General features: G+C 67.3%; 57 protein-coding genes and 3 pseudogenes (2 of these 60 running past the window's edge). 23 read left to right on the top strand and 37 right to left on the bottom strand.

Features of this window, described 5'->3' with window-relative positions; all coding sequences use genetic code 11:
* The 4 genes from HL653_RS01855 to HL653_RS01870 all read left to right on the top strand — a co-directional run.
* A protein-coding gene (locus HL653_RS01855; RefSeq protein ID WP_171742997.1) for a DHA2 family efflux MFS transporter permease subunit crosses the window boundary here: on the top strand, positions 1 to 360 show its final stretch. The gene continues 1,173 nt to the left of window position 1, outside the view; the window shows 360 of its 1,533 coding nt (coding positions 1,174-1,533); its start codon lies off the left edge, out of view; its stop codon occupies positions 358 to 360.
* Positions 361 to 556: 196 nt separating this feature from the next.
* Complete coding sequence (locus HL653_RS01860; RefSeq protein ID WP_171746722.1) at positions 557 to 1,264, top strand: sterol desaturase family protein; 708 nt, start codon at positions 557 to 559, stop codon at positions 1,262 to 1,264.
* Positions 1,265 to 1,278: 14 nt separating this feature from the next.
* On the top strand, positions 1,279 to 2,454 hold the full coding sequence (locus tag HL653_RS01865; protein ID WP_171742998.1) for an N-acetyltransferase: 1,176 nt from the start codon (positions 1,279 to 1,281) through the stop codon (positions 2,452 to 2,454).
* The gene (locus HL653_RS01870; protein WP_171742999.1) at positions 2,451 to 2,774 is read left to right on the top strand and encodes a DUF167 domain-containing protein; all 324 of its coding nucleotides are present in this window, start codon (positions 2,451 to 2,453) and stop codon (positions 2,772 to 2,774) included. The genes HL653_RS01865 and HL653_RS01870 overlap by 4 nt, the downstream gene beginning before the upstream one ends.
* A gap of 169 nt (positions 2,775 to 2,943) precedes the next feature.
* Here HL653_RS01870 and HL653_RS01875 read toward each other — a convergent pair whose 3' ends face one another.
* From HL653_RS01875 to HL653_RS01905, 7 genes are all read right to left on the bottom strand, one after another.
* Entirely contained in the window at positions 2,944 to 3,723 is a 780-nt protein-coding gene (locus HL653_RS01875) for an exodeoxyribonuclease III (RefSeq protein ID WP_171743000.1), read from the bottom strand.
* Positions 3,724 to 3,767: 44 nt separating this feature from the next.
* Positions 3,768 to 3,956 carry a hypothetical protein gene (locus tag HL653_RS01880; RefSeq protein ID WP_253717459.1) on the bottom strand — a complete coding sequence of 63 codons (189 nt, stop codon included), beginning with the start codon at positions 3,954 to 3,956 and terminating at the stop codon, positions 3,768 to 3,770.
* Between the two features lie 13 nt (positions 3,957 to 3,969).
* Positions 3,970 to 4,302: an iron-sulfur cluster insertion protein ErpA gene (gene erpA / locus HL653_RS01885; RefSeq protein ID WP_171743001.1), complete on the bottom strand. Its 333-nt coding sequence runs from the start codon at positions 4,300 to 4,302 to the stop codon at positions 3,970 to 3,972.
* Positions 4,303 to 4,377: 75 nt separating this feature from the next.
* On the bottom strand, positions 4,378 to 5,091 hold the full coding sequence (locus tag HL653_RS01890; RefSeq protein WP_171743002.1) for a M23 family metallopeptidase: 714 nt from the start codon (positions 5,089 to 5,091) through the stop codon (positions 4,378 to 4,380).
* A 98-nt stretch (positions 5,092 to 5,189) separates the two neighbouring features.
* Positions 5,190 to 6,047, bottom strand: coding sequence for a ferritin-like domain-containing protein (locus tag HL653_RS01895; protein ID WP_171743003.1), 858 nt, complete (start codon positions 6,045 to 6,047; stop codon positions 5,190 to 5,192).
* A 50-nt stretch (positions 6,048 to 6,097) separates the two neighbouring features.
* A complete protein-coding gene (locus tag HL653_RS01900) occupies positions 6,098 to 6,562 on the bottom strand; it encodes a peroxiredoxin (protein ID WP_171743004.1) in 465 nt (154 codons plus the stop codon).
* Between the two features lie 57 nt (positions 6,563 to 6,619).
* Positions 6,620 to 9,310, bottom strand: coding sequence for a bifunctional [glutamine synthetase] adenylyltransferase/[glutamine synthetase]-adenylyl-L-tyrosine phosphorylase (locus HL653_RS01905; protein ID WP_253717461.1), 2,691 nt, complete (start codon positions 9,308 to 9,310; stop codon positions 6,620 to 6,622).
* Positions 9,311 to 9,372: 62 nt separating this feature from the next.
* Between HL653_RS01905 and HL653_RS01910 the strand changes: the two genes are divergently transcribed.
* Positions 9,373 to 9,543: a hypothetical protein gene (locus tag HL653_RS01910; RefSeq protein WP_171743005.1), complete on the top strand. Its 171-nt coding sequence runs from the start codon at positions 9,373 to 9,375 to the stop codon at positions 9,541 to 9,543.
* Positions 9,544 to 9,691: 148 nt separating this feature from the next.
* On the opposite strand, the gene HL653_RS01915 is transcribed toward HL653_RS01910, so the two are convergent.
* The 3 genes from HL653_RS01915 to HL653_RS01925 form a co-directional block, all read right to left on the bottom strand.
* Positions 9,692 to 10,318, bottom strand: a complete 627-nt coding sequence (locus tag HL653_RS01915; RefSeq protein ID WP_171743006.1) for a sigma-70 family RNA polymerase sigma factor — start codon at positions 10,316 to 10,318, stop codon at positions 9,692 to 9,694.
* 107 nt (positions 10,319 to 10,425) lie between these two features.
* Positions 10,426 to 10,566: a hypothetical protein gene (locus HL653_RS01920; RefSeq protein WP_171743007.1), complete on the bottom strand. Its 141-nt coding sequence runs from the start codon at positions 10,564 to 10,566 to the stop codon at positions 10,426 to 10,428.
* Between the two features lie 83 nt (positions 10,567 to 10,649).
* On the bottom strand, positions 10,650 to 11,441 hold the full coding sequence (locus HL653_RS01925) for a response regulator (protein ID WP_171743008.1): 792 nt from the start codon (positions 11,439 to 11,441) through the stop codon (positions 10,650 to 10,652).
* A 298-nt stretch (positions 11,442 to 11,739) separates the two neighbouring features.
* On the opposite strand from HL653_RS01925, the gene HL653_RS01930 reads away from it, so the two are divergent.
* From HL653_RS01930 to HL653_RS01940, 3 genes are all read left to right on the top strand, one after another.
* Entirely contained in the window at positions 11,740 to 11,913 is a 174-nt protein-coding gene (locus HL653_RS01930; protein WP_171746725.1) for a NepR family anti-sigma factor, read from the top strand.
* Positions 11,914 to 11,960: 47 nt separating this feature from the next.
* Positions 11,961 to 13,499 carry a sensor histidine kinase gene (locus HL653_RS01935; RefSeq protein ID WP_171743009.1) on the top strand — a complete coding sequence of 513 codons (1,539 nt, stop codon included), beginning with the start codon at positions 11,961 to 11,963 and terminating at the stop codon, positions 13,497 to 13,499.
* Positions 13,500 to 13,789: 290 nt separating this feature from the next.
* Positions 13,790 to 13,927, top strand: coding sequence for an entericidin A/B family lipoprotein (locus HL653_RS01940; RefSeq protein WP_171743010.1), 138 nt, complete (start codon positions 13,790 to 13,792; stop codon positions 13,925 to 13,927).
* 122 nt (positions 13,928 to 14,049) lie between these two features.
* Here HL653_RS01940 and tatC read toward each other — a convergent pair whose 3' ends face one another.
* The 5 genes and pseudogenes from tatC to HL653_RS01965 form a co-directional block, all read right to left on the bottom strand.
* A complete protein-coding gene (gene tatC / locus HL653_RS01945) occupies positions 14,050 to 14,829 on the bottom strand; it encodes a twin-arginine translocase subunit TatC (RefSeq protein ID WP_171743011.1) in 780 nt (259 codons plus the stop codon).
* Between the two features lie 191 nt (positions 14,830 to 15,020).
* Positions 15,021 to 15,251 (bottom strand): annotated as a pseudogene (tatB, locus tag HL653_RS24070) (Sec-independent protein translocase protein TatB); the annotation flags it as partial.
* 69 nt (positions 15,252 to 15,320) lie between these two features.
* Positions 15,321 to 16,619: a hemolysin family protein gene (locus HL653_RS01955; RefSeq protein WP_171743013.1), complete on the bottom strand. Its 1,299-nt coding sequence runs from the start codon at positions 16,617 to 16,619 to the stop codon at positions 15,321 to 15,323.
* A gap of 285 nt (positions 16,620 to 16,904) precedes the next feature.
* The gene (locus HL653_RS24075) at positions 16,905 to 17,879 is read right to left on the bottom strand and encodes a PEPxxWA-CTERM sorting domain-containing protein (RefSeq protein WP_253717463.1); all 975 of its coding nucleotides are present in this window, start codon (positions 17,877 to 17,879) and stop codon (positions 16,905 to 16,907) included.
* 301 nt (positions 17,880 to 18,180) lie between these two features.
* Entirely contained in the window at positions 18,181 to 19,248 is a 1,068-nt protein-coding gene (locus tag HL653_RS01965) for a helix-turn-helix transcriptional regulator (protein WP_171743014.1), read from the bottom strand.
* A gap of 159 nt (positions 19,249 to 19,407) precedes the next feature.
* Between HL653_RS01965 and HL653_RS01970 the strand changes: the two genes are divergently transcribed.
* Positions 19,408 to 20,019: a trimeric intracellular cation channel family protein gene (locus HL653_RS01970; RefSeq protein WP_171743015.1), complete on the top strand. Its 612-nt coding sequence runs from the start codon at positions 19,408 to 19,410 to the stop codon at positions 20,017 to 20,019.
* Positions 20,020 to 20,048: 29 nt separating this feature from the next.
* Here the strand turns inward: HL653_RS01970 and HL653_RS01975 are convergent, their stop codons facing one another.
* Entirely contained in the window at positions 20,049 to 22,469 is a 2,421-nt protein-coding gene (locus tag HL653_RS01975; protein ID WP_171743016.1) for a ligase-associated DNA damage response DEXH box helicase, read from the bottom strand.
* 116 nt (positions 22,470 to 22,585) lie between these two features.
* Entirely contained in the window at positions 22,586 to 22,786 is a 201-nt protein-coding gene (locus HL653_RS01980) for a hypothetical protein (protein WP_171743017.1), read from the bottom strand.
* 94 nt (positions 22,787 to 22,880) lie between these two features.
* On the opposite strand from HL653_RS01980, the gene HL653_RS01985 reads away from it, so the two are divergent.
* Entirely contained in the window at positions 22,881 to 23,879 is a 999-nt protein-coding gene (locus tag HL653_RS01985) for a ligase-associated DNA damage response exonuclease (RefSeq protein ID WP_171746726.1), read from the top strand.
* 135 nt (positions 23,880 to 24,014) lie between these two features.
* On the opposite strand, the gene HL653_RS01990 is transcribed toward HL653_RS01985, so the two are convergent.
* Positions 24,015 to 24,710, bottom strand: a complete 696-nt coding sequence (locus HL653_RS01990; RefSeq protein ID WP_171743018.1) for a glycoside hydrolase family 19 protein — start codon at positions 24,708 to 24,710, stop codon at positions 24,015 to 24,017.
* Between the two features lie 135 nt (positions 24,711 to 24,845).
* Here HL653_RS01990 and HL653_RS01995 point away from each other — a divergent pair, with 135 nt between their 5' ends.
* Positions 24,846 to 26,831: a S9 family peptidase gene (locus tag HL653_RS01995; RefSeq protein ID WP_253717465.1), complete on the top strand. Its 1,986-nt coding sequence runs from the start codon at positions 24,846 to 24,848 to the stop codon at positions 26,829 to 26,831.
* Between the two features lie 686 nt (positions 26,832 to 27,517).
* Here the strand turns inward: HL653_RS01995 and pgmG are convergent.
* The 3 genes from pgmG to HL653_RS02010 are packed head-to-tail and all read right to left on the bottom strand — an operon-like array spanning position 27,518 to position 30,156.
* Positions 27,518 to 28,900 carry a phosphoglucomutase/phosphomannomutase PgmG gene (gene pgmG, locus HL653_RS02000; RefSeq protein ID WP_171743019.1) on the bottom strand — a complete coding sequence of 461 codons (1,383 nt, stop codon included), beginning with the start codon at positions 28,898 to 28,900 and terminating at the stop codon, positions 27,518 to 27,520.
* Positions 28,901 to 28,951: 51 nt separating this feature from the next.
* Entirely contained in the window at positions 28,952 to 29,365 is a 414-nt protein-coding gene (locus tag HL653_RS02005) for a molecular chaperone DnaJ (protein WP_171743020.1), read from the bottom strand.
* Positions 29,362 to 30,156, bottom strand: a complete 795-nt coding sequence (locus HL653_RS02010; protein ID WP_171743021.1) for a division plane positioning ATPase MipZ — start codon at positions 30,154 to 30,156, stop codon at positions 29,362 to 29,364. The genes HL653_RS02005 and HL653_RS02010 overlap by 4 nt, the downstream gene beginning before the upstream one ends.
* Before the next feature lie 186 nt (positions 30,157 to 30,342).
* Here HL653_RS02010 and HL653_RS02015 point away from each other — a divergent pair, with 186 nt between their 5' ends.
* The gene (locus HL653_RS02015; RefSeq protein ID WP_171743022.1) at positions 30,343 to 30,624 is read left to right on the top strand and encodes an SEL1-like repeat protein; all 282 of its coding nucleotides are present in this window, start codon (positions 30,343 to 30,345) and stop codon (positions 30,622 to 30,624) included.
* A 136-nt stretch (positions 30,625 to 30,760) separates the two neighbouring features.
* Here the strand turns inward: HL653_RS02015 and HL653_RS02020 are convergent, their stop codons facing one another.
* The 4 genes from HL653_RS02020 to HL653_RS02035 are packed head-to-tail and all read right to left on the bottom strand — an operon-like array spanning position 30,761 to position 33,240.
* A complete protein-coding gene (locus HL653_RS02020; protein ID WP_367613617.1) occupies positions 30,761 to 31,870 on the bottom strand; it encodes a GNAT family N-acetyltransferase in 1,110 nt (369 codons plus the stop codon).
* A gap of 25 nt (positions 31,871 to 31,895) precedes the next feature.
* Positions 31,896 to 32,354, bottom strand: a complete 459-nt coding sequence (locus HL653_RS02025; RefSeq protein ID WP_171743024.1) for a RidA family protein — start codon at positions 32,352 to 32,354, stop codon at positions 31,896 to 31,898.
* Between the two features lie 26 nt (positions 32,355 to 32,380).
* Positions 32,381 to 33,010: an HAD family hydrolase gene (locus tag HL653_RS02030; protein ID WP_171743025.1), complete on the bottom strand. Its 630-nt coding sequence runs from the start codon at positions 33,008 to 33,010 to the stop codon at positions 32,381 to 32,383.
* The gene (locus HL653_RS02035; RefSeq protein ID WP_253717467.1) at positions 33,007 to 33,240 is read right to left on the bottom strand and encodes a DUF3572 family protein; all 234 of its coding nucleotides are present in this window, start codon (positions 33,238 to 33,240) and stop codon (positions 33,007 to 33,009) included. The genes HL653_RS02030 and HL653_RS02035 overlap by 4 nt, the downstream gene beginning before the upstream one ends.
* An 85-nt stretch (positions 33,241 to 33,325) precedes the next feature.
* Between HL653_RS02035 and HL653_RS02040 the strand changes: the two are divergent.
* A pseudogene (locus HL653_RS02040) lies at positions 33,326 to 33,685 on the top strand (response regulator); the annotation flags it as partial.
* Between the two features lie 205 nt (positions 33,686 to 33,890).
* On the opposite strand, the gene HL653_RS02045 reads toward HL653_RS02040, so the two are convergent.
* The 9 genes from HL653_RS02045 to HL653_RS02085 form a co-directional block, all read right to left on the bottom strand.
* Positions 33,891 to 34,127 (bottom strand): DUF6356 family protein, encoded by a 237-nt coding sequence (locus HL653_RS02045; RefSeq protein WP_171743028.1) that lies wholly within the window; start codon positions 34,125 to 34,127, stop codon positions 33,891 to 33,893.
* A gap of 203 nt (positions 34,128 to 34,330) precedes the next feature.
* Positions 34,331 to 34,750 carry a 6,7-dimethyl-8-ribityllumazine synthase gene (gene ribH / locus HL653_RS02050; protein WP_171743029.1) on the bottom strand — a complete coding sequence of 140 codons (420 nt, stop codon included), beginning with the start codon at positions 34,748 to 34,750 and terminating at the stop codon, positions 34,331 to 34,333.
* Positions 34,750 to 35,871, bottom strand: a complete 1,122-nt coding sequence (ribB, locus tag HL653_RS02055) for a 3,4-dihydroxy-2-butanone-4-phosphate synthase (RefSeq protein WP_171743030.1) — start codon at positions 35,869 to 35,871, stop codon at positions 34,750 to 34,752. The genes ribH and ribB overlap by 1 nt, the downstream gene beginning before the upstream one ends.
* A complete protein-coding gene (locus HL653_RS02060) occupies positions 35,855 to 36,469 on the bottom strand; it encodes a riboflavin synthase (protein WP_171743031.1) in 615 nt (204 codons plus the stop codon). The genes ribB and HL653_RS02060 overlap by 17 nt, the downstream gene beginning before the upstream one ends.
* A 58-nt stretch (positions 36,470 to 36,527) precedes the next feature.
* A complete protein-coding gene (gene ribD, locus HL653_RS02065) occupies positions 36,528 to 37,529 on the bottom strand; it encodes a bifunctional diaminohydroxyphosphoribosylaminopyrimidine deaminase/5-amino-6-(5-phosphoribosylamino)uracil reductase RibD (protein ID WP_171743032.1) in 1,002 nt (333 codons plus the stop codon).
* 17 nt (positions 37,530 to 37,546) lie between these two features.
* Positions 37,547 to 37,912, bottom strand: a complete 366-nt coding sequence (locus HL653_RS02070) for a hypothetical protein (RefSeq protein WP_171743033.1) — start codon at positions 37,910 to 37,912, stop codon at positions 37,547 to 37,549.
* Between the two features lie 129 nt (positions 37,913 to 38,041).
* Positions 38,042 to 39,379, bottom strand: coding sequence for a glutamate--tRNA ligase (locus HL653_RS02075; RefSeq protein ID WP_171743034.1), 1,338 nt, complete (start codon positions 39,377 to 39,379; stop codon positions 38,042 to 38,044).
* Between the two features lie 13 nt (positions 39,380 to 39,392).
* Complete coding sequence (locus tag HL653_RS02080; protein ID WP_171743035.1) at positions 39,393 to 40,523, bottom strand: acyltransferase; 1,131 nt, start codon at positions 40,521 to 40,523, stop codon at positions 39,393 to 39,395.
* A gap of 71 nt (positions 40,524 to 40,594) precedes the next feature.
* Complete coding sequence (locus HL653_RS02085; protein WP_171743036.1) at positions 40,595 to 41,158, bottom strand: TetR/AcrR family transcriptional regulator; 564 nt, start codon at positions 41,156 to 41,158, stop codon at positions 40,595 to 40,597.
* 110 nt (positions 41,159 to 41,268) lie between these two features.
* On the opposite strand from HL653_RS02085, the gene HL653_RS02090 reads away from it, so the two are divergent.
* On the top strand, positions 41,269 to 41,955 hold the full coding sequence (locus HL653_RS02090; RefSeq protein WP_171743037.1) for a glutathione S-transferase family protein: 687 nt from the start codon (positions 41,269 to 41,271) through the stop codon (positions 41,953 to 41,955).
* A 112-nt stretch (positions 41,956 to 42,067) separates the two neighbouring features.
* Here HL653_RS02090 and HL653_RS02095 read toward each other — a convergent pair whose 3' ends face one another.
* Positions 42,068 to 42,583, bottom strand: a complete 516-nt coding sequence (locus HL653_RS02095) for a DUF2306 domain-containing protein (protein ID WP_171743038.1) — start codon at positions 42,581 to 42,583, stop codon at positions 42,068 to 42,070.
* A gap of 133 nt (positions 42,584 to 42,716) precedes the next feature.
* Here HL653_RS02095 and HL653_RS02100 point away from each other — a divergent pair, with 133 nt between their 5' ends.
* Both HL653_RS02100 and HL653_RS02105 read left to right on the top strand, forming a co-directional pair.
* Positions 42,717 to 43,520, top strand: a complete 804-nt coding sequence (locus HL653_RS02100) for a LytTR family DNA-binding domain-containing protein (protein WP_171743039.1) — start codon at positions 42,717 to 42,719, stop codon at positions 43,518 to 43,520.
* Positions 43,521 to 43,646: 126 nt separating this feature from the next.
* Positions 43,647 to 44,582, top strand: a complete 936-nt coding sequence (locus HL653_RS02105; protein WP_171743040.1) for a ribose-phosphate pyrophosphokinase — start codon at positions 43,647 to 43,649, stop codon at positions 44,580 to 44,582.
* 11 nt (positions 44,583 to 44,593) lie between these two features.
* Here the strand turns inward: HL653_RS02105 and HL653_RS02110 are convergent, their stop codons facing one another.
* Positions 44,594 to 45,214 (bottom strand): hypothetical protein, encoded by a 621-nt coding sequence (locus tag HL653_RS02110; protein WP_171743041.1) that lies wholly within the window; start codon positions 45,212 to 45,214, stop codon positions 44,594 to 44,596.
* A gap of 61 nt (positions 45,215 to 45,275) precedes the next feature.
* Between HL653_RS02110 and HL653_RS02115 the strand changes: the two genes are divergently transcribed.
* Positions 45,276 to 47,108, top strand: coding sequence for a PDZ domain-containing protein (locus tag HL653_RS02115; RefSeq protein WP_216599939.1), 1,833 nt, complete (start codon positions 45,276 to 45,278; stop codon positions 47,106 to 47,108).
* A 162-nt stretch (positions 47,109 to 47,270) separates the two neighbouring features.
* A complete protein-coding gene (hisN, locus tag HL653_RS02120) occupies positions 47,271 to 48,038 on the top strand; it encodes a histidinol-phosphatase (protein ID WP_171743042.1) in 768 nt (255 codons plus the stop codon).
* 105 nt (positions 48,039 to 48,143) lie between these two features.
* Here hisN and HL653_RS02125 read toward each other — a convergent pair whose 3' ends face one another.
* Complete coding sequence (locus HL653_RS02125; RefSeq protein WP_171743043.1) at positions 48,144 to 50,282, bottom strand: AsmA family protein; 2,139 nt, start codon at positions 50,280 to 50,282, stop codon at positions 48,144 to 48,146.
* Between the two features lie 154 nt (positions 50,283 to 50,436).
* Between HL653_RS02125 and rpmI the strand changes: the two genes are divergently transcribed.
* The 5 genes and pseudogenes from rpmI to pheT form a co-directional block, all read left to right on the top strand.
* Positions 50,437 to 50,640, top strand: a complete 204-nt coding sequence (gene rpmI, locus HL653_RS02130; RefSeq protein WP_171743044.1) for a 50S ribosomal protein L35 — start codon at positions 50,437 to 50,439, stop codon at positions 50,638 to 50,640.
* 13 nt (positions 50,641 to 50,653) lie between these two features.
* Positions 50,654 to 51,031, top strand: coding sequence for a 50S ribosomal protein L20 (rplT, locus tag HL653_RS02135; RefSeq protein ID WP_171743045.1), 378 nt, complete (start codon positions 50,654 to 50,656; stop codon positions 51,029 to 51,031).
* Positions 51,032 to 51,140: 109 nt separating this feature from the next.
* Positions 51,141 to 51,431 (top strand): annotated as a pseudogene (locus HL653_RS02140) (GIY-YIG nuclease family protein); the annotation flags it as partial.
* A gap of 125 nt (positions 51,432 to 51,556) precedes the next feature.
* Positions 51,557 to 52,651: a phenylalanine--tRNA ligase subunit alpha gene (pheS, locus tag HL653_RS02145; RefSeq protein WP_171743047.1), complete on the top strand. Its 1,095-nt coding sequence runs from the start codon at positions 51,557 to 51,559 to the stop codon at positions 52,649 to 52,651.
* Positions 52,648 to 55,002: the 5' portion of a phenylalanine--tRNA ligase subunit beta gene (pheT, locus tag HL653_RS02150; protein WP_171743048.1), read on the top strand. The gene runs 18 nt beyond the window's last position; 2,355 of the gene's 2,373 nt are visible here — the first part of the coding sequence; its start codon is at positions 52,648 to 52,650; the stop codon falls past the right edge of the window. The genes pheS and pheT overlap by 4 nt, the downstream gene beginning before the upstream one ends.

Genomic DNA, 55,002 nt, shown 5'->3' on the forward strand with positions numbered 1-55,002 from the left:
GCCGCCGTCGATCCGCATGAGGTGCCGGGGGCGGCCGGCCTCCAGAATTTCGCGCGCACGCTTTCGGGCGCGTTCGGAACGTCGATCGCGACGACCTTGTGGCAGAATGGCGCGGAGGCGCAGCGGTCCGAACTGACCAACATCCTCCAGCCCGGCCTCTATCAGGATCAGCTCGCCCAAGCCGGCTTCGTCGGCGAACGCGCGCGCGGCCTGCTGGAGCAGCTGGTGATGAGCCAGGGCTTCGCGCTGTCGCTGGTCCATATCTTCCAGGGCGCGGCCGTGCTGCTGTTCATCAGCTCCACGCTCGTGTGGTTCGCACCCCGCCCGCGTGCCGCCCCGCCGCCGGGGAGCGCCCACTGATCGACGGGGATGCGGCGCCGAAATCGGTACTCCGGCGCCGCATCCCTGTCGCAAAAGCGCCTTATTGCGCGAGCAGAGGCATTGACCATATCGCGTCGACCGCCTTTGCGGCGACCAAGTCTTTCAGAGTGGATCGATCGTGGCGAACAATGCCCTCAAGCCCAGTTTCTGGCGTCGGGAACATCATCTGGACCGCATGAACATGCGCCAGCTGGTCGTGGCTTTCTTCCAGTATCCGGCGATCATCGCCTACATCCTCATCGCGATCGTGGCGGCCGTCGTGTCCGGCCTGTATCCCACCTCCGCGCTGCAGACGATCGCGGCGGTCGCCAGCTCGATCCTGCTCTATCCGCTCGTCTGGTACGCGCTCCACCGCTGGGTGCTGCATAGCCAGTGGATGTACAAGGTGCCGTTCCTCGCCTCCACCTGGAAGCGCATCCATTACGATCATCATCAGGACCCGAACCACCTGGAGATCCTGTTCGGCGCGCTGCACACGACGCTGCCGACGATCTTCCTCGCCTCGGCGCCCGTCGGCTGGCTGATCGGCGGCCTCGGCGGCGCGGCGGCCGCCTTCTCCTCCGGCCTGCTGATGACCTGCTTCTACGAATTCTGCCACTGCATCCAGCATCTGGCCTACACGCCGAAGCATCCCGCGCTGGTGATGATGAAGCAACGCCATATGGCGCACCATTTCCATGACGAAACCGGCAATTTCGGCATCACCAACTTCTTCTGGGATCGCCTGTTCGGCACGATGTACGCCAAGGTGAGCGAGCGGAAGAAGAGCCCGACCGTGTTCAACCTGGGCTACACGCCCGAGGTCGCCAAGCGCTGGCCGAAGGTTGCCGAGCTGTCGGGCGGCGTCGCCACCGGTCATCCCTCCACCCGCATCAAGCACTGAGGCCCCACTCCTATATGGCCACATCGAGCGCGACGACGATCCGCCCGGTCGTCACCAAGGCGGACCGCAAGGCGTTCGTGAACCTGCCCTTCCGCCTCTATGCGGAAGATCCGGCGTGGGTGCCGCCGCTCAAGGATGAGTCGATGGGGCTCATCACGCCGGGCAAGAATCCGTTCTTCGAGCATGCCGAGGCCCAGTTGTTCCTGGCGGAGCGCGGCGGCGAGATCGTCGGACGTATCTCCGCCTCGATCGATCATGCCTGGACGCCGATGCCCGCCGACAAGGGCGGCGGCGCCGACAGCGGCAATTGGGGCTATCTGGATGCCGAGGATCAGGAAACGGCCCGCCTGCTGATCGCGCGCGCCGAGGACTGGCTGCGCGAGAAGGGCGTGAAGCGCTCGATCGGCCCGATCTCGATGTCGATCTGGGAAGAGCCGGGCCTGCTCATCCGAGGCCACGATCAGTCGCCGACCGTGATGATGGGCCATGACGACAAGCGCTACGAAGCGTGGGTCGAGGCCGCCGGCTATGCCAAGGTGAAGGATCTCCACACCTGGGAGCTGGACATCACCCGGCAATTCCCGCCGCTGATCCAGCGCATCATCCAGTCCGGCGAGAAGAATCCGCGCATCCGGATCCGCAAGGTCGACAAGTCGAAATTCGCCGAGGAAGCGGCGATCATCCTCGCCATCCTCAACGATGCGTGGAGCGACAATTGGGGCTTCGTGCCCTTCACCGCGAGCGAGATCGCGTTCGCCGGCAAGAAGATGAAGCCGATCATCTTCAACGATCTGGTCCGCGTGGCCGAGCTGGACGGCGAGCCCGTCGCCTTCATGATGACCTGGCCGAACCTGAACGAGCTTCAGGCGGACCTGAATGGCGAGCTGTTCCCGTTCGGCTTCATCAAATTGCTGTGGCGCCTGAACGGCGGCTTCTCCGGCAAGCCCAAGGTCAACACGATGCGCGTGCCGCTGATGGGCGTGGTGAAGCGGCTGCAGGCGAGCCGCATGGCCAGCCAGCTCGCTTTCATGATGATCGAATATATCCGCCGCGATTCGGTGGCTTATTATGGCTCCACGCGCGGTGAGATCGGCTGGATCCTCGAGGACAATCAGGGGATGAACTCGATCGCCGAAGCGATCGACTGCACGATCAACAAGACCTACCGGATCTACGAAAAGACGCTGTGACGGCCCTGCCCTGGGCCGAGGACGGCGCCGGTCTCCGGCTCGCCGTCCGCGTCACGCCGAAGGCCTCGCGCGGCGCCGTGGCCGGGATCATCGCCGATGCGGATGGGCGCCCCCTGCTGTCGATCCGGATCGCGGCGCCTCCTGTGGACGGGGCGGCCAATGCGGGATTGATCCGCTTCCTCGCCAAGCAATTGCGGCTGCGGGCCAGCGACATCACGATCGCCTCGGGCGAAACGGGCCGGGTGAAGATGGTCCGCCTTGCGGGCGATCGCGAAACGCTGGCCGAAAGGCTCACCGCCTTGGCGAACGGCACGGGATAGGGACTGTGCCCCCCACCCCGTTCGTGCTGAGCGAAGCCGAAACACGGGCTTCACGCGGCGTCCCTGCGGCACGTTCTTCGACTTCGCTCAGAACGAACGGAGTGGGGGGAGATCCGAAAGATCTGCGGGTCGATCTCTGAGGTGGGGCGTATCCCGCGCAACCCAGGCCCTACCGCAGCACCGCCCACACCGGTGCGTGATCGCTCGCCTTTTCCTTGCCTCGCGTGTCGCGATCGACGCCCGCATCCGCCAGCCGGTCGGCCGCCGCCGGGCTGAGCAGCAGATGATCGATGCGGAAGCCGGCATCGCGCGCCCAGGCGTTCATCGTATAATCCCAGAAGGTATAGACGGGCCCGCGCGGATGGATCGCGCGGATCGCATCCGTCCAGCCGGCATGGATCAGGCGGCGGAAGGCGGCGCGGCTTTCGGGCTGGGAGAGCGCATCGTCCGCCATGCGGCGCGCATCCCAGATATCGTCCTTGTGATCGGTCGGGATCACGTTCCAGTCGCCCGCCAGCACCACCGGCTGTTCGCTGGCGAACAGGGTCTGCGCGCGCTCCAGCAGCGCTTCGAACCAGGCCAGCTTATAGTCGAACTTGGGGCCGGGCTGCGGATTGCCGTTCGGCAGATAGAGGCCGCCCACGATCACGCCGCCCACCGCCGCCTCGATATAGCGGCTGTGGCTGGGATCGGGATCGTTCGGCAAGCCGCGCTGCGTCTCGACCAGATCCAGCCCCTCGCGCGCGAGAATGGCGACACCGTTCCAGCTCTTCTGGCCATGCCAGATCGCGCTGTAGCCGGCCGCGCGGATCTCCATTTCCGGAAAGCGTTCGTCGGGTGCCTTCAATTCCTGCAGGCAGGCGACGTCCGGCTTGGTCTCCTCCAGCCATTCGAGGAGGCGCGGCAGGCGTGCGCCGATGCCGTTGATGTTGAACGTGGCGATCTTCATGGGAGCCGCATAGCGCAGCGACGCGCCCGGCGTCTCTGCCCGATTCAGTGCTGCGCGTTCTGCAGCGGCAGATCGAACTTCACCGTGTCCGTCGGCACCGGCGTGAGCAGCAGCAGCAGCCCGGCGAACAGACCGAGCCCGCCCCACACGAAGCTGCGGCGGCGCAGATCGGCGATGCCGCGCGCGATCGCGAAGATCCCGCAGATCAGGAAAACGAAGGTCCAGCTGTGCACGATGGTCGCGCGATCAGACCGAGAAGCTGGTTCCGCAGCCGCAGCCCGAGGCGGCATTGGGGTTGGTCACCTGGAACGAGGCGCCGCCCAGCGACTTCACGAAATCCACGGCGCTGCCCCGCACCAGATCGAGGCTGACCGGATCGACGACGAGGCGAACGCCATCGCGCTCCGCCACCTCATCCTCGCTCTCCACCGTGTCGGCGAGACCGAATTTATACTGGAAGCCCGCGCAGCCGCCGCCTTCGACGGACAGGCGCAGGATGGCCGGCTTGCCCTGCTTGGTCGCGATCGTCGCGACCCGCTCGGCAGCGGAAGAGGTCAGGTCGATCGCAGTCTCGCTCATGGGCGCAAGATAGGAAGCGCGAAGATGGGCGACAAGCTCCGCCCCGGACGTCACCATATACCGAAATCACCCAATTCAATCGACGTCGTCGGGGCCGCCCGTCGCGATGTCGCTCGAACGCTGCTGCATCGCGACGACATAGTCGCCCGCCTGCAGGAAGGGCACCGGATTCACGGCGTGGCCGTCGATGCGGACTTCATAATGGAGGTGCGGGCCGGTCGAGCGGCCGGTGGAACCCACCAGAGCGATCAGATCGCCGCGATGGACGAGCTGGCCCGAGTGGACGAGAATGCGCGAAAGGTGGCCGAAGCGGGTCTGCACGCCCTTGCCGTGCGCGACTTCGACCAGATTGCCGTAGCCGTTCGACCATTCGGCCTTGTCGACGATGCCGTCGGCGGTGGCATAGACGGCGGTGCCCTGCGGCGCCGCCAGATCGATGCCCGCATGCATCGCCGCCGCGTGGCGGAACGGATCGGAGCGGACGCCGTAGCCGGAGGTGAAGGTGGCGGCGTTGATCGGCTTGGCGGAGGGGACCGCGATCACGCCCTGGCCGATCGCGTCCTGCTTCTTCCAGCCCATGAACATCGCGTGGAACGCATCGTCGCCACCCGAGACGGCGGCGGCATCGTCGATGGAGTCGAGCGCGGCCTCGTCGGTGACGTCGCCGATCTTGTCGCCAACCTGCGGTGCGGCGGTATCCGCGAAAGCGGGCGCGGCGGCGGTCATCAGACCGAAGGCGACAAGGAGAGTGGAGAACGAACGGAAGCCGGTCTTCAAACGTGCGGTCATGCGATCCCCAACGGAGGCTTAGCCCGCGTGAGAGCCCCCGCTCCCGCACGGTCAGGTTAAGCTGCCGTTCTGGAGATGCCCCTCCCGCAACGACGCATTCAGGTCTGTGCGCTTGGTTCCGGGACCGCAAGCGACGCGTAGAATTCCGGCGTCAGACCGGCAGAAGCACGCGCCGAATCGTTGAACGGAGGCTTCAGCGCACCGCCGAAGTAGCGACCGACCAGCGCGCGCCACTGTTCGGCCGGCGTCACGCCCGAATCCCGTGCGGATGACTCGAACCATTTCATGCCCGTGGCGACGTGATTGATCTCGTCGGAATAGATACGCGCGAGAATCCGCGAAGAAATGCCGTCGCCGGCCGCATCCAGCCGCACGATCATCTGCGGCGTCACGTCCAGTCCACGCGCTTCCAGCACCAGCGGGACGACGGCCAGCCGCGCGGCGGCATCGTGCGCGGTCGCCTCGGCCGCCTCCCACAGGCCGTCATGCGCGGGCAGGTCGCCATAGGCGGCACCAAGCTGGCGCAAACGGCGCTGGATCAAGGCGAAATGCATCGCCTCCTCGGCCGCGACCTTCATCCAGTCGTCGGCGAAGGCGCGCGGGAACTGCCCGCCGAAGCGGCCGACCAGATCCACCGCCAGATCGATCGCGACATATTCGATATGCGCGATGGCATGGAGCAGAGCGATACGATGGGCGATGCTGCCGCCCTTGCGCCGCTTGGGCATGCGCGCGGGTGGCAGCAATTCGGGTCGCTCGCCCCGCGCGGGCCGATCGGGCATCGCCACGTCGAATTCGTGCGCCAGCCGCCCCAGCCGCCACTCGCGCGCGACGGCGCGGGCGGCCATCACCTTGGCGTAGGGATCGCCCGTCATCAGAACGGAGCGGCAGGCGCTCCCCAAAGATCCTCCCCGGCACGGGGAGGGGGCTTCGCGGCTGTGACATGTCCCCGGCATGTCACGTCCCGCCGCTACGCCCCCCTCCCCGCTCCGGGGAGGATCGAGGGTCAAAGCGCCTTCACCGCGGCCAGCACCGCATCGACATGGCCCGGCACCTTCACCTTGCGCCAGATCTTCGCGATCGTGCCGTCGGCCGCGATCAGGAAGGTGGCGCGATCGATGCCCATATATTTGCGGCCGTAGAGGCTTTTCTCGATCCACGCGCCGAACGCCTCGCACACCGATCCGTCGGGATCGGTCGCCAGCGGCACCGTCAGCGCGTGCTTGGCGGTGAATTTCGCATGATCCTTGGGGCTGTTCTTGGAGACGCCCAGCACGCCTGCGCCCGCCGCCTCGAACGCCGCCAGCTGCGCCGAGAAATCGATCGCCTCGCGCGTGCAGCCGCTCGTATCGTCCTTGGGATAGAAATAGAGGACCAGCGCCTTGTCGCCGCGCAGCGCCGCGAGCGGCTGCGCGCTGCCATCGGCCGCCTGCAGCGTGACGTTCGGGGCCTGATCGCCTTCGTTCAGCATGGGAATCTCCTGTCGTGGCTCGCTCCTAAACAGGCGGCCCAAGGATCGGAACATCGTTTATTCTCCCAAGGCGGCCAGCCGGCGCCATTCGCCGCCGATCAGCGCACGGGCGGCATCGTAAGCAGGCAGGAACTCCTCCCATCTTGAATATCCGCAGGCCTCCGCCACCAATATATGTGAGGGCTCGGCCGGCGCCGCGCCGCCCGGCGCCACAAGCCGCAGCACGATCAGCATCCGGGTGAGCAGCGCCAGCGCATCGGCGAAGCCCGCCGCGAGCAGCCCTTCCCCCTCCAGCGTCGCGGCCGCACGCGCGAGATCGGGCGTGATCGCGATCCGCTCGCGCAATTGCAGGAAGTGCACCGCGAATTCGGCGTCGATCAGCCCACCGTCGATCGCCTTCACGTCGAACGGGCCCGCCGCCGGCTTGTGCGCGGCGATATCGCCCCGCATCTTCACCACATCGACGGCGAGCTTCGCGGGATCGTGCGGCCGCCTGAGCGCGCCCTCGACGATCGCCGCCAGCGCCGCCTGCGCCTGCGCCGATCCGAACACCGGCCGCGCGCGCTCCAGCGCCATATGCTCCCACGTCCAGGCGCTCTCCGCCTGATAGCGCTGGAAACTGTCGAGCGAGACGGCGAGCAGCCCCTGCGTGCCCGACGGCCGCAGCCGCGTATCGATCTCGTAGAGCGGCCCGCTGGCGGTGGGCACGGACATCGCCGCCGAAACGCGGCTGGCGAGCCGGTTGAAATAATGGGTGGCGCCCAGCGGCTTCGCCCCATCCGATTCCGCCAGGAAATCGCCGGTGAACAGATAGACCAGATCGAGATCGGAGGCGTGGGTGAGCGTCCCCCCGCCGAAGCGGCCAAGCGCGAGGATCACCAGTTCGCCGCCCGCGATCCGGCCATGCGTGCGCTCGAACTCCGCCACGGTCGCGGCGGCCAGCACGCGCAACGCCGCCTCCGCCACGCGCGCATAGCCCGCACCCACCGCCAGCGGATCGAGCGCGCCCGCCACCGCCTGCACGCCGAGCGCGAAGCGCCGCTCGCTGACTTCGGCGCGCACGCGGTCCAGCAGGCCCTGATAATCCTCGCGCGCCTCGCCCTTCGCGAACTGGGCCGCCAACGCGTCGGTGGCGGGCTGCGCCTCCAGCGCGCTCGCGTCGATCAGGCCGTCCAGCAGGCTCGCCCGTCGCGCCAGATCGGCCGCCAGCGCGGGCGCGAGCGACAGCACGCGCACGAGCAGACCCAGCAGATTCGGCTGCGCCTCCAGCAGGCGGAACAGGTTGAGCGCGCTCGGCAGACGCGCGACCAGATCGTCGAAGCGCAACAGCGCCGTGTGCGGATCGGCCGCCTCGGCGAAGGCCGCGATCAACGTGGGCAGCACCTTCTCCAGCGCCGCGCGTGCCGCCGCGCTGCGCGTGGTGCGCGCCTGCCCCTTCCGCCACGTCTCGATCCGCTTCGCCGCGTGGGCGGGATCGGGAAAACCCCGCTCGGCCAGCGCCTGCTCCAGATCGGAGCGCGTTTCGGGCAGAGGCGGCGCCTCGTCCGGCTCCAGCCCGTCATAGATGCGCCCGACCACCTCGGCGGCGGGCGCCAGCGCCGCGATCAGGTCGCCCCCATCGGCATAGCCCGAGAGACGCGCGACATTGTCCAGCGCGGCCGGATCCTCGGGCAGGCGATGCGTCTGCTGATCCTCCACCATCTGCAGCCGATGCTCGATCGTTCGCAGCAGGCGATAGGTGTCGCCGAGCGTGCGCGCTTCCTCCGGATCGATCCGCCCCGCCTCCGCGAGCGCGGCGAGCGCATCCAGCGTGGCAGGCACGCGCAGGGCCGGCTCGCGCCCGCCATGGATCAATTGGTGGATCTGCGCGAAGAATTCGATCTCGCGAATGCCGCCGCGCCCGCGCTTCACGTCATAGCCGGGCGCGGGCACGCGCACCTTGCCGTGATGATCGCGGATCCGGCGCGAGAGATCGCGCAACTCCCCGATCGCGCCGAAATCCAGCGCACGCCGCCACACGAACGGGCGCAGATGCGTGAGCATCCCCGCACCCAGCGCGACATCGCCCGCCGCCGCCCGCGCCCGGATGAACGCGGCGCGCTCCCACGGCAGAGCGGAGGTTTCATAATGGCTGATCGCGAGGCCGATCGGCACGGCCAGCGGCGTCGCCTCGGCCGCCGGGCGCAGGCGCAGATCGACGCGCAGCACATAGCCGTCGCCCGTCTGCTGCTGCAGAAGCTCCACGATCCGGCGCGCGATGCGCTGCGCCGCCTCGCCGGGCTCCTCGCGCGGTCGGCACCACAGCGTGGCCGGATCGAACAGCAGGATCGGATCGATGTCGGACGAATAATTGAGCTCGCGGCTGCCCTGCTTGCCCAGCGCCAGCGCGCCGAAGCCGATCGCGCCCTCCCCGCCCCGCTCCTCGATGATCGAGTGAATCGCACGATCCAGCGCATGATCGGCAAAGTCGCTGAGCGCGCGCGTCACCGTCTCGAACGACGCGCCCGCCAGATCGGCCAGCGCCACCGAGAGCGCCACCGCCTGCCGCTCTCGCCGCAGCGCCAGCGCCGTATCGCTCTCCGCGTCGGACTCCGCGCGCGCCGCCGCCAGCGTGGCGCTCAGCCCGTCGCCCGCCAGCCGGTCCACCACATCGCGACGGCGGGCGATCAGGCGGCGCAGGAACGGCGCATGCGCCTCCGCCCGTTCGATTCCTCCGCCAAAATCCGCCACGCTATTGCTTTCCGTCACGTCGGCCCTTCACCCCCGCCGGCCGACGCAACCTTACGCCCGACTCGGTCGTTACACTTTACATGGGTTTATCCGTAGACTTCGCGTCCTCCAGTGAGGAGGGTGACCGCAAGCCGGTCACGGTGCCACCGCCTGCCGTCTATCAGGGCGTGGGCGCCGCGCTGCGCAACAGCTATTCCGCGCCGCCCATCGCGACGGAAGAGTTCCGCCGCCTGCTCTCCAAGCTGAAATAAGCGCCGGGCGGTTCGCCCCTCCACTCCCCGTCACCCTGAACTTGTTTCAGGGTCCATGACCTGACCGTTGAGCCCAGCCGATCGGGTCGGTCATGGATGCTGAAACGAGTTCAGCATGACCGTGATCCGCAAAGGTCGCCGGGTCCGCTCAGCGGCCCCGGCTCAGTTCGTCCACTTCACCCATGATCGCCTGCAGCGCGGTTTCGTCGCCCTTGTTGGAATGCAGGCGCCGCGAAGGCAGATCGCCGCCGCTCATCAACTGTTCGAGCGCGACGCGGCCGCGCGCAACGCGGCTCTTGATCGTGCCGACCGCGCAGCCGCAAATCTCGGCCGCCTCCTCATAAGCGAAGCCGCCCGCGCCCACGAGGATCAGCGCCTCGCGCTGCGGCTGCGGCAGATGCAGCAGGGCCCGCTGCAGATCGCCCAGATCGACGTGGCGATCCTGGCTGGCCGGCGCCGCGAGGATCTTGCTCGCCGTCAGATCGTCCCATTCGCCCTTGAAGCGCGCGCGGCGCATCTGGCTGAGGAACAGATTGCGCAGGATGATGAAGGTCCAGGCGCGCATGTTCGTGCCGGCCTGGAAGCGCTTGCGCGCCGCCCATGCCTTCAGCAGCGTTTCCTGGACCAGATCGTCCGCCAGATCGCGATTGCCGGAGAGCGAACGCCCGAAGGCGCGCAGGTGCGGGATGACCCGCGCCAGCTCCGTCTTGAATTCGGAATCGGAGAGGGCGACGTGCTCCACCGGGGGGGACACGTCCTCCTGTGCGTCGGTCATATCGTGATCATTTCCCGGTGATGGGCTGACAACGCCCCGACTGGAAGGAATTTGGGGCCGATGCCCCGGCGCCGCAAGGGCAGTATCGGACGAAAGCAAAGCGCCACTCACCACCAGATCCGCAGAATCACGGCGAAAAGAAGGATCACCAGCGCCAGGCTGATCGGCAGCACATAGCGGGTGACGTGGTTGGAGGATCCGCTCCGGGCCTCCGTCCGCGTCAGGTGGACTGGTTTATCTTCGGCCATGACGGGCCTCTCCACTTGCGATCGTTACTGATGGCCAACGGTCGCAAGTGGAGGCGGTTCCATTCGTTTCGACTATGAAACTTTCAGGCGGGGATGGTCGCCGCGTCGAAAAACAGCGCCTGGCTGATCGCCGCCTTCACCGTGGAGCGCTGGAAGGGCTTGGTGATCAGGAAGGTCGGCTCCGGCCGCTCGCCCGTCAGCAGGCGCTCCGGGAAGGCGGTGATGAAGATCACCGGCACCGCGAATTCGGCGAGGATGTCCTTCACCGCATCGATGCCCGAGCTGTCGTCGGCCAGCTGGATGTCGGCCAGAACGAGGCCCGGCCGCTGCGCCAGCGCCTGCGCCACCGCCTCATCGCGCGTGACGGCAACGCCCGTCACGTTGTGGCCCAGATCGCGGACGATCGTTTCCAGATCCATCGCGATGATCGGCTCGTCCTCGATGATCAGCACGTCGGCGCGCGTCTGCCGCTCGATCTCGGCCACGGCGTCACGCACATATTCCTCCACCTCGGCCGCCGACGCGTCCATCAGATAAGCGGCATCCTCGGGCGTGAAGCCTTCGAGCTGGGTGAGCAAAAGCGCCTGACGCGACAGCGGCGTGATCTTGGCGAGGCGGGCATTGGCGATGCCGGCCTGCGGATCGCCATCCTCTCCCTCGCCGCCCTCTTCGTTCACCGAACCCCAGATGCGCTGGAAGGTGCGATAGAGTCCGAGGCGGACATCCACGTCGCGCGGAAAATCACCGGGCGCCGCGACGATCGCCTCCAGCGTCGCGCGGACATAGGCGTCGCCATGCTGCTGGGTGCCGGTCAGGGCGCGCGCATAACGGCGCAGGAAGGGAAGGTGCGGGGCGAGATCCTGGCCGAGCGACATGGGCGGCAATGCTCCTGACGTGTGAACTGAGTGGATAAGCAGATGAAACCGAAAACGCACGGGCCCCGTGGACGATGCCGATGCCCCCGCACGAGCAAGATGAACTTTCTTGCCGCCTGACTGGAACCATCGTCGTCAACTTTTGTTTCACTGCCGATGTGCATCCTCGTCAACGAGCCAAAAAAGCCGTTGGCGGAGCGCTGTTGAAGCAGCGTGTTGCGAGGTATCAGGCGTTGATCATCAAGAGACGACCGAACCGTAGAGGTTCGAAGTGATTCAGGGGGCTGACGGCTTGGTCGTGGAAAAGAAAGGTCGGGGCGGGAGCGGTGGCGGCGGCGATAAATCGCCCCGCAAGAAGAAGCCGGGTGCCCCGGAATCGCACGTCGCGAACGCATTGAAGACCGCCTATGAAGATGCGGTGCGTGAGGACGTGCCCGATGAATTCATCGATCTTCTCGGCAAGCTTAGCTGACGGCGGGTAGCCGTCGGTCCCATGCTGCTCGTTTCGGATTCCCGTTCGTGATCGCCCGCCTGTCCAGCGGAGCGAAGATGCTCATCATCATGACGGTGGCGCTGCTGCCGCTGGGCATCATCGCCCTGTTCGCATCGATCCAGTCCGCGCATGACAAGCGCCTCCAGCACGAGGCGGACGCGCGCCTGATCGCGACCGCCGAGGCGCGCCAGATCGATCTGGCCGTGGTGCGCAGCGCCAATGTGGTGCGCGCGGCCGCCTTCGCCGCCGCCGGCGGCCTCCCCGAATGCCGCAACGCCCTCGCGCAGGCATCGCGCATCCTGGGCCAGGATACGCGCATCGCCTTTTTCGGCATGGACGGTGGCCTGCGCTGCGCGAGCGCGGGCTTCCGCGCGGCCCGCCTGCCGCCGCCGCGCGGCAATATCGGGATCGAACTGCTGCTGCTCGATCCACCGGGCGGCATCCGCTTCACCGTGGGCGCCAGCAATGGTGGCTATGGCGTGGGCGAAACCTCGCAGGCGCAATTGATCCGTTCGCTGGGTATCGCCACCGGCAATCAGAGCGTGATGCTGCGGCAGGGCAGCGCGCGCCTGCCGCTCGTCACCGCGCACAAGGCCGGCCCGCTCGACCAGCGCATCACCGTGAGCGCGCCGTTTGCGGGCGGGCAGATCAATCTCGTCGCATCGATCTATGCCAGCGCCGTCTCCGCGATCGAGATCCTGCTGGTGCTGCTGCCGATCCTGATGTGGGCGGCGGCGGCGATCATCGGCTGGAGCGTGGTGCAGGGCCTGCTGCTGCGCCCGCTCGGCCAGCTTCAGCGTTCGGTGGTGCAGCTCGGCACCGCTCCGCTGACGCTGCCCCGGCTGCAGACGCCCGCCTTGGAGATCACCGCCCTCGCGGATTCCTTCCGCGACGCCGCCGAACAGATCGCCACGCGCGAGATCGCGCTGGAGGAAGGGCTCAACCGGCAGGTCCGGCTGACGCGCGAAGTCCATCATCGCGTGAAGAACAATCTGCAGGTGGTCGCCAGCCTGATCGCGCTGCATGCGCGCGGATCGACCGGCGACGTCGCGGCGGCCTATGCCTCGATCCAGCGCCGCGTGGATGCGCTCGCGGTGGTCCACCGCAACCATTATGCCGAGCTGGAGGAAAATCGCGGCGTGGCGCTGCGCTCGCTGATCGGCGAACTCACCTCGAACCTGCGCGCGACCGCGCCCGCCGAGGCCAGCCATTTCCACATCATGCTGGATATGGCCGCCGCCCATGTGAGCCAGGACGTGGCCGTCCCCGTCGCGTTCCTGATCACCGAGGCGGTGGAGCTGCTGATGACGTCCGCCCCGGCCGATCCGGTGATGATCAGCGTTCGCACCACCGACAAGCCGGATCGGGCCCTGCTCTCGATCCGCGCCCCCGGCTTCGTGTCGGAGGCCGCGACCGAAGGGGCCGCCCGGCAGCGTTTCGATCGAATCGCGGGCGGCCTCGCCCGCCAGCTCCGCTCCGCCCTCACGCAGGACGAAGACGGCATACGCTATACGATCGAGATCGGCATCGTTCCCGATGACGAGAGCGAGATACCCGCTTCCTGAAAAAATTTTGAAGGCAATCGGGAGAGGCCGGAACCATGTTCAGCCCGGCCCGTTCTCAACACCGGATAGCGACCTTTTGCCCCCCCGCTCTCGCTGTCCACACAAATGGGCCCGGACGCGCCGATCCTCCCCCCGGCGGCGCCTCCGGGCCCACATTGTTTTCAGGCAACACATTCCATCCTATTTCCAATACTTTACGGTCGATCGGACCGGATGCGGAACATGGTGCGGCGTGGGACATTGATCCCTCGGTCCCGCCCGTCGGGATGGACTGATTTTGGGAGAGTAACATGGTTCGCAAGGCACTCGCGCTGGCTCTCGTCGCCGGCACCCTGCTCGTCTCGGCCTGCAACACTGTCGAAGGCGCCGGCAAGGACGTCTCGTCCGCCGGCAAGGCCGTCAGCAACGCGGCCGACGACAACAAGTAAGCCCCACGGGGCATCAGCGGGAAAGGGCGTCGCTCCGAAAGGGGCGGCGCCCTTTCTCGTGTGGGAGGCTCGAAGGATCGTCATTGCGAGCGCAGCGAAGCAATGACGAAGCGATTAAACCCTCAGCTTTCGACCAGAGCCGTGCTGTCGTCGCTCTTCTTGCGGCGGCGCTCGGTGAACCACATCGCGATCAGCGCCAGTTCGTAGAGCAGGATCAGCGGCACGCCGAGCATGATCATCGATCCGATATCCGGCGGGGAGAGCACCGCCGCCACCGCCGTATTGCCGACGATCGCATAGCGGCGCAGCGACACCAGCTGCTGGCGCGACACCAGCCCCGCCTGCTCCAGCAGCATCAGCAGCACCGGCACGAGGAAGGCCAGCCCGAAGCCGAACAGGAATTGCATGATGAAGGTGAGGTAATTGCCCACCGACGGCAGCGCCTCCTGCTGGATGCCGCCCAGATTGCCCTGGAAGCCCAGCAGGAAATGCAGCGCCATCGGCACCGCCACGAAATAAGCGAGCGCCGCGCCCATCAGGAACAGCACCGGCGTCGCGATCAGGAAGGGAAGGAAGGCGTTCCGCTCCTTCTTGTAGAGGCCGGGCGCCACGAACTGCCAGATCTGGTTGGCGATTACCGGGAAGCTCAGCATCGCGGCGGCGAAGAAGGCGACCTTCACCTCGACGAAGAAGGCCTCGAAAATCTGGGTGTAGACGATCTTGCCCTGCCCGGCGCGCACCAGCGGATGGACGAGGAAGGCGAAGATCGGCCGCGCGAAATACAGGCAGATCGCAAAGGTGATGCCCAGCGAGAGGATGCACCACAGCAGGCGCCTCCGCAGCTCGATCAGGTGATCCAGCAGAGGCGCGCGCGTATCGTCCAGTTCGTCGGGCATGCTCATGAGCGGGCCGGGGGCTCCTGGTGGCTCTCGGTCGGGGCCTTGGCCGCGCCGTCGCTCTCGGGCTTCGTCTCGCCCCCCTCATGCCCGTCATGCCCCTGTTGCGGGTAAACGGGCTCGGGCAGTTCGGGCAGCGGCATCATCGCATAATGCGCGTCGTCATGCTCTTCCGGCGGCGGGGGCGCGGATGCGGGATGCTCGGCCATGATCCGGGCATTCTCGGCCGCCCACTTCTTCTCCATCTCCTCCATCTCGGCCTGACGGATCATCTCGTCGAAGCCGGAGCGGAAATGGCGGGCGACGCCGCGCGCGCGGCCGACCCACTGGCCCACGACTCGCATCGCGCGCGGCAGATCCTTCGGGCCGATCACGACCAGCGCCACGATGGCGACGAGCATCAGCTCCGATGGCGCGATATCGAACATGGCGAGGGCTTTAGAGCCTGATCGTGCGGGGTGGAAGCGGGCTCGACGCTTCGTCGCGGCGGAGCCGGCTCATTCGCGGCTCGCCAGCAGCTTGTCGATCTTGCGCCCGTCCATATCGACGATCTCGAAGCGCCAGCCTTCCTCGGAGAAGACCTCGCCCGTCGTCGGCAGATGGCGCAGCACGGACAGAGCGAAGCCCGCCACGGTCGCATAATCGCGATCGTCGGGCAGATCGATGCAGAGCCGGTCCGCCAGCACGTCCGCCGAGGCCGACCCCGAGAGCAGCCAGCTGCCATCCTCGCGCTCGAAGAAAGGCGGATCCGTCTCCTCGTCATTGTTCGAGGCGAAGGCGCCCGCGATCGCCGCCAGCAGATCCACCGGCGTCACCAGCCCGTCGAAATGACCATATTCGTCATGCACGAACGCCATCGGCACGTCCGCCTCGCGCAGCACGGTCAGCGCGTCCATCGCGTCCATCTGGTCCGGCACGACCGGCACGGTGCGCACGAGCGTCTCGATCGCGGGCTTGGTGTCGGCCAGCGACGCGCCCAGCAGATCGCGCGCCTGCACCACGCCGACCAGCGCATCCACGGTGCCACGGCCCACCGGCATACGGCTGTGCTGCATCGTCAGCAGCTGCTCGCGCACCGTATCGGCATCGTCGTCCAGATCGATCCAGTCGACATTGGTGCGCGGCGTCATCACCTCGCGCACGGGGCGATCGGCCAGCCGCACGACGCTGGAAATGAACGCACGCTCGCTATCGTCGATCACGCCCGCGGTGGAGGCCTCGGCGACGACGAGGTGCAGTTCCTCGGCCGTCACATGGTTGGTCGCCTCGCGGTCCAGCCGCAGCAGGCGGAAGATGAAGGCGCTCGATCGGTCCAGCAGCCACACGAAGGGCGCGCCGACGCGCGACAGCCACATCATCGGCCGCGCCACGATCGAGGCGATCGCCTCCGGCTGCCGCAGCGCGAACTGCTTGGGCACCAGCTCGCCGACGATCAGGCTCAGATAGGTGGTGCCGATGATGACCAGCACGAAGCCCCATTGCGCGGCGGTCTGCGCATCCAGCCCCAGCGGCGTGCCGATCAGCTCGCCCACCGGCCCGCCCAGGCTCGCGCCCGAATAGGCGCCCGCCAGGATGCCGATCAGCGTGATGCCCGTCTGCACGGTGGACAGGAACTTGCCGGGATCGCTCGCCAGCACCAGCGCGACGCGCGCGCCGCTGCGCCCTTTACGGGCCAGAGCCTCCAGCCGCGGCTTGCGCGCGGACACGATCGCGAGTTCGCTCATCGCGAAGACGCCGTTCAGGATCATCAGGAAGATGATGATCGCCAGATCGAACCAGGGAAAAGGGTGTGCCATGGGCGCGAACCCGCCTTAACGTCGGGGCGGGCCTGCGAGCAAGCGATGAGTTTGCACGACGAGCCGGGAAAATGCGGTGTTGCGGGGAAATGCGCGCGCCGGACGCGGATCAGCATTCAAGCGGCAACATCGGCCGTCTCCAAGAAATGCGACTGATACAACGAACCGTTCGTCCTGAGCGACGTCGAAGGACGGGCTTCAGGCGTTGCGTGCGCGGCACGTTTTCGACTTCGCTCAAAACGAACGGAGGATTGGGAGCAGTGCGAAGATCGTCTGAGCAGCCCCTCAGCCGAAGCGCACCGAAACCCGCCGCCGCCTCATCGCTCCGCCGATCAGGCCGAAGCCGCCGATGAACATCGCCCAGCTCGCCGGTTCGGGCACCGGCGAGGGCGCCGGCGGCGCCGCGCCGACCGGCAGGGAGAATTGCGCGACGATCAGGCTCAGCGCATCCGATACCGGCGCCAGCTTCAGATCCAGCGTGTTCGATCCGGGCACAAGGAAGCCGGTGACGTCATAGGTCTGGATGTCCCAGAGATAGCCATTGCGGCCAATGCCATCGCCGGGCTGCACGCTGTCTCCCCGCGCCCAGTTGCCGTTGGCGATTGTCGTACCGTTGAGCATCAGTTCGCCGTCGGTAAAAACACTCTGACCGTCACTGATGCTGAGCGTCATGGAGGCGGAGCCGGACGTGTAATCGATGCCGGCCAGCGTCGCATTCCATCCATTGGCGTCATAGCTGTTGTCGAAGTTCGAATCATTGCCGTCGAACAGCACGACATCGCGATTGTTGGTCGCATCGCCGTCCTGGTAGAAGACGATCAGCGAGGCCCCGTTGATGTTCGCGGTGGCGCCACCGAAGCCGTTGATGAAGCCGTCGAGATAATAAGAGCCGTTGCCGGTGACTAACGCGGTCACGTCAGCGCGATAGGCCTGGCTGTTGGCATAACTCCACAGATTGTCCTGCGAGAAGCCGATATTGGTGCCGGTGATCGCATGGCCGGCGAAGCTCGTTGCGGCATTGGCCTTGGGATCGATCGAGTTCGTAGGCCCATGCCAGTAGAGATACGCGCTTGAGATGGTGCCGGAGAGGCCGGACACGACCAGCTCGCCATTGCCGTAATTTCGCATCCGGCCGATGGCGAAGGTCGCCACGTCGGTGTCCGGGACGGTCGTGAAATAGGTCATGTCGGAGGCCTGCGCCGCCGTGCCGAGACCGGCGAGACACGCGATCAGCGCGCGAGAAATCCGGGAAACACGCATGCCACTGTCACTCCCCTGTTCGCCGCCGGCGGAGCCCCCTCCGCGCGGCATGCCTGCAGATCGCCGTCCGGGTCGCGATGCGTCCTGAACGGCGTCGGGAGTCAGGTTTACGGAGCGAAAACGGCGCCCGCGTCCATCATCTGTTTACCCTGAATCTTTGTCGAAAATGCGCGGAAGAGGGCATTTCGAGACGGAACGGCCCGCTCCCCACCCGGCCTCCCAATCAGTTTATTCTGTGGGAGGCCGGGTGGGGGAGCGGGCCGGTGCCGCCATGCGCCGACAGGCTCATCAAACACGACTCTCAGGTCGCGATCCGCCCGAAGCGGTGGGCGAGGCTGGAAAGCCCGGCGAAGCCGCGCGTATCGGTCTTGTCGTAGATGCGGTGCAGGTGCGTGCGCGCGGTCGCCCGCGCCATGCCCAGCCGGTCGCCCACCTCGGTAATGTCCCCCGCCTCGATCGCATCGCGCAGCACGCGCAATTCGGTCGCGGTCAGGCCGTAAAGCTGGCCGATCGCCGCGAAGGCGATGATGCGCGGCCGGTCGACGCGCGTGACGTGGACGGCACAGGTGGCGCCCGGCCCGCTCGCCAGATCACCGAAGCGGTTCGTCTCCAGCGCTCGCGCCTCCAGCAGCAGGCGGACGGGCTCCGCCTCGCCCGCCGGCGACACTTCGATCGCGACCGGCTCGCCGCCTTCGATCGCGCGCGCTACCGCCGTGCCGAACAGCCCGTCCCCGATCGGCTCGCCGATCCGCAGGCGCAGCAGCGGCACGAGCGGGGCATCGGCATCCAGCAGCACGCGATCGGCCGTCAGCAGCAGCAGCGCGCTGTTCGCCACCCCCGCCACCGCCTGTTCGCCCGCCGCATGATCGGCCGCGCGGATGAGGTGGCTCTGGATATAGATGGCGCGGCGCAGGTGCGGCAGGATCTCGGCCAGCCGCGCGCAGTCCTCCTCCGAAAAGCGCGGCGCGGGCGCGTGGCGCAGCAGGGCCAGATGCGCGACGATGCCGGGCCGCTTGATCAGGTTCACCGCCAGATTGTCGACGATGCCCTGCGGCGCGATATACTCCCGATAGAACAGGCTCTCGCGGATTTCGGGGGTCTGCAGCAGATCCCATGCGGGCGCGCACACGCCTTCGGGCACGGCATGCAGATGCGGGCGCATGATATCGTGCGGCGCATAGGTTTCGACATAAGCGTGTAGCCACTTCGGATCGTTGCCGAACTGCACCTGAAAGCCCGCGTCGCGATCCAGATCGCTCCAGCCGATGAAGCCCGCCTGCGCGCCCATCGCATGGACCAGCCTTTCCAGCAGCGTCGGGAAACGCGCGCGATCGAACGCGGCGTCGTAAATCTCCTCCAGTGCGAACATGCGTGCGAGTGCCCCCTGCTCCGCTCCCCCGATCCCCATCAGAAAGGGCGCGACCGCTCTTGTCCAGCGCCCGTTCGGCCATCACGATCCATCGCCGCGGATGCAAAGGGCCGCGCGGAATGCGATGAGGGCGAGGATGGTGCGTTTGGGGGTTTCGCCATGACGAACAGGTGGCTGGTCACGACCGTCGATCTCGCCGGGACCTTCGTCCTCGCCATTCATGGCGCGTCGGTCGCCGCGGCGGCCGGGCTCGATCTGCTCGGCATCGTCATCATCGCCATCGTCTCGGCCATGGGCGGCGGCATCATCCGCGACCTGCTGGTGGGCGAAACGCCACCGGAAGCGCTCCGCCACTGGCCGCTTATCACGGTCGCCCTCGCAGGCGCGCTGCTGACGATCCTGTTCGTCCAGCAGGTGCGAACGATCCCCGAAGGACCGCTGATCGCCATCGATGCGCTGGGCCTGTCGCTGCTGGCCGTGGCTGCAGCCGAGAAATCGCTGGACTACAGGCTCACACCCATCGCCGCGATCATGATGGCCGCCATCGGCGGGTGCGGCGGCGGCGCGATGCGCGATGTGCTGCTGATGCAGATACCGGCCATCCTGCGCGCCGATTTTCTGGCGACCGCCGCGATCGCCGGGGCAGCGGTGCTGGTGGTCAGCCGCCGGTCCGGCCTTCGTCCGGTCTGGGCGGCCTGGGCCGGGGGCACGACATGCTGCCTGCTCCGGCTGGTGGCCGTGTTGCAGGGATGGCATCTGCCGCACCTGTAAGGCGGCCCTTCCGTATCAGCGCGCGCGCTTCACTCCGCCATCGCCTCGGCGGCGAGCGCCTCCGCCTCGATCAGCAATGCATCCTCGGTCGATCCCTGCGCCACGCGCTCGCGCCCGATCAGCACCAGCACCGGCACGGCCAGCGGCGAGACCTTGGGCAGATCGACATGCAGCATCGTGCCCGCCGCCCGGTCCAGCAGATCGGCCAGGCGGCCCACGTCCGTCATCCGCGCGCGGGCATCGTCCCACGCCGCGCGCAGCAGCAGGTGATCGGGCTCATATTTGCGGAGCACGTCGTAGATCAGGTCGGTCGAGAAGCTCACCTGTCGGCCGGTCTTGCGCTTGCCCGGATGCTGACGCTCGACGAGGCCGCCGATCACCGCCACCTCGCGAAAGGCGCGCTTCAGCAGGCTCGACTGCTGCACCCAGTCGACGAACTCATGTTCGAGGATATCCTTGTCGAACAAAGGCGCGGGATCGGTGACGGGCTCCAGCGAATAGGTGGCGATCGCATAATCGCTGGCGACGAAGCCGATCGGCTTCAGCCCGGCCGTCTCCATCCGCCGCGTGATCAGCATGCCCAGCGACTGGTGCGCGTTCCAGCCCTCGAAGCTGTACACCACCATGTAATGCCGCCCCTCGCGCGGGAAGGTTTCCACCAGCAATTCGCCCGGCCGGGGCAGGCGCGAGCGGCGCGCCTGCATCTCCAGCCATTCGCGCACGTCATCCGGGAAACGCGCCCACTGGCCGGGCTCCGCGAAATAGCCGCGCACGCGATTGGCGAGGTTGGTGGAGATCGGCATGCGCGCGCCCCCATAAGTGGGGATGCGCGCGGGCCGGGCGGTGGCGCGCACGTACACATCCTCCACCTCGGCGCCGATCACCTCCAGGCTGAGGCCCGCGAAGAAGAAGGTGTCTCCGGGCGAGAGGGTGGCGGCGAAACCTTCCTCCACCTTGCCCAGCGCGCGCCCGTTCTTGAAGCGCACATTGAGCATCGTCGCTTCGACGATGATGCCCGCATTCATCCGATATTGCTGGACGAACTGGGGATGGCTCACCCGCCAGCGCCCGTCCTCGCCCTTCACCAGCCGCTTGAAGCGGTCATAGGCCTTCAGCGCATAGCCGCCCGTGGCGATGAACTGCAGCACCTGCCCGAAAAGCTCGGCTGAAAGCGCACTATAGGGCAGCGCCGATCGTACCTCGGCCAGCAGAGTCTCCTCCGCGAACGGCGCGGCGCAGGCGCACCCCATCACATGCTGGGCCAGCACGTCGAGCGCGCCCGCCCGGAACACCTCATGATCCAGTTCGCCCGCCTCCACCGCGTCCAGCGCGGCGCGCGCCTCCAGATATTCGAAGCGGTTGCCGGGCACGATCACCGCTTCGGACGCATCCTCCAGCCGATGGTTGGCGCGGCCGATCCGCTGGAGCAGGCGCGACGATCCCTTGGGCGCGCCCATCTGGATGACCAGATCGACATCACCCCAGTCCACGCCCAGATCGAGGCTGGCCGTCGCCACCAGCGCGCGCAGGCGGCCATCCGCCATCGCCGCCTCCACCTTGCGCCGCGCCTCGATCGCGAGGCTGCCATGGTGGATACCGATCGGCAGCTTCATCTCGTTGACCGCCCACAGATCCTGAAAGATCAGCTCGGCGAGGCTGCGCGTGTTGCAGAAGATGATCGTCGTGCGGTGCGTCTCGATCTCGGCCATCACCTGCGCCGCCGCATAGCGCCCCGAATGGCCCGACCAGGGCACGCGATCCTCGGGTAGCAAGATGGCGAGATCGGGCGCGGCGCCCGGATCGCCCGTCACCTGCGCCACCGCGTCGATATCGCCATCGGGCGCGAGCCACGCCGCATATTGATCGGGATCGGCCACCGTGGCGGACAGCGCCACGCGCCGCATCCGCGGCGCCAGCGTCTGCAGCCGCGCCATGCAGAGCGCGAGCAGATCGCCGCGCTTGCCGCCGGCAAAGGCGTGGACCTCGTCCACCACGATCGTCTGGAGACTCTCGAACAGGAAGCCGGCATCCGCGTGGCTCAGCAGCAGGCTCAGCGATTCGGGCGTGGTGAGCAGCATGTTGGGCGGCTTCACCCGCTGCCGCGCCTTGCGATCGGAGGGCGTGTCGCCGGTGCGCGTCTCCACCGTGATGGGAAGGCCCATCTCCGTGATCGGATCGAGCAGATTGCGCTGCACGTCGATCGCCAGCGCCTTGAGCGGCGAGACGTAAAGCGTGTGGAGGCCCTGGGCCGGCTCTTCCGCCAGCGCGACGAGACTGGGCAGGAACCCCGCCATCGTCTTGCCGGAGCCGGTGGGCGCGATCAGCAGCGCATGACGCCCGGCCCGCGCGGCGTCCAGCATCTCCATCTGCGCGCGCCGGGGCGCCCAGCCGCGCTTGGCGAACCAGCCGGCGATTTTGGGCGGGAGCGGGGCAGGGGAACGCACGGACATACGCTAGATCAGTCGCGCGATTTTGCGACCCTGCTGGCGCTCTTCATGCCCGTCAAGCCGGCCTTGGGCCGGGATCCCGCTTCTTTTTACGCGGGTCGAGGCAGCGGGAGCCCGGCTCAAGGCCGGCGTGACGGAAGGGAGGGATCGGCATCCGCCACCCGATCCTCCCGATCGATGCCCAGCTTCATCGCGCGCGTGGCCTCCTCGGTCCGCCGCCGGTCCTCGGGCGTGCGCCGCCGATTGCCGATCACCGCCCACAGCAAGGCGAGCGCGAGGAGCAGGCCGCCGATCGCGGCGACGAGGCCCATCCCATCCATGTCGATCTCCTCTCGCCGTCCCAACGAAGCAGGCCCCGCGCGTATCCGGCCGACTCCCGTGGAACCGCGCACGCCCCATCCCCATTTGCGCTTCATGTCCCGCATCGGCGCCTGGATCGAACCGCACCCGCAGGGCCTCTATCTGCCCTCGGCGGATGCGTGGATCGATCCCTCCACCCCGCAGGCGCGCGCGCTGGTGACGCACGGCCACGCCGATCATGCGCGCGGCGGCCACGCCTCCGTCCTCGCCACGGCCGAGACGATCGCGATCATGGACGCGCGCTACGGCCCGCAGAACGGCCAGCCCGTGGCCTATGGCGAAAGCGTCCGGCTGGGCGACATCGACGTCAGCTTCGTCTCCGCTGGCCACGTCCTCGGCTCCGCGCAGATCGTGCTGGAGAAAGGCGGCGAGCGGATCGTCGTCTCGGGCGATTACAAGCGCCGCCCCGATCCCACCTGTCCGCCGTTCCAGCCCGTGCCGTGCGACATCTTCATCACCGAGGCGACGTTCGGCCTGCCCGTTTTCCGCCATCCCGATACGGGCTCCGAGGTGGATCGCCTGCTGGCCGCGCTCCACGCCAATCCCGATCGCTGCGTGCTGGTCGGCGCCTATGCGCTCGGCAAGGCGCAGCGGCTGATCATGGAGTTGCGCGGGCGCGGGCATGACGCCCCCATTTACCTTCACGGCGCGATGCAGCGCCTGTGCGATCTCTATCGCGATCTCGGCGTGCCCTTGGGCGATCTGCGCCCCGCCACCGGCATCAAGGCCGCCGAGATGAAGGGCCATATCGTGCTGTCCCCGCCCTCGGCGCTCAACGATCGCTGGTCGCGCCGCCTGCCCGATCCGATCACGGCGATGGCCTCGGGCTGGATGCGCGTCCGCCAGCGCGCCGTGCAGCGCAATGTCGAGCTGCCGCTCGTCATCTCCGACCATGCCGACTGGGACGAGTTGACCGACACGATCACCGAGCTCGCCCCCTCCGAGGTGTGGGTGACGCACGGGCGCGAGGAGGCCCTGGTCCACTGGTGCCGCACGCACCAGATCAAGGCGAAGGCGCTCGATCTGGTCGGCTTCGAGGATGAGGACGATTGAGCTTCGAGAGCTCATCCCTCCCCGTTCGGTTCGAGCAGCTTCGAGCTTGCCGAGAAGCGGGCATCGAGAACCTCTTCTCGACTGCGATCTCGACAGGCTCGATCTCCGCTCGAAGGGAACGGGAGGGACGGGGACTTAAACCAGAACCGCCAGCAGCCTGGCGCGCCGCTTCGCCACGTCCTCTAGCCCGATCGGCGCCACATTGGGCGTGCGCGAACCGCAATTGGTGAGCCCGCGCGCGCCGACATAATCGCCCGCGTCGCAGCAGACGTTCACGCCCGCGCGCCGCCAGAAATCCAGCGCGATCAGCAGCGAGGTGGCCGGATCCGCCGCCAGCTCCGGCCGTGCCTCCAGATCCAGCCCCAGCCTTTTGCCCGCCGCGCGATAATTGTTGCGGAAGGTGAGCTGCAGCATGCCGCGTCCGCGATAGCGCCAGCCGTCGCCGGGCTGCACATTGCCCTCGGCCGCCCGCGCATAGACGCTGTTGGCGATCGCCTCCGGCCGGCCCGCCAGCCGGATCGCCAGCGCGTTGGGCCGCTTCACCGCCGCTTTGGTCGAGAGCGCGAATCGCCCCGGCCATGTCCGGGCCAGCCCCTCGGCCGAATAATGCAGATCCTCCTCGAAGCGGCGATAGCCCCCCGTTTCATGCGCCGTCTGCGCGACGAACTCGGCGAGCCGCGCGGGTGTCGTCATCCCATAGGCCGCCAGATGCGCCGCCCCCGCCGCGCCGATCGCGCGCAGCACCTCGTCCGGCGGCCGATCGGCGGCGAAGGCGAACAGCGACGTGCAGAAAGCCGCATCCATACGGCCGCTCGGATCGAATCGGGTCATGCCGAGCCTGTGACCGGCCCGATCCAACATTCATCCAACAAAATGCGGCAAGATCCGAAATGGCAGGAAATCCGCCGTTCCCCCCGCTTGATCGCGCCTTCGTTTCGCGGGCATCATGAAATTCGGGGGACAATCATGGCAGCATCTTCATGGCTGGCGCCGGTCGCAGCGCTGGCATTGGCGGGGTTCGTGGGCGGCGGCGCGCAGGCGGAGCCGATGCCGCTGGAAAAGGCCGCGCGCATTTTCGGCACGCGCGAGAATCTCTATTCGGCGGCGCTGTCACCGGACGGCAAGAAGGTCGTCCTGGTCGGCTCGGTCGGCGCACGGACGCGGCTGGTCTATGTGGTCGATCTGGCCGACAGCCAGCCGCACCCGATCCTGCATTCGGACGACAATCTGAAGCTCACCCACTGCGGCTGGGCCGGAAACGACCGGCTGGTCTGCGGCTTTCGCGGCCTCGATATCGCCTATGGCCAGCGCCTCGGCTTCTCGCGGCTGCTGTCGCTGGATCCGGACGGCAAGAACATCAAGGATCTCACCGCGCATACGGTGGGTGAGGCGCTGCGGATCAGCCAGTTCACCGGCGGCATCATCGATTGGCTCGACGGATCCACGCCGGACGTGCTGATGGTGCGCGATCATGTTCCCGGCTTCTCGACCGGCCAGCGCGGCGCATCGACGCGCGACGGCTATGGCGTCGATCAGGTCAACACGCGCTCGCTGAGCGTCCGCACGATCGAGGGCGCGGACAAGCTGGCGGACACGTTCATCACGGACGGGCAGGGCCATGTCCGCATCATGTCCGTCCGCGGCGTCGCCAATGACGGGATGCTGCGCGGATGGTGGGATTATCGCTATCGCCTGGCCGGCGAGGAGCGCTGGCGCCCGTTCAGCCATGTGGTGCTCAACGCCAAAGAGTCGCTTCGCCCGCTCGCCGTGGATGGCAATGCCAACGTGGCCTATGCGCTCAAATCGCTGAACGGCCGCGATGCGCTCTATCGCGTCAGGCTCGACGAGACCCTCACGTCGGAGTTGGTCTATGGCGATCCGGTGGTCGACGTCGACGATATCGTCACGATCGGCCGCCACGGCCGCGTGATCGGCGTCAGCTACGCGACCGACCGCCGCGTGGTCGACTATTTCGACCCGGACTATAAGACGCTGGCAGCCAAGCTCTCCAAGGCCCTGCCGAAGCTGCCGCTCGTCTCGTTCGAAAGCGCGAGCGCCGACGAATCCGTCCTCTTGCTCCGCGCCTCCAGTGATACGGACGGCGGGCATATGTTCCTGTACCAGAAAGCCAGTCGTCACCTGACCGAGCTGATGCCGGTCCGCCCCGAGCTGGATGGCGTGGCGACCGCCACGGTCCGCTCCATTTCCTACCCGGCCGGCGACGGCGCGATGGTGCCCGCATATCTGACGCTGCCGCCCGACGGCGCCGACAAGAATCTTCCCGCCATCGTGATGCCGCACGGAGGCCCCGCCGCGCGCGACGAATGGGGCTTCGACTGGCTCGCCCAATTCTTCGCGGCGCGCGGCTATGCGGTGATCCAGCCGCAGTTTCGCGGCTCCACCGGCTTCGGCGATGCCTGGTATGTCGATAACGGCTTCAAATCCTGGAAGATCGCCGTGCGCGACGTGACGGCAGCGGGCGAGTGGCTGGTGAAGCAGGGCATCGCCGATCCCGCCAAGCTGGCGATCGTCGGCTGGTCCTATGGCGGCTATGCCGCTCTCCAGTCGAACGTGCTGGATCCGGGCCTGTTCAAGGCCGTGGTGGCGATCGCGCCCGTCACCGATCTCAACAAGGTGAAGCTGGAGGCGGCCGGCTTCACCAATGCGGGGATCGTCCGGGCTTATGTGGGGGATGGCCCCCACATCACGGAGGGATCACCCGCGCTGCATGCCGATCGCTTCCGCGCGCCCGTGCTGATGTTCCACGGCGATCAGGATATCAATGTCGGCATCGGCCAGTCCGCCGGAATGGATGCCGCGCTGAAGCGCGCCGGCAAGGTCAGCAATCTCGTCCGCTATCCGGGCCTCGATCACCAGCTGGACGACAGTTCGGCGCGGATCGACATGCTGACCAAGGCGGACACCTTCCTCCGCGATTCCATGGGAATGTGATCCCTCCGGACGGGCATGTCCCATCGCGATCCTGGCCAAAAAGCGGGATATTCCGAACGTGCGCATCCCCATGGCGGCGATGCGTGGCGCTTTAGAAAAAATCGACCGGGCCGCCAAAAAAGGCGTGCGGGAAGCACGCGGCTGCATCGTCTTGTCAGTGGAAACAGACGAGACACAGAAGCGCGTCGATCGCGACGTTCGGCCAAAAGGCGGACCGGATCGACGGCGAGAGGTTCGGCGGGTGGACCCCATCCCATCCGCCGAAACCCGCCGGGCGGGAGCCGCAACCCGCCCGGCGGCTTGGTCCTAGGACGGATCGACATTCGGATAATTCGAAAGACCGAGCTGGAAATTATTCCAGACTGTCATGCTGAACTCGTTTCAGCATCCATGACCTGACGGGTCTGATTGGCTCAACGGTCGGGTCATGGACCCTGAAACAAGCCTGTCCTGAGCCTGTCGAAGGGTTCAGGGTGACGAGGTTTCAAAGCGGGCGCCATTCCGACGCTGAATGTCGATCGGCCCTCGGGATCGCGGGCCCGACCGGCCTCTTCGCGATTCACCGCACCTCTTTTGCCGGGCACAGCGAAACGCCGCCCTTCCTCACGCCAGAGGCGGAGCAAGAACGGCGCTTCGATCATTCTTGAAGGGATGGGGTGGGAGCCGTCAGCGGCCCCCGCCCACCATCAATGGCTGGCCTGCGGACCCCGCTTGATCCCGGACAGGCCCAGCTGCTCGTCGATCTGGTGCATCAGCCGCTCCAGGCCCGCCTCGTCCTTCGCCTCGGCGCGGGCGACCAGCACGTCCTGCGTGTTCGACGCGCGCAGCAGCCACCAGCCGTCGGCGGTGTTCACGCGCGCGCCGTCGGTGCGGTTGACCTCGGCGCCGTCGGCTTCCAGCCGGTCCAGCACCTCGTCCACCACCGCGAACTTGCGGCTCTCGTCCACCTGGAAGCGCATCTCCGGCGTGTTGACCAGCTCCGGCATCGCGCTCTTCAGCTCGGTCATTGTCTTGCCCGAGGCGCGCACCGCGCCCAGCAGGCGGATCGCCGCATAGAGCGCGTCGTCGAAGCCATACCATTCGTGGCGGAAGAAGATGTGGCCGGACATCTCGCCCGCCAGCGGGCTGTCCGTCTCCTTCATCTTCACCTTGATCAGGCTGTGGCCGGTCTTCCACATCAGCGGCGTACCGCCCAGTTCCGCCACGCGATCATAGAGCGCCTGGCTGGCCTTCACGTCGGCGATGATCGTGCCGCCGGGGACGGCCTTCAGCACCGGCTCGGCCAGGATCGAGAGGATCTGGTCGCCCCAGATCACGCGGCCCTCGCCGTCGATCGCGCCGATCCGGTCCGCGTCGCCGTCGAAGGCGATACCGAAGTCGAGGCCCTTTTCGGCGACGAGCTTCTTCAGATCGACGAGATTCTTCTCCTCGGTCGGATCGGGATGATGGTTCGGGAAGGAGCCGTCGATCTCGGTGTAGAGCAGGTGATGCTCGCCCGGCAGCTTGGCGACCAGCTTCTCCAGCACGCGGCCGCCGGCACCATTGCCATTGTCCCAGCCGATGCGGAATTCGCCGCCCGAATAGCCGGCGAACAGGCGATCGACATAGAGATCCTCGATGTCGGCGTCGGACACCTCGCCCTCGCCCTCGTCCCAATCGCCGTCCTCGGCCATCTTGCCGATCGACTGGATATCCTGCCCGAAGAAGGGCTGGTGCTGCAGCACCATCTTGAAGCCATTGTAATCGGCCGGATTGTGGCTGCCGGTGATCTGGATGCCGCCGTCCACTTCCAGCGTGGCTTCGGCGAAATACAGCATCGGCGTGGGGCCCAGGCCGGTGCGGACCACGTCCACGCCGCTCTCCGTCAGGCCGCGCACCAGTTCGTCGCGCAGGCTTTCGGACGAGACGCGCCCGTCCCAGCCCACCGCCACGCGGGTGCCGCCGGCGCGGCGGACGTGCGTCGCGAAGCCGCGCCCGATCGCATAGGCATCCGCGGTCCCCAGCGTCTTTCCGACGATGCCGCGAATGTCATATTCGCGCAGGGACGTAGGGTCGAAGCGATGCGTCATGAATCCTCCTGTTGACCGGCGTACTTTGCCGCAGTGCAGCGTTAATAACGTTTATCGTTTCACATGCGTTGCGAGGAGTCTGTCCCGCGCTGCATTTATTTCTACGGCAAGCTGGGTGGAGCCGCCCGCATCGGGGTGAACGCGCTGGATGATCCGGCGGTGCGCGGCCCGGATTTCCGAGGCGCTGGCCCCGCGCGGCACATCCAGCAGGGCCCGCGCCCGCTCCGGCGTCATGCCCCGATCGGCCGGCGCGCGCAGCATATTGCGCGTGCGAAACCAGGCCCACCAGCAGGCCCCGCCGATCGCCGCCACCGCCGTCACCGCCTCGCCCCGGCTGAACAGCCGCACCGCGACCAGCACCGCCACCAATGCGGCGACGTCGCCCGCGCGGGGCGCGCGCAAACGGCCCGTCTTCCACCCCCACCAGCCGATCCCGGCGGCGAGGAGGAGGGCCAGGCCCATCATGCGGGCTCGTTAACCTTTTCGGCCGTTTCCAGGGCCGGCAGCTGCAGCCCCGCGATCAGCTCGCGCAATTCCTGCCGGGCGGCGATATGGCCCATGCCCGCCTCGGATCCGATCACGCCCAGATCCAGCAGGGTCAGGCCCTTGGGAAACAGCTCGCGATAGATGACGCGCTCGGACAGGCCGGCGATCGTGCGGAAGCCGACGCGCTTGGACAGTTCGGCCAGCGCCGAGGCCACGCGCCGCATGTTGCGCGCCTCCAGATGCTGGAGACGGTTGCGGAGCACGACCCAGTCGACCGTGGCGCCGTCGCGCTTGCCGCGCGCCTTGCGCGCATCCCACACGATTTCGGCATAGAAGCTCGGCCGCGTGACCTTGAACGTCTCGGCATGGACCTGTCCGATCAGGTCGAGATCGATGAAACTGTCGTTGATCGGGGTCACGAGCGTATCGGCCATCGAGATGGCGGTGCGGACATAATCGTCGTCGCGGCCGGGCGTATCGATCACGATTACGTCCATGCCGTCCGCCATCGCCTCGATCCGCTCCTCGATCGGGCCGCTTTTGGCCGGATCGTAGGTTTCGTGGCGCGCGGTGGCCAGCTCCTGCCCGATCGACTTGGCCATCGCGGATCGATTGTCGAGATAGCGGCCCAGTGTACGCTGGCGCGTATCGAGATCGAGCGCGGCCACCTTGCGGCCTGCGCTGGCGAGCGCGATCGCGACATGGACGGCGGTGGTGGATTTGCCCGATCCGCCCTTTTCGTTGGCGAAGACGATGCGATGTGCCGGCACGGAGACGCTCTTACCCCTGTTGGAACGATGGGCGCGGTCTAGGCGAAGGCACCTCCTGCGGCAACGGACAAGCGTGGGTCCGGGTGGCGCGCGATTTTTTCGGGACCCGTGATTCTACGGGCTCAAGATTCACGAATCGTTGTCGTTAATAAGAGAGAAGGCACCATCGGTAAGGGACGATCGACAGTGAGCAATCTTTTCGGCGTGCAGGGCACCGATAGTGCCCACAAGACCAGCAGCGCGGAAGCCGCGTTCGAACTCGGCATGGCCTATTCCAGCGGATCGGGCGGCGTGCCGCTGGATCTGGTGCAGGCGCATCGCTGGCTGAACGTGGCGGCGCTTTGCGGCTATCGCCCGGCTCTGGCCTGGCGCGCGGAGATCGCGGCGGAGATGGAAGGCAAGGACATCGTCGAGGCCCAGCGCCTCGCGCGGTCCACCATCGTCCAGATCGAGCGCAAGGCGGCATAACCACCGCTCGGTTCGAGCAGGTTCGAGCGAAGCCGAGATACGTCCGTCGCGACCCTATTCGACGCGATGACTTCTCGACTACGATCTCGGCAAGGTCGATCTCCGCTCCAAGCAAACGGCGATTAAAAGCCGGCGGTCACCCCTTCCTGTAGGGGCCCTCTTCGGCCAGCGCCTCGGCATTGTGCTCGACGATCTCGCGCTCCTGCGCGAGATAGGCCTCGACCGCACGGCGGAAACCCTCGTTCGGGATATAATGGGCCGAATAGGTCAGCGTCGGCTCATAGCCGCGCGCCAGCTTGTGTTCGCCCTGCGCGCCGGCCTCGACCGTCTTCAGGCCGCGCGCGATCGCAACATCGATCGCCTGATAATAACAGAGTTCGAAATGGAGGCAGGGTACCTCCTCGGTGCAGCCCCAATAGCGGCCGTAGAGCGTCTCGCCGCCGACCAGATTGAGCGCTCCCGCGATCGGATGCCCGTCGCGCAGCGCCAGCATCAGCACCACCTTGTCGCCCATCCGCTCGCCCAGCAGCGAGAAGAAGGATCGCGTGAGATAGGGCGTGCCCCACTTCCGCGCGCCCGTATCCTGATAGAAATGCCAGAAGGCGTCCCAGTGGCGCTCCTCGATCTCCGCGCCGGTCAGGTGGAGGAACTGGAGCCCCTCGCGCGCCGTCTCCCGCTCCTTGCGGATATTCTTGCGCTTGCGGGACGAAAGCGCGCCCAGGAAATCGTCGAAGCCCGCATAGCCGCGATTGGCCCAATGATATTGCGTGTCGGTGCGGATCAGCCAGCCCGCCGCCTCGAACAGCGGCACCTGCTCGGGCGCGATGAACGTGGCATGCGCCGAGGACAGATCGTTCTGCACGACGACGCTTTCGGCCGCCACGATCAAAGCAGGCGCCAGCGCCGGATCGCGCAGCAGCAGCCTCGGCCCCGGCACGGGCGAGAAGGGCACCGCGATCTGCAGCTTGGGATAATAATTCCCGCCGGCGCGCTCCCACGCCTCCGCCCAGCCATGATCGAACACATATTCGCCGCGACTGTGGGACTTGGCATAAGCGGGCAGGATCGCCGCCGGGCGCCCCTCCGCATCGTCGATCGCGATCGGCACCGGCTGCCAGCCGGTGCGCGTCACGGCGCTGCCCGAATCCTCCAGCGCGGAGAGGAAAGCGTGGCTGACGAAGGGATTCTCCCCACCCGCGCACGCATCCCAGTCGGAGCGCGAGAAGGCGGCGATCCCGCCTGCCATCCGCGCCACGACATCCTCCATAAGATCAGGCCTTTACGGCGAAGATCGCGTCGATCTCGACCACCGCGCCCAGTGGCAGGACCGGCACGCCCACGGCGCTGCGCGCATGCTTGCCGGCATCGCCGAACACCGCGACCATCAGTTCCGACGCGCCGTTCGCCACCTTGGGCTGGGCGGTGAAGCCGCCCGCCGAATTGACGAACACGCCCAGCTTCACGACGCGCTCCACCGTGTCGAGCGAGCCCAGAGCCGCCTTCACCTGCGCCAGCAGCATCAGGCCGCAGCGCTCGGCGGCCTTCTGCGCATACACCTCGTCGCGATCCTCGCCGCAGCGGCCGGTCATCAGCTGGCCGTCGAGGAAGGGCAGCTGGCCCGAAACGTGGAGCAGGCCACCCGCCAGCACGGTGGGCACATAGGCCGCGACGGGCGCCGCCGCGACCGGCAGGTCATGCCCCAGTTCCGCCAACCGATCGTCGATGCTCATCCGTCTGTCTCCGTTCACAAATGCGTTCAGGCGGCCACGGGATGTCCCGCGAAGCGCGCCAGCACCCAGTCGACCGCCTCGGCCCAGTCGTCGATCCGCGCGTGCGCGTCCGGCGCGGGGCCGCACTCCACCGCAATCTCGGGCTCGGCGATCATATGCAGCCGGAACACGTCCGGCGCGGCGCGGGCGACGGAGGCATGATGCCCGGCCAGATCGTCGACGAACACCGCCACCGACGGGCTATATTCCGCGATCAGCCGCGCCACCGGCTCGCCCTTGGAGGCCATGCCGTTGCAGATCACGCGATGCTCGATCCCGAACCGGGCGAGCTGATCGATCCGCCCGGTCAGCGATTCCTCGCCCAGATTGGTGAGGACCACCACGTCCGCCACCTCGGCGATCCGCTCCAGCGCCTCGCGCGCATGCGGCACCAGGGTCTGGCGCGGCATTTCGGTGGCGAAGAAACCGTCGAGGAAGGCCCACAATTCGTCGTCCGACACGATCGATCCGTCCGATCGGCGTCGCGCCGCTTTCGAGAAGAAGCCGCCGGTCGGGCGGAAATCGATCGCATGCGCCTCGTCCAGCCAGGCGCTCATGTGCCGCACCATATGCAGCAGCACCTCGTCGCAATCGGTGATCAGCAGCGGGCGGCTCATGCGTTCAACTCCCGCGCCGCTGCCTGGATAGCCTCGGGCGCGATCGCAAGGTCGCGCGCGCAGGCGATCAGATCCGCCTCATGCCCGGCGAGATAGGCGACCACCGCCGCATGGAGCGCCGGATCGGAAATGCGCGCGCGCAGATCGTCGGGCTCCAGCCCGGTCAGCGCCAAAAACCGCGACGCACGGCCGCCATCGTCCAGAATCCAGCTAAGCGCCTGCAATGCCACGGTTGGCGCATCTTCTCCTTCGTGCGACACTATGGATCGTTTCGCAGTCGTGATCGTTTCATCGGGCATAGGGTGCGAGGGTTCCGTGGCGAAAAAAGTACTCGTTGTCGAGGATAACGAACTCAATCTGAAGCTGTTCTGCGATCTTTTGCAGGCGCATCATTTCGAGACAGATCCGGTGCCCGACGGGCGAGCCGCGATCGAACGGGCCCGACTTTTCGGGCCGGACCTGATCGTGATGGATATTCAGCTGCCGCATGTCAGCGGGATCGAGCTGATCGAAACGCTGAAACGGGACGTGGCGCTGTCGTCCATCCCCGTGATGGCGGTCACCGCTTATGCCGCCAAGGGCGACGAGGAAAGGATCCGGGCCGCCGGTGCGGAGGCCTATATCTCCAAGCCCGTCACCGTGAACAGCTTCATGAGTGCCGTCCGCAAGCTGATCGATCCGGACGCGCTGCCCGATCCGCGCCTGGCGCAATCGGCCGCGCGCGGCCTGAGCGCCCCCTTTTAACGCTGAACCAGACCCGTCCTCCCCTCCCGCCCGCGGGAGGGGCCGGGGGTGGGCATTCCGCCCCCAACGGCTACACAATCAGCCGATGCTGAGAACCCCACGCGAACCCCTCCCGCCTGCGGGAAGGGCTTTCGTCCTATTGGGTGGGCGCGTCGGTTTTCGCCGGGGCCGGCGCTCGCCCATCCAGCTCCGCCGCGAGGCGCCGGATCAGGCGGCTTCCCGTCGTCTGGTGAAAGCGCGGAAACACCGCATGGATCAACGCCGCGATGCCGCCGCCGATCAGCAGGAAGCCCACCCGCCCCGCCACGCGCATATGCTCGCCATAGCTTTCGCCGACGGAGCGGGGATGGGCGAGGAACAGGCGTTCGAACATGATGGGCCTCCGTCGCCAGGATGCCCCCGCGACGGCGACCTCGCAATCAGGAGGTCGTTTGCGACATGCGAGGAAGATCGCATGTCGAGGCGGCACCGGCCCACTCCCCCACCCGACCTCCCAATCAGTTTACTCTGTGGGAGGTCGGGTGGGGGAGCGGGCCGGTGCCGCCATGCGCCGCAAGGCGCATCAAACAGCCCCTCTCAGCTGAACTTTTCTTTCAGCCCCAGCATCGCGATCGCGGCCTTGGCCGCCTCGCCGCCCTTGTCCTTCTCGGTGCGGCGCGCGCGGGCCAGCGCCTGCGCCTCATTCTCCACCGTCAGGATGCCGTTGCCGATCGGCAGGCCGTCCAGCGTCAGCGCCATCAGGCCGCGCGCGCTCTCGTTGGCGACGACCTCGAAATGATAGGTCTCGCCGCGAATGATCACGCCCAGCGCGACGAAGCCGTCATAGCGGCCCGTCTCGGCCGCCATCGCGATCGCGGCGGGCACTTCCAGCGCGCCCGGCACGGTCACCAGCTCGTGGCTGTGCCCCGCCTCTTCCAGCGCGGCGCGCGCGCCCTCGATCAGCATGTCATTGAGATGCGTGTAGAAACGCGCCTCGACAATCAGGAAGCGTGCCATCAGCCCAAAGTCTCCGGAATGGGCCGCTCACCGACCACGTTGATGCCATAACCCTCGATCGCGACGATGTGGCGATGCGCGTTCGAGAGCAGTTCGATCTCATGCACGCCCAGATCCGCGAGAATCTGCGCGCCGATGCCGTAGCTGCGCAGGTCCATATCCTCGCCGCCCTCGGCCTGCGGGGCGGCCTGCACCGGCGCCTTGCTGACGAGCAGCACGATCACGCCCGCGCCCTCGCGCCCGATCTCGGCCATCGCGCGCTGCAGCATGCGCTTGCGCGGCCCCTGCCGGCCCAGCATGTCGTCCAGCAGCGAGATGGCGTGGACGCGCGCCAGCGTCGGCTTGCCCTCCACCACGCGGCCCTTCTGCATCACCATGTGGTGCGTGCCGTCAGTCTTGTCGCGATAGGTGAGCAGCTTCCAGTCGCCGCCATAATCGGAGGTGAAAGGCGCCTCCTCGATCTTCTCGACCAGATGATCGTAGCGGCGGCGATAGGCGATCAGATCGCGGATCGTGCCGATCTTGAGGGCATGGCGCTGGGCGAAGGCGACGAGATCGTCGAGACGGGCCATCGTCCCGTCATCCTTCATCACCTCGCAGATCACGCCCGAGGGGTTGAGCCCCGCCAGACGCGACACGTCCACCGCCGCCTCGGTATGGCCCGCGCGCACCAGCACGCCACCCGGCCGCGCGACCAGCGGGAACACATGGCCCGGCGTCACGATCTCATCCGGCCCCTTGCCCGCATCGATCGCCACCGCGATCGTGCGCGCGCGGTCGCCGGCCGAAATGCCCGTGGTCACGCCATGGCGCGCCTCGATCGAGGTGGTGAAGGCCGTCTCGTGGCGCGTGCCATTGTTGCGGCTCATCAGCGGCAGGCCGAGCTGATCGACCCGTTCCTTGGCCATGGCGAGACAGATCAGCCCGCGTCCATGGGTGGCCATGAAGTTGATCGCATCCGGCGTCGCCATCTGCGCGGGGATGATCAGATCGCCCTCATTCTCGCGATCCTCGTCATCGACCAGAATGTACATCCGACCGTTGCGCGCCTCGTCGATAATCTCCTCGGGCGAGGACAGGAAAGCGTGGCGCAGCCGCGTGATCTCAGCGCTTGCGGGCATGGTTCAACTCCTCCATCCGGCCGAGATAGCGTGCCAGCACATCGATCTCGATGTTGAGCGGGCGGCCGGGCTCCAATGTTGCGAACGTGGTCATTTCCGCCGTGTGCGGGATGATGTTGAGGCCGATGACGGTGCCCTCGGGCCCATCCTCCACCGTGTTGACGGTCAGCGAGATGCCGTCGAGCGCGACCGATCCCTTGGCCGCCAGATAGCCCGCCAGATCGTCCGGCACCCAGACGGTCAGCGCGATCGACCCGCCGACCGGATGGGCCGAAACGATGCGGCCGACGCCGTCGACATGGCCGGTCACGATATGCCCGCCCAGTTCATCGCCCACGCGCAAGGCGCGCTCCAGATTGATGCGCTGGCCCTCGGCCCAGACGGCCGAGGCGGTACGCGCCACCGTCTCCTGGCTCACGTCGACCGCGAACCAGCCGGGGCCCTTGTCCACTACCGTCAGGCAGGCGCCCGAGCAGGAGATGGAGGCGCCCATGTCGATCGATTGCGTGTCGTAGCGCGTCCCGATGCGGACGCGCAGGTCGCCCTTCTGCTCGATCGCCTCGACGGTGCCGATGTCGGTGATGATGCCGGTGAACATATCTTTCCTAAGCGCCCCGCGATCAGGGCAAGTCCAACAACTTATGCTGTCGGGCCTGTCAGTTTCGCTGGCGCAGGTAGGCTTCGAATCGGTCGCTGCCAAGCATCCGCGCATCGTCCAGCCGCCAGCGCCCGTGCGCGGCGGCCAGATCGGTGAGGCCGATATCGCCCAGCGCGGGCTTGCCGTCGCCGATCAGGATGGGCGCGCGATAGAGCAGCAGTCGATCGACAAGATCGGCGCGGAGGAAGGACGCGGCGGTCACGGCGCCACCCTCGACGAACAGGTGATCGACGCCGGAGAGGGCAGCGATCTCCTGAACCCCACCCAAGACTTCCTCGTCATTCCCGCGAACGCGGGAACCCAGTCCACCGGTCTCATCCGAATTCCCGCCTCCGCGGGACTGACGCGCGGAAAGAAGGATCCGACGCGGACCCCGCCCCTCCAGCCCCGGCAGGCGCACGTCCAGCCTCGGCGCATCCGCCTCCCACGTCCCCCGCCCGACCAGGATCGCCTCGTGCCGCGCCCGCTCCAGATGGACATGCGCGCGCGCCGCATCTCCCGTGATCCAGCGGCTCGATCCGTCCGCCAGCGCGATCCGCCCGTCGAGCGAGGTGGCGAGCTTCAGCGTCACCAGTGGCCGCCCCTGCGCCTGCCGCATGAGGAACCCCGCCATCGCCCGCCGTGCCTCGGCCGCGAGCAGGCCGCTCTCCACCACGATCCCGGCCGCCCGCAGCCGCGCGAAGCCCTCGCCCGCCGTGCGCGGATCGGGATCCCCGATCGCCGCCACCACGCGCGCCGGCCGCGCCGCCGCCAGCGAATCGGCGCAGGCCGGTCCGCGCGGGCTGCGATGCGCGCAGGGCTCCAGCGTGGCATAGACCGTCGCGCCCTCCGCGAGCGCGCCCGCCTCGCCCAGCGCCATCGCCTCGGCATGGGGGCGACCGCCCGGCTGGGTCCAGCCGCGCCCGACGACCCTGCCGTCCCGCACGATCACGCAGCCGACGTTCGGATTGGGCGCGGTCAGCCCCCGCCCGCGCTCCGAGAGCGCGAGCGCGGCGGCCATCCAGCGATCATCTGTGCTCAAAAACCCCAGCGGGTCATCGCGTCATCCACCTTCTGGAACTGGCGGCGACGCTCGGCCTTGGCCGCATTCACTTCCTTCTGGTCGATCTTCTGCTGCTTGACGATCTCCGCATCGGTGCGATTCTCGGACCAGTCGGCGGCATAAATGGTCGAGGCGCCGGGCATCACGCCGTTGCGCGCCTCCAGGATGAAGCCGGTGATGATCAGCGAGGTCATCCCGATCGCCATCGCGCCGAACACCAGTTTGTGGCGCCGGTTGGCGGCCAGCATGCCCTTCAGATCGGCAAGCAGCGCCTTGGGTTTCGCGGGGCGGGGGAAATAGGCCATGCGGGGAAGATAAGGGGTGGAGGAAGCCAGCGCCACCTTTCCGTTTTTCCCTCGTCATCCTGAACTCGTTTCAGGATCCATGGCCTGACCTCCGCTTCACGCGAGTCGGTCGTGGTAGGCTCCCGGGTGATGGATCCTGAAACAAGTTCAGGATGACGGCGGAACCTAAGCCCCCGCCCGCTCCAGCCGCGCCACCGCCAGATCCTGCCCGATCAGTGGCAGCAGCGCCGCCATGTCCGGGCCATGATCCATCCCCGTCAGTGCCTGTCGTAGCGGCAGGAACAGCGCCTTGCCCTTGCGCCCGCTGCTCGCCTTGAGCGCGCCGGTCAGCGCGGGCCAGACGCCCTCATCCCACGCCAGCGTCCGTGCGACCGCCGCCGCCTCGGCCAGATAGGCGCGATCCTCGTCCCCGATCGCGGGCACGGCAATCTCGCCCGACAGCACCGGCAGCCACTCCGCCGCCTCCGCCACGGTCGAGAGGTTGGGCGCGATCGTCGCCCAGGCCTCGGCCCCGATCCCCTCGGGCAGACGATCCGCGACCGCCGCATAGGGCATCAGATGGATCGTGCGCGCATTCACCGCCGCCAGCTCGTCGAGATCGAAGCGGGCGGGCGCGCGGCCGAAGCGGGCGAAATCCACCCCCTCGATCAGCGGCGCCACCTCCGCCACCGGCTCGACCGGATCGCTGGTGCCGAGCTTCGCCAGCAGAGCCGCCAGCGCCAGCGGCTCGATCCCGCTCTCGCGCAGCGCATCGGCGCCCAGCGCGCCCAGCCGCTTGGAAAGCTTGCCCCCGCTGCCTGTCAGCAAAGCCTCGTGCGCGAAGGCCGGCGCCTCCGCGCCGAGCGCCGCGAACATCTGCAGCTGCAGCCCGGTGTTGGTGACATGATCCTCGCCGCGCACGACATGCGTCACGCCCATGTCGATATCGTCGATCACGCTCGGCAGCATATAGAGCCAGCTGCCGTCCTCGCGGCGGATGACGGGATCGGACTGCAGCTTCGGATCGATCTTCTGCTCGCCGCGCACCAGATCGTCCCAGTGGATCGGCGCGTCATGATCCAGCTTGAAGCGCCAGTGCGGGCGGCGGCCCTCCGCCTCCAGCGAAGCGCGGTCCGCCTCGCTCAGGGCCAGCGCCGCGCGATCATAGATGGGCGGCAGACCGCGCCCGGCGAGGATCTTGCGCTTGAGGTCCAGTTCCTGCCCCGTCTCATAAGCGGGATAGACCCGGCCGGCCGCGCGCAATTCCTCGAAACGCGCTTCGTACAGCGCGAAGCGGTCCGACTGGCGCGTCTCCGCATCCGGCACCAGCCCCAGCCAGCGCAGGTCGGCGCGGATCGACTCCGCATTCTCCTCGGTCGAGCGCGCCCGGTCCGTATCGTCGAGGCGCAGCAGGAAGCGCCCGCCATGCTTGCGCGCCCACAGCCAATTGTGGAGCGCCACGCGGATATTGCCGACATGGATGCGCCCGGTGGGCGACGGGGCGAAGCGGGTTACGACGGTCATAGGGGGGGTCATATCAGGCGGGCTCTCCGGAGACGCGCGCGGTCTGGCTCGAGGCGCCGACGCCCAGTAGCCGGCGGATCGCATCCGTCACGGGGCGGAGCAGGCGGACGAGCGGCGGTTCGATCCTGGCGGCGATGATCCAGGCGAGGCCGATCATCAGCCCCAGCACCAGCAATGGCACGAGGATCACGGGTACGCCCGACATCAGCGGCGCGATCTCCGCGATCAGCCCGACGCCGATCGCGCTGTGGAGCAGATAGAAAGGATAGCTGACGAAGCCGAGCCACAGCAGCCCCTTGGCCGCCAGCAGGTCCTGCAGCCAGCGCCATTGCTGAACAGCGGCGAAGAACAGGATGCCCGCGAACAGAGCCGCGCGCGACGAGCGTTCCATGCCGCCCGGCAGCACGGTCGTCGTCGCCGAGCAGAGCCCGATCGCCAGCGCCATCCAGAACAGCCCGCGATCGCTATTCTGCCGCGCCTTCAGAAACAGGGCGCCGCTCGCGAACCAGCCGAAATTCTGGAAGCCGGCATGATAGAGGAAGAAAGTCGGCCGCAGCGCCCAGTGCAGATGATAGCGGTGGACCAGCACCGGCACGATCAGGCTGAGCGCATACAGCACCAGCAGCAATGCCACCGACCGCGCCCAGCCGATCCGGAAGAAAGCGAGCCCGATCACGATGTAAAAGGCCGCCTCCACATAGAGCGACCAGAAGGCGCCATCCAGGCTGTGCGCCATCACACCCATGGTGCGAATATAGACCGGATTGATGAGCATCAGGCCGGGCAGCAGATCGCCCGGCTGGGCATATCCGCCCGGCATCGCGTCGCCCATCGGGATGCGCGCCGCATAGAGAATCAGGCTCGCCACCAGCATCGCGGGGAACAGGCGCAGCCAGCGCCGCAGGATGAAATCGACGAACCCGGTGCAGCGCTCCAGCGTGATGAAGATCACATAGCCGGAGATCAGGAAGAACAGATTCACCCCCGCCCAGCCGTAGCGCACCCCCGGCCACCATTCGAAGGCGCGGCCATAAGGCAGGTGCATCTGGTAGATCGGGCCCAGAAAATGCCATGCGGCGGTCAGCAGGATCGCGACGCCCCGCAGGCCATCGAGATAGCCGATCCGCTCCTGTCCCTTATGCATTCCGCCGTCTGGCCCCCGGTAAGGCGGCGGCCCTTACCAGCGTGGCCCCGCGCTTTCCAGCCGCTCGCCCGTCAGGGGATCAGGCCGGTGGCGCGATAGGTCTCGATCATGCGATCGAACAAGGCGATGTCCCTGCGCCCGCGCGCCACGAGCTGCGCGCCCTGGATCGCCCCGAAAATGGCGAAGGCCCGATCGGAGGCGGTCTTCCCGTCGGCCGCCCCGTCAATCGCCAGCACGTCGCGCAGCCAGGCGACGCACACGTCGCTGAACGTCGCCACCTCGGCCTTCACCGCGTCGGGCAGATCGTCATGCTCGGCGGACATGATGCCGATCAGGCACATCCGATTTCCGTTGGCGAGCGCGGCGCGGAACACGCCGATGAACCCGGCCACCAGCCCCGGCACATCGGCGGACGATTCGCGCATCCGCGCCAGTCCGGCCCTGCCCGCCTCGGTATAGCGCCGGGCGAGCGCCGCCCCGAGATCGCCCTTGGTGGGGAAGTGATAGTGGATGCTGGCGCTCTTGATGCCCACGGCTGCGGCCACATCGCGGAAGCTGAGCGCGTTATAGCCATGCGCCTGCACCATCGGCTGGGCGGTATCGAGGATGAGCTGCTTGGTGTCGGTGGTCGCCATGTCGTTCCAATCTATCTATCGGTAGATAGTATTTGACATCGGATCTGGAAAGGCCTTTAGCGCCGCCGTCACCTATCTAGTGGTAGATAGATTCGATAAGGAGGCAGACCATGAAGATTTACGACCGCGCCGGTTTTCCCAATCCATCCCGCATCCGCATCGTCGTCGCCGAGAAGGGGCTCGAGGATCGGGTGGACTATGTGAGCGTCGATCTGATCGGGGCGGAGCATAAGCAGGCGCCGTTTCTGGCCATCAATCCGTCGGGCAAGATTCCCGTGCTGGAGTTGGAGGACGGCACCCAGATTTCGGAATCGACCGCGATCACCGAATATCTCGACAATCTGGATGGCACGCCCACGCTTACCGGCACCACGCCGCGCGAGAAGGCGATGATCCACATGATGCAGAAGCGCGCCGAAGTGGAGCTGATGGACGGCGTGGACGGCTATTTCCATTATGCGACGCCCGGCCTGGGCGATGCGATGATCCCCTACACCAGCCCCGATTGGGCGGGCCGCAAGGAATGGGGCGAGCGCCAGCGCGACAAGGCGGTGCGCGCGATGCACCAGTTCGATGGCATGCTGCAGACCCGGCCCTATCTGGCGGGCGACCGCTTCTCGATGGCGGACATCACCGCCTTCGCCGCGCTGAACTTCGCGGGCGCGGCGGGCATCGCGATCCCGGCCGACTGCAACGCGCTCACCGAATGGCGCGAGCGCGTCTCCGCTCTGCCGAGCGTGCGCAACCGGTCCGGCCAGTCCTTCCTGCCCGAGGATCTGCGCCGCTTCGGCTTCTGATACCCTCCAAACCGTCCGTGCTGAGCCTGTCGAAACACCGTTCTTCTTCTCGGACCCCGCGCTCCGGAAAGGAACGGCCGACAGGCTCAGGGCAAACGGACCTGAAAGCCTCTCACCCGAACAGCCACGCGCCCAGCACGCGCCCCGGCACGAAGGCGAAGAGCGCGGCGGCGACGGCGCTGCCGTATATGATGACCATACCGCGCAGATGCGCCCGGATCTGGCCTGCGCGCGCCAGCCACACGGCGCGCGGAATGCCGACGGTCACCGCCAGCGAGAGGATGTGGATCGGTCCGAGATGCCCGAGCATCCCGACCAGCCCGAAGCTCGACAGCGCCACCACCATCATCAGCGCCGCCCAGATCCGCCCCAGCAGGCGGTGCAGCCGATCGCCCTTGCGGCGCACCAGCACCCAGGCGCCCAGCGGCACGATCGGGATCGCCGCGCCCAGATGGATCGGAAGCCAGATCGACCGGGCTGACAGCGTGGGCGATCCCGTCGCGACATGACGCACCAGCGCCGCGAGGATCAGGGCGCTCACGATCCCGGCCGTCAGCGCGATCAGCCAGCGGAGCGGATGCGGGATGGCAGGCAGAGGGATCGGGGCGGTGGCGGCGAGGCTGGTCATGCAGGTCTCCTTCGATGACCTCGCCATGGCAGCGCGCGGTTCGCCCTCAAGCGCGCCTGCGTCAAACGCGCTCCGCCCTTCGCCGATGCCGTGGATGTACCGTTCGCGAAGCGCCGATGGTACAGGTCCCCCCATGGCGCGCCTGAAGGATATCTCGGCCGAATTGCTGGTGATGGCCGGGCTCGGCCTGATTCTGGGCCTGCTCGGGCCGTTCGGCACCTTCGCCATGCCGGTGGCCGCGCGCGTCGGCATCTGGCTGGCGATGGCGATCGGCGGCTATGCCTGCTTCCGGCCCGTGATCGGCGCCGGCCGCTCGCTGTCCGAACAGGCGCATCTGCCGTTGACGCTCGCGATGGCGCTGGCCTGCATCGTCGCCTCCGTTCCGGTGACGGTGATGACCGGCGCGCTGTTCGGCGAAGGGCTCGATCCCGCCGCGCTCGCGCATTCCTACCCCTATGTGCTGCTGGTCGGCGGGCTGACCACGGCGATCCAGGTCCTGCTCTTCTCGCGCCGCCAGCCGCCAGCCGCCCCAGCCCTCGCCACGGCCGCGATCGACGCGAATGCGCCGCAGCCGCCCTCCGATTCCGTACCCGTCGCCGCGCCGACACCCCCCGCACCGCAGCCGCCCGCCACCTTCCTCGATCGCCTGCCGCCGCATCTGGGCCGCGATCTGATGTGTCTGGAGATGGAGGATCATTATGTCCGTGCCCATACGGCGCGCGGCTCCACCCTGATCCTGATGCGGATGCGCGATGCGGTGGCCGAGGTCGCGGGGATCGAGGGTGAGCGCGTGCATCGCAGCTGGTGGGTCGCCCGCACCGCCGTCGCCGCCACCGAGCGGCGCGATCGGGCGATCCTGCTGCGCCTGTCCAACGGACTGGACGTGCCGGTCGCGCGGGACAGCGTGGCCCTGCTCCGATCGAAAGGGTGGCTGTAGCGGGTTGCGAAACGCGCGGAAGGGCGCGCGCCGGCAGGCGCATCATCAAACAATGTGTAACGCGATTGCCAAATGGGCTCTCGTGGCTATGAGCGGGCGCGAAAATTCCCCGGGGGTCCCCACGCGATGAAATTGTTGACCGGCAACGCGAACCGGCCGCTGGCCAAGGCGATCGCCGATTATCTGGACATGCCGCTGACCGATGCGTCGGTCCGCCGCTTCGCCGACGAAGAGGTCTTCGTCGAGATTCACGAGAATGTGCGCGGCGAAGACGTGTTCGTGCTGCAGTCGACCGGCTACCCCGCCAACGACAATCTGATGGAATTGCTGATCTGCATCGATGCGCTGCGCCGCGCCTCGGCCCGCCGGATCACCGCCGTCGTCCCCTATTTCGGCTATGCCCGCCAGGATCGGAAGCCCGGCCCGCGCACGCCGATTTCCGCCAAACTGGTCGCCAACCTGATCACCGCCGCGGGCGCGAACCGCGTGCTGTCGGTGGATCTGCACGCCGGCCAGATCCAGGGCTTCTTCGATATCCCGACCGACAACCTCTACGCCGCGCCGGTGATGTCCGAGGATATCAAAGCCCGCTTCGGCGACAAGAATCTGATGGTCGTCTCGCCCGACGTCGGCGGCGTGGTGCGCGCCCGTGCGCTCGCCAAGCGGCTGAACAACGCCCCCCTCGCCATCGTCGACAAGCGCCGCGAGCGCGCCGGCGAGAGCGAGGTGATGAACATCATCGGTGACGTCACCGGCCGCTTCTGCATCCTGATCGACGATATCGTCGATTCGGCCGGCACGCTCTGCAACGCCGCCGCGGCGCTGCGCGATGCGGGCGCCGAGGATGTCGTCGCCTATGTCACGCACGGCGTGCTGTCGGGCGGCGCGGTCGCGCGCGTCGAGGGTTCGGCGCTGCGCGAGCTGGTGATCACCGATTCGATCGCGCCCAATGTGGCGGTGGCCGGCGCGCAGAAGATCCGCGTCAACACGATCGCCCCGCTGCTGGCCGAGGCGGTGCGCCGCATCGCCGACGAAAGCTCGGTTTCCTCGCTGTTCGACTGAGGCCCGTCGGCCTATTTCCCGCTCGATGATCCGCTTTTGAGGCGGACCGAGCCGAGATAGGCCGTAGCGGCGCTCGCCTCCTTGGGGCTGGGAATGGCGCGATAGGCATATTGCACGAGGTGGATGTCCGCATCCCCCGCGAAGGCACGTGCCAACATCGTCTCGGGCTTTCCCGTCGCCGGGTTGAGTGGGCACGTCACGCGGAACGCCGCTGTGACATGACCGCCATCGCTTGCGTCCTCGATCGGATCCGCAATGGCTCCGGGACAAGCCTGAATCATGAGGGAGCCGAGCTTTTCCAGCATCGCATGAGGCCCGATCCGGGCAAGTCCGGAGAAGCGCTGAACGGTGATCATCCTCGACCACGCTTCGACTGTTTCGCGAACGGGTACGCGTTCCTCGATCGTCTGGCCGCTCTGTTTGTCAGCGAAGCCGATCTTGAAGCCGGAGGGCAAAGGCGCTTCGAGCATTTCGGCCTCAGGAGCCGGAACCGCCCCCGCCGCCTGGAGGGCGATCCATAACGCTGCCGTGAACCCGATCATATTCGCCCCCTCGTCATTGATCCCAACTGTCACACGGGATTCGATGTTGCCAAGCGACATGATCGCCCGCCCACCGCTGCCGCCCCTCATCGGTTGACGCCCGCCCCGCCGCCCTCCAGCATCGCGAGCGGGGTCTGGGGGGATTGCGGTCGTGGCGCGGCGTTCGGAATTCCGGGTCGAGCAACTCAGCGGGCTGACGCTGACCCTCTATCGCGCGCTGATGGCGGTGCTTCTGCTGATCGCGGCGATCGGCATCGTCACCGCCTACGGCCAGCAGCGCGACGCGCAGGCCTCGGTCGGGCCGACCTTCGCGGCCAGCCTGCGCTTTCCGGGCGGCAACGATGTGGTGACGCGAGTCGCCCCCTTCAGCGACGAGGCGCGCGCCAGAGGCCTGCTGCCGGGCGACCGGCTGATCGCGATCGACGGTCGCGCGATCCCCTATTTCGATCTGGATGCGATCCAGTCGCTGCTCGCAGGCCCCGACGGCAGCACCTATCGCCTGACCGTGCAGACCGGCGAGGCGTCGCCGCGCACGATCACGCTCACCCGCAATTCCCATTATATCGACCAGGCCTATGCCGGATCGGGGCTCACCTTCGCGATCCGCAGCTGGACGGTGTTCGGCTTCCGCATGCTGGATGCCGTGCTGGCGCTGGCTACGGCGCTGCTGCTCTTCATCCGCCGCCCGACCGATCCGGTGGCGGCGATGCTGGCCTTGTGCGCGGTGCCACTGGAGAACGGGCTGCTGTTCCTGTGGCCCGATGCGGGGCTGGCGCTGACCGGCTTCTCGTCGGTGCGCCACATGCTCTTCCTCACCACGATCCTGATCTATCCCAACGGGCGCTTCGTGCCGCGCTGGACGATCTGGCTGACGCCGCTGATCCCGGTGATCGAGCTGGTGTCCTTCCAGTCGACCACGGTGGAAGCCGCGATCGGCCTGCGGCAGCTGCTGCTCTTCGCCTTCCTGATCGCGGCGGCCGGCGCCTTCTACCTGCGCTATCGTTCGACCCCGCCCGGCGCGGAGCGGCAGCAGATCAAGCTCATCATGCTGGGCACGGTCGGCTGGGTGCTGTTCGGGCTTGTCTCGCTGGTGCTGGAGCGGATCTCGGCGGCCAGCGCGACGGTGGCGATGTCGGCCTGGTTCTCGCTCGCCTCGCATCTGGCGGGCAGCTTCGCCGCGATCGCGCTGGAGGCCGGCATCCTGCTCTCGCTGCTGCGGCTGCGCCTCTACGACGCCGATTCGCTGATCAGCCGCTCCGCCGCTTATACCTTCCTCACCCTGCTGCTCGGTCCCACCTTCGCCGCGACCGACAAGGTGGTGCAGGTGCTGAGCGCGCAATCCTTCGGCGAGAATGCGCGCGCCATGTCGGCGGGCTTCGGCGCCGCCATCGCCGCCACGTTGATCGCGCCGCTCAACAAGCGCGTGCGCCGCTGGACCGAACTGCGCTTTCAGGGCGAGATCGTGGCGCTGCGCGACGATCTGCCGAAGCATGTGGGCGATCTGCGCGAATTCGCGACGTTGGACGTGCTGCTGGCGGGCGTGCTGGACCGCATCCGGCAGGGGATCCGGACGCGCCATGTCGCGATCCTGCTGCGCGGCGAGAATGGGGGCTTCCATCCCCTGACGTCGCCCGGCCTGACCGGCGAGACCGTTCTTACCTGGGCGCAGGACTGGCAGCCGGAGCCGGGCAACCGGCTGGAAGGCGACCGCGACGATCCGCTCTTCCCGGTGCGGATCCGGCTGGGCGACGAGGAACCCGGCATGATCGGCTGGATCCTGCTGGGGCCCCGCCCCGACGGCAGCTTCTTCGGCAAGGACGAGCGCAAGGCACTGGCCGAGATCGCCGCGCCGATCGCGCTCGCCATCCGCATCGTGCGCGAGCGCGACGCGCGCATGGCCGGGCATATCGCGCGCAATCGCGAGCTGGAGGAACGCATCGCCACGCTGGAGAGCCGGCTGGGCGCCTTCCGGGATAGTGCGTGAACCTCTCCCAAAACCCGTGGGGCACTGAGCTTGTCGAAGTGCCGTTCTTTCTTTCCACCTTGCGAAGAAGAGGAACGGTGCTTCGACAAGCTCAGCACGAACGGGTTTTGGTTCGATCGATCCCGCCTAGGCTGGGACATCGCGACCGGCTAGGCAGTCCCCATGACCGACGATGATATCCAGCTGATCGGGCGGCTGGCGGATGCCGCGGGTGCGGCGATCCGCCCCTTCTTCCGCGCGCGCTTCACGATCGAGACCAAGGCCGATGCCTCGCCCGTGACGCAGGCGGATCGCGCCGCCGAGACCGCGATCCGCGCGATCCTAGAGCAAGAACGCCCGCAGGACGGCATCATCGGCGAGGAATATGGCGTCACCCGCGAAGAGGCGCCGCGCCAGTGGGTGATCGATCCGATCGACGGCACGCGCGCCTTTCTCGCCGGGCGGCCTCTGTTCGGCACCCTGATCGCGCTGCTGGAGGAGGATCGCCCGGTGCTGGGCGTGATCGACCAGCCGATTTCGGGCGAACGCTGGCTGGGCGCCAAGGGGCGGCCGACCCTGTTCAACGGCGCGCCCGTGAAGACGCGCGCCTGCGCCACGCTCGCCGCCGGCCATATGGCGACGACGGGCCCCTATCTGTTCGCGCCCGAAGACCAGCCCGCCTTCGATCGGCTGCGCGGGGAAATGCGCGACACGATCTGGGGCGGCGACTGCTATAATTACGCGCTGGTCGCCTCGGGCCATGTCGATCTGGTCGTCGAATCCTGGCTCAAGCTCTATGATTTCGCGGCGCTCGTGCCCGTGGTGGAGGGCGCCGGCGGGCGCATGACCGACTGGCAGGGCCAGCCGCTCGACCGCCACAGCGACGGCCGCGTGATCGCGGCGGGCGATCCGGCGCTGATCGAGCAGGCCGTGACGGTGCTGGCTTCCTGACCGTCATTCCCGCGAAAGCGGGAATCCATGGAAGCACGCCGCCGGATCAAGCCGAAAAAGCCTGCTGGCGATGGATCCCCGCTTTCGCGGGGATGACGATGAAGGTCACAGCTTGATCGGCTTCTTGTCCTTCTCCGCCTTCACGTCGGCGCTCTTGCCCTTGCCGATATCCTTGCGCGGCTCGCCCTTGAGGGTGCGCTGGGCGGCCGCGTTCGCGCCGGCCAGCACCGGCCCGCAGGCCGCCGCCTTCGCATCGCCCGGATCGACGAACGCCAGCAGCGCCGCCGGCGGCGTCAGCACGCCCAGCGCCACGCCCACCCCGCCGCGCAGCAGCAGTTCGGGTGTGACGATCTGGAACGAGGGCGCCGCGAAATGGCCACCGATGCCCACGGGCGACTGGCCCGAGAAGACGCTGAACTTCTTCGCGTCCGCGCGGAAGGCGAAGCTGAGCAACTCGTCCTTGAAGCTGAAGCCGCCCTTGGCCGTCATCACATTCTTGCTGGTATCGATCAGGATGGGATCGGCCGCCGCGATGCCGTCGCGCACCGTGAAGCCGATCAGCCCGCAATTGATCTGCACCGGCTCCTTCAGCTTCTTCTCGAACATCTTCTGCACGAAGGTGCCGATGTCGAATTCGGACAGCTGGGTGTAGCTGGTCCAGAAGGTGCCGCGCGGCAGGATCACGGCGATGCGGCCGTTGGACGTGGCGAGCGAATCGCGCACCGTGTTGCCGGTGCCCGTCATCTTCACGCGCGCCTTGATCGTGCCGGTCGTACCCGAATCATTGACCCCGAAGCGCGCGAGCAATTTGCCCATCGGCGTCGGCGACATGCGGATATCGTAATCGGTGACGATCGCGGGCTGGCGCGCATTGATCGAAATGTCGCTGTCGACATGGCCGCCCGCCATATCGAAGTTGAGCGGGCTCAGCTTCATCAGCGAATGATCGAGATCGAGGCCGAGCAGGATGTTCGAGATCGGCACGAACGGCTGCCTGATGTCGGCCACCTTGTAGGTGACCTTCGCATCGAAGGCCTTGATCGCGTCCACGCGCAGCGGCGCGTCGGGCAGGATGCGCGGATAGGCACCGCGCGCATGCTGGGTGGTCGCGGCGGCGGTGGCACCCTGCGTCGCCAGCTTGTCGGGATTGTAGCCGATGAACGGCCCGATATCGATCATGTCGACCAGACGGCTGGCGAGATCGGCCTTCAGGAACAGGCGATCCTCGGTGCCGGTGCGCGGCACGGTGACCGTCATCGCACCGCCGATGTCGCTATTGCCGTAGCTCCCGGCGATGCGGGTGAATTCATAATCCTGTCCGCGCTTCGTCAGGTGCGAGCGCAGGCGATAGGCCCGCGTATCCGGCACGGCGATGCCGGCCAGATCGAACAGGTTGCGCAGATTGCGCCCGCGCACCTGCACGGCGAGATCCGCACCCTCGATCTGCGTCGCGGCCGGAAGCGTACCCGACACGTCGACGCTGGTGCGCGCGGCGCGAACATGCAGCTCGAACTGGTTGCGCCCGCCCGCCATCAGCGCGTTGGGCGAGGTCTGGCTGCCGTTCAGCGTGAAGGGGTTGCCGCGCGCCGTGCCCTTGCCGGTGAACAGGATATTGTTGGCGAAGCGGCTGTCCTTCGCGTTGATCGGATCGAAATGCACGTCCGCGAAGATCTGCATCGCGGCATCGTCATAGTGGATGTCGGTGCCCGTCACCGCCGCGCGCCGGATCAGCGGCATCTGGAACGGCGTGTCGCCCGCAAACGTCCAGCTGTTGCGCTTGTGCGCCTTGTCCCATTCCAGATCGACCGTGCCGTCGACCAGGTTCAGCCATTCGATCTGCTTCTTCCCGAAGATCAGCGGCAGCGTCTCGATCCGCGTGTCGATCAGCTTGGAGGCGAACAGATTGGGCTTCTTCGCCCAGTCGGGATTGGAAACGGTCATGCCCTCGGCAAGGAACTTCACGTCGATCGGATCGAAATAGAAATTGAAGTCGCCAGCCACGCGGATGTCGCGTTCCATATAGCGGCTCGCGACCCGCTCGAACGTATGCTTCAGGAAGCGGCCCTTGGTGACGAACAGCACCAGCCACGCCAGGAAGATCAGCCCGAAGATCGTGGCCACCACCGAGACGACCGAGGCGATCGCCGTCCTGGCCGGGTCGCGCACCGGCGCCGGAGCGGGCGGGGGCGGCGCATCGGCCGGACTGCTGTCCCGTGCGGACGGAGGGTGAGACAGATCGACCATGAGCGCACAAACCGTTCGTCGCGTTCGTCGGTTCCGGTTGCGAATCTGTTCCGACTTGCCTATAGGCGCGCGCTTCCAAGCGATTATCGCGAGAACTGCCCGGCTAGTGTGGGCTGCCGTGGCCGTTCCTGATCGCCTCGACAAGGAGACGAAAATGCCCAAGCTGAAGACGAAGAGCGGCGTTAAAAAACGCTTCAAGCTCACCGCCACCGGCCTGCTGAAGCATGGCGTGGCGGGCAAGCGGCACCGGCTGATGAGCCACAATGCCAAGTATATCCGCCAGAACCGCGGCACCTCCGTGCTTTCCGACGCCGATACGGCGACGGTGAAGCGCTGGGCGCCCTACGGCCTCAAGTAAGGAGTAGCGGGACATGGCACGCGTCAAGCGCGGCGTAACCACGCACGCAAAGCATAAGCGTATTCTGGAAGACGCGAAGGGCTATTATGGCCGTCGCAAGAATACGATCCGCATCGCCCGCCAGGCGGTGGAGAAGGCCGGGCAGTACGCCTATCGCGACCGCAAGGTGAACAAGCGCAATTTCCGCGCTCTGTGGATCCAGCGCATCAACGCCGCCGTCCGCACCGAAGGCCTGACCTACGGTGTGTTCATGCACGGCCTGAAGCTGGCCGGCATCGATCTGGACCGCAAGGTCCTGGCCGATCTGGCGATGAACGAAGCCGCCACCTTCTCGGCGATCGTCGCCCAGGCGAAGGCAGCGCTTCCGGAAGACGCCCGCGTCGCGGCGTAATCCGATCGTTCGCTGAACGAATGAAGGGCGCGGCGCCGAAGGGTGCCGCGCCCTTTTTGTTTGCTCCATCGTCATTCCCGCGCACGCGGGAATCCAGTATCGCAGCGCCATGGAGCGAGCGCCGGTCGTCTATATTCTGGCCAGCGCCCGCGCCGGGACCTTGTATATCGGCGTCACCTCGAACCTGTTGCAACGTCTGCATCAGCATCGTGAAGGGTTGATCCCCGGCTTCACCTCCCGCTACGGGGTCGCGCGACTGGTCTGGTTCGAAATGCACGGGGATATGGCTTCGGCCATCGGGCGCGAGAAACAGCTCAAGAAATGGAACCGCGCCTGGAAGCTCAGCCTGATCGAGGAGCGGAACCCCCATTGGGAAGATCTGGCGGTGACGATGCTTGGCCTCGATCCGCTTGATACTTCCTCCCCGTCATTCCCGCGAAAGCGGGAATCCACGGATATGAGACTTCAACAGGACGGGCTGCCGTCCATGGATCCCCGCTTCCGCGGGGATGACGAGGATTTGTTGTGAGCGACGTCCAAACCTTGAGTGCCAGCCTCGTCGACGAGGTCCGGTCCGCCGCCGATGCCGACACGCTGGAGGCGATCCGCGTGCGCGCGCTCGGCAAGTCCGGCACGATCACCGCGCTGCTGAAGACGCTCGGCGCGATGTCGCCCGAGGAGCGGCAGGAGAAGGGCCCCGCCATCCAGGGCCTGCGCGCCGCCGTCGCCGATGCGATCGCGGAGCGGAAGGCCGCGCTGGATCAGGCCGCGCTCGACGCGCGCCTCGCTTCCGAGCGGCTCGACATGTCGCTGCCCGTCGGCGCGGGCGCGCAGGGCTCCGTCCACCCCGTCAGCCAGGTGATGGACGAGCTGGCCGAGATTTTCGCCGATCTGGGCTTCGCCGTCGCCACCGGCCCGGAGATCGAGGACGACTGGCACAATTTCACCGCGCTCAACATTCCGGAAACCCATCCGGCCCGCGCGATGCACGACACCTTCTACTTTCCCGATGTGGACGCCGAGGGTCGCAGGATGCTGCTCCGCACGCATACCTCGCCGGTGCAGATCCGCACGATGAAGGATGCCGAGCCGCCGATCCGCATCATCGCGCCGGGCCGCGTCTATCGGTCGGACAGTGACGCCACCCACACGCCGATGTTCCACCAGATCGAGGGCCTCGTCATCGATCGCGGCATCCATCTCGGCCATCTGCGCTGGACGCTGGAGACCTTCCTCAAGGCCTTCTTCGAGCGTGACGATATCGTGCTGCGCCTGCGCCCCTCGTATTTCCCCTTCACCGAGCCTTCGGTGGAGGTCGATGTCGGCTATTCGATCGAGAAGGGCCGCCGCGTGATCGGCGGCGATCCCACCGGCCCCAATGGCGGCTGGATGGAGGTGCTGGGCTCCGGCATGGTCCACCCCAAGGTGATCGCCGCCGCCGGTCTGGATCCGGCCGAGTGGCAGGGCTTCGCCTTCGGCACCGGCGTCGATCGCCTCGCTATGCTGAAATATGGAATGGATGATCTGCGCGCCTTCTTCGACGGTGATCTGCGCTGGCTGCGCCATTATGGCTTCCGCGCGCTCGACGTACCCACGCTGAGCGGAGGAGTGGGCGCATGAAGTTCACCCTGTCCTGGCTCAAGGAGCATCTCGACACCGAGGCGGACGTGTCCGCGATCGCCGATGCGCTCACCCGCATCGGGCTGGAGGTGGAGAGCGTCGAGGATCCCGCGATCCGGCTGCGCGGCTTCACCATCGCGCGCGTGCTGACGGCGGCGGCGCATCCGCAGGCGGACAAGCTTCAGGTGCTGACGGTGGATGCCGGTGACGGCAAGCCGCCGCTGCAGGTCGTCTGCGGCGCACCCAATGCGCGCGCGGGCCTGGTCGGCATCTTCGGCCAGCCGGGCGCGGTCGTCCCCGCCAACGGCATGGAACTGCGCGTCGCGGCGATCCGCGGCGTCGAATCGAACGGCATGATGTGCTCGCTGCGCGAGCTGGAGCTGGGCGAGAGCCATGACGGCATCGTCGAGCTGCCCAACGACGCCCCGGTCGGCACGCTCTACGCCGATTATGCGGGGCTGGCCGATCCGGTGATCGATATCGCGGTGACGCCCAACCGGCAGGATTGCATGGGCGTGCGCGGCATCGCGCGCGATCTGGCGGCGGCGGGCCTCGGCCGGCTGAAGCCGCTCGACGTGCCGACGATCCGCAGCGACGTGGCTTTGCCCGTCACCATCGCCACCCAGGACCCCGAAGGCTGCCCCGCTTTCTTCGGCCGTGCCGTGCTGGGCGTGACCAACGGCGCCTCGCCCGACTGGATGCAGCGCCGCCTGATCGCGGTGGGCCAGCGGCCGATCTCGGCGCTGGTCGACATCACCAATTATGTGATGCTGGATCATGGCCGCCCGCTGCACGTCTATGATCTCGCCAAGCTGTCCGGCGGCCTCGTCGCGCGCAAGGCGAAGGCGGGCGAGACGGTGCTGGCGCTGAACGGCAAGAGCTACGATCTCGACGAGACGATGACCGTCATCGCGGACGACGCCCATGTCCACGATATCGGCGGCATCATGGGCGGCGAGGAATCGGGCGTGTCGGAGACGACCACCGACGTGCTGATCGAGTGCGCCTATTTCACACCCGAGACGATCGCGCGCACCGGCGGCAAGCTGGGCCTGACCAGCGATGCGCGCGCCCGTTTCGAGCGCGGCGTGGATCCGGCCTTCCTGGGCGACGGCCTCGCCCTCGCCACCCGGCTCGTCACCGAAATCTGCGGCGGCAAGCCGACCGAGGCGATGGAAGCGGGCGAGCCCCCGCTCGGCCGCCACACGTTCAAATATGAGCCCGCCGCCACGTTGCGTCTGGCCGGGATCGAGGTGGCGCCCGATCGCCAGCGCGCGATCCTGCAGAGCTTGGGCTTCGGCGTAGACGGCAGCTGGACGGTCAGCGCGCCGAGCTGGCGTCGCGACGTGGACGGCGTGGCCGACATCGTCGAGGAAATCGTCCGCATCGAGGGGCTGGATAATGTCCCGTCGGTGGCGCTGCCCCGCTCCGAGGGCGTGGCGAAGCCGACCGCGACCGCCGAACAGAAATTGGAGCGCGGCATGCGCCGCGCCGCTGCCGCGCGCGGTCTGGACGAGGCGATCACGTGGAGCTTCCTGTCGGAGGCCGATGCGGCCGCCTTCGGTGGGTCCGCCTGGACGCTCGCCAATCCGATCAGCGCCGACATGAAGGCGATGCGCCCCTCGCTACTGCCCGGCCTGATCGCGGCCGCGCGCCGCAATCGCGCGCGCGGTGCCGCCAGCATCCGCCTGTTCGAGATTGGCCGCCGCTATCTGAAGGAGGGCGAGCGCGCGACGCTCGGCCTGCTGCTGGTGGGCGATCGCGCCGCGCGCGACTGGCGCACGGGCAAACCCGGCGGCTTCGACGCGCTGGATGCGAAGGCCGAAGTTGTGGCGTTGCTCGCCGCCGCGGGTGCTCCCGCCGATCGCCTGCAGGTGATGGAGGTGACTGGCACTATCTGGCATCCGGGCCGCTCGGCCTCGCTGCGTCTGGGGCCGAAGACGATCCTGGCCGAGCTGGGCGAGCTGCATCCCTCTTTGCTCAAGACGCTGGACCTCGACGCGCCGGCGGTGGCGGCGGAAATCTATCTCGACGCGATTCCCGCGCGCCGCGAAAGCGGGCGGATGCGGACGGCCTATGCGCCGCCGCCGCTGCAGGCGGTGACGCGCGACTTCGCCTTCCTCGCTCCGCGCACGATGGCCGCCGACAGCCTGCTCCGCGCGATCCGCGGCGCGGACAAGACCGCGATCGTGGACGTGGCCCTGTTCGATCTGTTCGAAGGCGCCGGACTGGCCGAGGGCGAGACATCGCTGGCGGTGTCGGTGACGCTGCAGCCGGGCGAGAAGAGCTTCACCGATGCGGAGCTGCAGGCGATCTCGGCGAAGATCGTGGCGGCAGCGGAGAAGGCCGGC

Origin of the sequence: Sphingomonas sp. AP4-R1, assembly GCF_013113735.1 — a bacterium.
Taxonomy (GTDB): domain Bacteria; phylum Pseudomonadota; class Alphaproteobacteria; order Sphingomonadales; family Sphingomonadaceae; genus Sphingomonas_I.

Excerpts from the sequence above, each read along its gene's own strand:
- HL653_RS01970 (WP_171743015.1), top strand. The coding sequence starts at position 19,408 with ATGACGAACAGGTGGCTGGTCACGACCGTCGATCTCGCCGGGACCTTC.
- HL653_RS01975 (WP_171743016.1), bottom strand. The coding sequence starts at position 22,469 with ATGTCCGTGCGTTCCCCTGCCCCGCTCCCGCCCAAAATCGCCGGCTGG.
- HL653_RS01920 (WP_171743007.1), bottom strand. The coding sequence starts at position 10,566 with ATGGCCGAAGATAAACCAGTCCACCTGACGCGGACGGAGGCCCGGAGC.
- ribD (WP_171743032.1), bottom strand. The coding sequence starts at position 37,529 with ATGGCCGCCGCGCTCGCGCTCTCGGAGCGCGGGCGGGGGCTGACCGCG.
- HL653_RS02080 (WP_171743035.1), bottom strand. The coding sequence starts at position 40,523 with ATGCATAAGGGACAGGAGCGGATCGGCTATCTCGATGGCCTGCGGGGC.
- HL653_RS01915 (WP_171743006.1), bottom strand. The coding sequence starts at position 10,318 with ATGACCGACGCACAGGAGGACGTGTCCCCCCCGGTGGAGCACGTCGCC.
- HL653_RS02030 (WP_171743025.1), bottom strand. The coding sequence starts at position 33,010 with ATGAGCCGCCCGCTGCTGATCACCGATTGCGACGAGGTGCTGCTGCAT.
- HL653_RS02125 (WP_171743043.1), bottom strand. The coding sequence starts at position 50,282 with ATGGTCGATCTGTCTCACCCTCCGTCCGCACGGGACAGCAGTCCGGCC.
- HL653_RS01865 (WP_171742998.1), top strand. The coding sequence starts at position 1,279 with ATGGCCACATCGAGCGCGACGACGATCCGCCCGGTCGTCACCAAGGCG.
- HL653_RS02105 (WP_171743040.1), top strand. The coding sequence starts at position 43,647 with ATGAAATTGTTGACCGGCAACGCGAACCGGCCGCTGGCCAAGGCGATC.
- tatC (WP_171743011.1), bottom strand. The coding sequence starts at position 14,829 with ATGAGCATGCCCGACGAACTGGACGATACGCGCGCGCCTCTGCTGGAT.
- HL653_RS01875 (WP_171743000.1), bottom strand. The coding sequence starts at position 3,723 with ATGAAGATCGCCACGTTCAACATCAACGGCATCGGCGCACGCCTGCCG.
- ribH (WP_171743029.1), bottom strand. The coding sequence starts at position 34,750 with ATGGCACGCTTCCTGATTGTCGAGGCGCGTTTCTACACGCATCTCAAT.
- HL653_RS02100 (WP_171743039.1), top strand. The coding sequence starts at position 42,717 with ATGGCGCGCCTGAAGGATATCTCGGCCGAATTGCTGGTGATGGCCGGG.
- HL653_RS01990 (WP_171743018.1), bottom strand. The coding sequence starts at position 24,710 with ATGACCCGATTCGATCCGAGCGGCCGTATGGATGCGGCTTTCTGCACG.
- HL653_RS02075 (WP_171743034.1), bottom strand. The coding sequence starts at position 39,379 with ATGACCGTCGTAACCCGCTTCGCCCCGTCGCCCACCGGGCGCATCCAT.
- HL653_RS01900 (WP_171743004.1), bottom strand. The coding sequence starts at position 6,562 with ATGCTGAACGAAGGCGATCAGGCCCCGAACGTCACGCTGCAGGCGGCC.
- HL653_RS01995 (WP_253717465.1), top strand. The coding sequence starts at position 24,846 with ATGGCAGCATCTTCATGGCTGGCGCCGGTCGCAGCGCTGGCATTGGCG.
- HL653_RS02060 (WP_171743031.1), bottom strand. The coding sequence starts at position 36,469 with ATGTTCACCGGCATCATCACCGACATCGGCACCGTCGAGGCGATCGAG.
- pgmG (WP_171743019.1), bottom strand. The coding sequence starts at position 28,900 with ATGACGCATCGCTTCGACCCTACGTCCCTGCGCGAATATGACATTCGC.
- HL653_RS02110 (WP_171743041.1), bottom strand. The coding sequence starts at position 45,214 with ATGAGGGGCGGCAGCGGTGGGCGGGCGATCATGTCGCTTGGCAACATC.
- HL653_RS01940 (WP_171743010.1), top strand. The coding sequence starts at position 13,790 with ATGGTTCGCAAGGCACTCGCGCTGGCTCTCGTCGCCGGCACCCTGCTC.
- hisN (WP_171743042.1), top strand. The coding sequence starts at position 47,271 with ATGACCGACGATGATATCCAGCTGATCGGGCGGCTGGCGGATGCCGCG.
- HL653_RS01860 (WP_171746722.1), top strand. The coding sequence starts at position 557 with ATGAACATGCGCCAGCTGGTCGTGGCTTTCTTCCAGTATCCGGCGATC.
- HL653_RS01985 (WP_171746726.1), top strand. The coding sequence starts at position 22,881 with ATGTCCCGCATCGGCGCCTGGATCGAACCGCACCCGCAGGGCCTCTAT.
- HL653_RS01965 (WP_171743014.1), bottom strand. The coding sequence starts at position 19,248 with ATGTTCGCACTGGAGGAGATTTACGACGCCGCGTTCGATCGCGCGCGT.
- HL653_RS01980 (WP_171743017.1), bottom strand. The coding sequence starts at position 22,786 with ATGGATGGGATGGGCCTCGTCGCCGCGATCGGCGGCCTGCTCCTCGCG.
- HL653_RS02005 (WP_171743020.1), bottom strand. The coding sequence starts at position 29,365 with ATGATGGGCCTGGCCCTCCTCCTCGCCGCCGGGATCGGCTGGTGGGGG.
- rplT (WP_171743045.1), top strand. The coding sequence starts at position 50,654 with ATGGCACGCGTCAAGCGCGGCGTAACCACGCACGCAAAGCATAAGCGT.
- HL653_RS02095 (WP_171743038.1), bottom strand. The coding sequence starts at position 42,583 with ATGACCAGCCTCGCCGCCACCGCCCCGATCCCTCTGCCTGCCATCCCG.
- HL653_RS01925 (WP_171743008.1), bottom strand. The coding sequence starts at position 11,441 with ATGTCGCTCGGCCAGGATCTCGCCCCGCACCTTCCCTTCCTGCGCCGT.
- HL653_RS01910 (WP_171743005.1), top strand. The coding sequence starts at position 9,373 with ATGGGTTTATCCGTAGACTTCGCGTCCTCCAGTGAGGAGGGTGACCGC.
- rpmI (WP_171743044.1), top strand. The coding sequence starts at position 50,437 with ATGCCCAAGCTGAAGACGAAGAGCGGCGTTAAAAAACGCTTCAAGCTC.
- HL653_RS02085 (WP_171743036.1), bottom strand. The coding sequence starts at position 41,158 with ATGGCGACCACCGACACCAAGCAGCTCATCCTCGATACCGCCCAGCCG.
- HL653_RS01955 (WP_171743013.1), bottom strand. The coding sequence starts at position 16,619 with ATGGCACACCCTTTTCCCTGGTTCGATCTGGCGATCATCATCTTCCTG.
- HL653_RS02025 (WP_171743024.1), bottom strand. The coding sequence starts at position 32,354 with ATGAGCATCGACGATCGGTTGGCGGAACTGGGGCATGACCTGCCGGTC.
- erpA (WP_171743001.1), bottom strand. The coding sequence starts at position 4,302 with ATGAGCGAGACTGCGATCGACCTGACCTCTTCCGCTGCCGAGCGGGTC.
- HL653_RS02090 (WP_171743037.1), top strand. The coding sequence starts at position 41,269 with ATGAAGATTTACGACCGCGCCGGTTTTCCCAATCCATCCCGCATCCGC.
- ribB (WP_171743030.1), bottom strand. The coding sequence starts at position 35,871 with ATGCCCGCAAGCGCTGAGATCACGCGGCTGCGCCACGCTTTCCTGTCC.
- HL653_RS24075 (WP_253717463.1), bottom strand. The coding sequence starts at position 17,879 with ATGCGTGTTTCCCGGATTTCTCGCGCGCTGATCGCGTGTCTCGCCGGT.
- HL653_RS01895 (WP_171743003.1), bottom strand. The coding sequence starts at position 6,047 with ATGCCGGGGACATGTCACAGCCGCGAAGCCCCCTCCCCGTGCCGGGGA.
- HL653_RS01890 (WP_171743002.1), bottom strand. The coding sequence starts at position 5,091 with ATGACCGCACGTTTGAAGACCGGCTTCCGTTCGTTCTCCACTCTCCTT.
- HL653_RS02020 (WP_367613617.1), bottom strand. The coding sequence starts at position 31,870 with ATGGCAGGCGGGATCGCCGCCTTCTCGCGCTCCGACTGGGATGCGTGC.
- HL653_RS02045 (WP_171743028.1), bottom strand. The coding sequence starts at position 34,127 with ATGTTCGAACGCCTGTTCCTCGCCCATCCCCGCTCCGTCGGCGAAAGC.